General features: G+C 69.8%; 47 protein-coding genes, 1 tRNA gene and 1 pseudogene (1 of these 49 cut by a window edge). 19 read left to right on the top strand and 30 right to left on the bottom strand.

Annotated features, from left to right (window positions below; all coding sequences use genetic code 11):
• Window positions 1-489 carry the beginning of a hypothetical protein gene (locus ABZ194_RS24135; protein ID WP_355599275.1) on the bottom strand. 1,365 nt of this gene lie to the left of the window's left edge, so 489 of the gene's 1,854 nt are visible here — the first part of the coding sequence; it begins with the start codon at window positions 487-489; the stop codon falls past the left edge of the window.
• 661 nt (window positions 490-1,150) lie between these two features.
• Between ABZ194_RS24135 and ABZ194_RS24130 the strand changes: the two genes are divergently transcribed.
• Window positions 1,151-1,867: a DUF998 domain-containing protein gene (locus ABZ194_RS24130; RefSeq protein WP_355599274.1), complete on the top strand. Its 717-nt coding sequence runs from the start codon at window positions 1,151-1,153 to the stop codon at window positions 1,865-1,867.
• Between the two features lie 86 nt (window positions 1,868-1,953).
• A complete protein-coding gene (locus ABZ194_RS24125) occupies window positions 1,954-3,396 on the top strand; it encodes a WGR domain-containing protein (protein ID WP_355599273.1) in 1,443 nt (480 codons plus the stop codon).
• A 192-nt stretch (window positions 3,397-3,588) separates the two neighbouring features.
• On the opposite strand, the gene ABZ194_RS24120 is transcribed toward ABZ194_RS24125, so the two are convergent.
• The 3 genes from ABZ194_RS24120 to ABZ194_RS24110 form a co-directional block, all read right to left on the bottom strand.
• Window positions 3,589-5,994 carry a Tex family protein gene (locus tag ABZ194_RS24120; protein ID WP_355599272.1) on the bottom strand — a complete coding sequence of 802 codons (2,406 nt, stop codon included), beginning with the start codon at window positions 5,992-5,994 and terminating at the stop codon, window positions 3,589-3,591.
• A 33-nt stretch (window positions 5,995-6,027) separates the two neighbouring features.
• Window positions 6,028-6,558 carry a GNAT family N-acetyltransferase gene (locus tag ABZ194_RS24115; protein ID WP_355599271.1) on the bottom strand — a complete coding sequence of 177 codons (531 nt, stop codon included), beginning with the start codon at window positions 6,556-6,558 and terminating at the stop codon, window positions 6,028-6,030.
• A gap of 65 nt (window positions 6,559-6,623) precedes the next feature.
• Window positions 6,624-9,770 carry a SpoIIE family protein phosphatase gene (locus ABZ194_RS24110; protein ID WP_355599270.1) on the bottom strand — a complete coding sequence of 1,049 codons (3,147 nt, stop codon included), beginning with the start codon at window positions 9,768-9,770 and terminating at the stop codon, window positions 6,624-6,626.
• An 83-nt stretch (window positions 9,771-9,853) separates the two neighbouring features.
• On the opposite strand from ABZ194_RS24110, the gene ABZ194_RS24105 reads away from it, so the two are divergent.
• Window positions 9,854-10,180, top strand: coding sequence for an STAS domain-containing protein (locus tag ABZ194_RS24105; protein ID WP_355599269.1), 327 nt, complete (start codon window positions 9,854-9,856; stop codon window positions 10,178-10,180).
• Window positions 10,173-10,577: an ATP-binding protein gene (locus tag ABZ194_RS24100; RefSeq protein WP_355599268.1), complete on the top strand. Its 405-nt coding sequence runs from the start codon at window positions 10,173-10,175 to the stop codon at window positions 10,575-10,577. Before ABZ194_RS24105 ends, ABZ194_RS24100 begins: the two co-directional genes overlap by 8 nt.
• A gap of 7 nt (window positions 10,578-10,584) precedes the next feature.
• Here ABZ194_RS24100 and ABZ194_RS24095 read toward each other — a convergent pair whose 3' ends face one another.
• The 5 genes from ABZ194_RS24095 to ABZ194_RS24075 all read right to left on the bottom strand — a co-directional run bounded on the left by ABZ194_RS24095 (window position 10,585) and on the right by ABZ194_RS24075 (window position 13,137).
• Window positions 10,585-10,857 carry a hypothetical protein gene (locus ABZ194_RS24095; protein WP_355599267.1) on the bottom strand — a complete coding sequence of 91 codons (273 nt, stop codon included), beginning with the start codon at window positions 10,855-10,857 and terminating at the stop codon, window positions 10,585-10,587.
• Between the two features lie 146 nt (window positions 10,858-11,003).
• Entirely contained in the window at window positions 11,004-11,372 is a 369-nt protein-coding gene (locus tag ABZ194_RS24090; protein WP_355599266.1) for an STAS domain-containing protein, read from the bottom strand.
• Window positions 11,373-11,724: 352 nt separating this feature from the next.
• A complete protein-coding gene (locus ABZ194_RS24085; RefSeq protein ID WP_355599265.1) occupies window positions 11,725-12,054 on the bottom strand; it encodes an isoamylase early set domain-containing protein in 330 nt (109 codons plus the stop codon).
• Window positions 12,055-12,504: 450 nt separating this feature from the next.
• On the bottom strand, window positions 12,505-12,777 hold the full coding sequence (locus tag ABZ194_RS24080) for a hypothetical protein (RefSeq protein ID WP_355599264.1): 273 nt from the start codon (window positions 12,775-12,777) through the stop codon (window positions 12,505-12,507).
• A gap of 123 nt (window positions 12,778-12,900) precedes the next feature.
• Entirely contained in the window at window positions 12,901-13,137 is a 237-nt protein-coding gene (locus tag ABZ194_RS24075) for a hypothetical protein (RefSeq protein ID WP_355599263.1), read from the bottom strand.
• Window positions 13,138-13,442: 305 nt separating this feature from the next.
• Here ABZ194_RS24075 and ABZ194_RS24070 point away from each other — a divergent pair, with 305 nt between their 5' ends.
• Complete coding sequence (locus ABZ194_RS24070) at window positions 13,443-14,357, top strand: helix-turn-helix transcriptional regulator (RefSeq protein WP_355599262.1); 915 nt, start codon at window positions 13,443-13,445, stop codon at window positions 14,355-14,357.
• A 403-nt stretch (window positions 14,358-14,760) separates the two neighbouring features.
• A complete protein-coding gene (locus ABZ194_RS24065) occupies window positions 14,761-15,552 on the top strand; it encodes a response regulator (RefSeq protein WP_355599261.1) in 792 nt (263 codons plus the stop codon).
• 257 nt (window positions 15,553-15,809) lie between these two features.
• Here the strand turns inward: ABZ194_RS24065 and ABZ194_RS24060 are convergent, their stop codons facing one another.
• The 3 genes from ABZ194_RS24060 to ABZ194_RS24050 form a co-directional block, all read right to left on the bottom strand.
• Complete coding sequence (locus ABZ194_RS24060; RefSeq protein WP_355599260.1) at window positions 15,810-17,117, bottom strand: S1 family peptidase; 1,308 nt, start codon at window positions 17,115-17,117, stop codon at window positions 15,810-15,812.
• A 397-nt stretch (window positions 17,118-17,514) separates the two neighbouring features.
• Window positions 17,515-18,180 carry a GntR family transcriptional regulator gene (locus ABZ194_RS24055; protein WP_355599259.1) on the bottom strand — a complete coding sequence of 222 codons (666 nt, stop codon included), beginning with the start codon at window positions 18,178-18,180 and terminating at the stop codon, window positions 17,515-17,517.
• A 119-nt stretch (window positions 18,181-18,299) separates the two neighbouring features.
• On the bottom strand, window positions 18,300-19,229 hold the full coding sequence (locus tag ABZ194_RS24050) for a LysR family transcriptional regulator (RefSeq protein ID WP_355599258.1): 930 nt from the start codon (window positions 19,227-19,229) through the stop codon (window positions 18,300-18,302).
• A gap of 284 nt (window positions 19,230-19,513) precedes the next feature.
• Here ABZ194_RS24050 and ABZ194_RS24045 point away from each other — a divergent pair, with 284 nt between their 5' ends.
• Window positions 19,514-20,347 (top strand): ATP-binding protein, encoded by an 834-nt coding sequence (locus ABZ194_RS24045; RefSeq protein WP_355599257.1) that lies wholly within the window; start codon window positions 19,514-19,516, stop codon window positions 20,345-20,347.
• 457 nt (window positions 20,348-20,804) lie between these two features.
• The gene (locus ABZ194_RS24040) at window positions 20,805-23,231 is read left to right on the top strand and encodes a collagenase (protein WP_355599256.1); all 2,427 of its coding nucleotides are present in this window, start codon (window positions 20,805-20,807) and stop codon (window positions 23,229-23,231) included.
• Window positions 23,232-23,351: 120 nt separating this feature from the next.
• Here ABZ194_RS24040 and ABZ194_RS24035 read toward each other — a convergent pair whose 3' ends face one another.
• The 11 genes and pseudogenes from ABZ194_RS24035 to ABZ194_RS23985 all read right to left on the bottom strand — a co-directional run bounded on the left by ABZ194_RS24035 (window position 23,352) and on the right by ABZ194_RS23985 (window position 35,461).
• Window positions 23,352-23,492, bottom strand: a complete 141-nt coding sequence (locus tag ABZ194_RS24035; RefSeq protein WP_355599255.1) for a hypothetical protein — start codon at window positions 23,490-23,492, stop codon at window positions 23,352-23,354.
• Window positions 23,493-23,761: 269 nt separating this feature from the next.
• Complete coding sequence (locus ABZ194_RS24030) at window positions 23,762-24,601, bottom strand: hypothetical protein (protein ID WP_355599277.1); 840 nt, start codon at window positions 24,599-24,601, stop codon at window positions 23,762-23,764.
• Between the two features lie 94 nt (window positions 24,602-24,695).
• Window positions 24,696-24,992, bottom strand: a pseudogene (locus ABZ194_RS24025) (hypothetical protein); the annotation flags it as partial.
• Between the two features lie 265 nt (window positions 24,993-25,257).
• A complete protein-coding gene (locus ABZ194_RS24020) occupies window positions 25,258-27,009 on the bottom strand; it encodes an exo-alpha-sialidase (RefSeq protein WP_355599254.1) in 1,752 nt (583 codons plus the stop codon).
• A gap of 228 nt (window positions 27,010-27,237) precedes the next feature.
• Window positions 27,238-27,975 carry an N-acetylmannosamine-6-phosphate 2-epimerase gene (locus ABZ194_RS24015; protein WP_355599253.1) on the bottom strand — a complete coding sequence of 246 codons (738 nt, stop codon included), beginning with the start codon at window positions 27,973-27,975 and terminating at the stop codon, window positions 27,238-27,240.
• 73 nt (window positions 27,976-28,048) lie between these two features.
• A complete protein-coding gene (locus tag ABZ194_RS24010; protein WP_355599252.1) occupies window positions 28,049-28,954 on the bottom strand; it encodes an ROK family protein in 906 nt (301 codons plus the stop codon).
• On the bottom strand, window positions 28,951-29,880 hold the full coding sequence (locus ABZ194_RS24005) for a dihydrodipicolinate synthase family protein (protein WP_355599251.1): 930 nt from the start codon (window positions 29,878-29,880) through the stop codon (window positions 28,951-28,953). Before ABZ194_RS24005 ends, ABZ194_RS24010 begins: the two co-directional genes overlap by 4 nt.
• On the bottom strand, window positions 29,877-30,866 hold the full coding sequence (locus ABZ194_RS24000) for an ABC transporter ATP-binding protein (RefSeq protein WP_355599250.1): 990 nt from the start codon (window positions 30,864-30,866) through the stop codon (window positions 29,877-29,879). Before ABZ194_RS24000 ends, ABZ194_RS24005 begins: the two co-directional genes overlap by 4 nt.
• Window positions 30,867-30,871: 5 nt before the next feature.
• Window positions 30,872-32,872, bottom strand: a complete 2,001-nt coding sequence (locus tag ABZ194_RS23995; RefSeq protein ID WP_355599249.1) for a dipeptide/oligopeptide/nickel ABC transporter permease/ATP-binding protein — start codon at window positions 32,870-32,872, stop codon at window positions 30,872-30,874.
• 2 nt (window positions 32,873-32,874) lie between these two features.
• The gene (locus ABZ194_RS23990; RefSeq protein WP_355599248.1) at window positions 32,875-33,825 is read right to left on the bottom strand and encodes an ABC transporter permease; all 951 of its coding nucleotides are present in this window, start codon (window positions 33,823-33,825) and stop codon (window positions 32,875-32,877) included.
• Between the two features lie 43 nt (window positions 33,826-33,868).
• Window positions 33,869-35,461, bottom strand: a complete 1,593-nt coding sequence (locus ABZ194_RS23985) for an ABC transporter substrate-binding protein (protein ID WP_355599247.1) — start codon at window positions 35,459-35,461, stop codon at window positions 33,869-33,871.
• Between the two features lie 182 nt (window positions 35,462-35,643).
• Between ABZ194_RS23985 and ABZ194_RS23980 the strand changes: the two genes are divergently transcribed.
• The 3 genes from ABZ194_RS23980 (at window position 35,644) to ABZ194_RS23970 (ending at window position 41,652) form a co-directional block, all read left to right on the top strand.
• A complete protein-coding gene (locus ABZ194_RS23980; RefSeq protein WP_355599246.1) occupies window positions 35,644-36,330 on the top strand; it encodes a GntR family transcriptional regulator in 687 nt (228 codons plus the stop codon).
• 1,227 nt (window positions 36,331-37,557) lie between these two features.
• Window positions 37,558-38,715, top strand: coding sequence for an esterase-like activity of phytase family protein (locus ABZ194_RS23975; protein WP_355599245.1), 1,158 nt, complete (start codon window positions 37,558-37,560; stop codon window positions 38,713-38,715).
• Window positions 38,716-39,045: 330 nt separating this feature from the next.
• Window positions 39,046-41,652: a hypothetical protein gene (locus ABZ194_RS23970; protein WP_355599244.1), complete on the top strand. Its 2,607-nt coding sequence runs from the start codon at window positions 39,046-39,048 to the stop codon at window positions 41,650-41,652.
• Window positions 41,653-42,035: 383 nt separating this feature from the next.
• Here ABZ194_RS23970 and ABZ194_RS23965 read toward each other — a convergent pair.
• A tRNA-Arg gene (locus tag ABZ194_RS23965) sits at window positions 42,036-42,109 on the bottom strand.
• A gap of 96 nt (window positions 42,110-42,205) precedes the next feature.
• Here ABZ194_RS23965 and ABZ194_RS23960 point away from each other — a divergent pair.
• Entirely contained in the window at window positions 42,206-43,207 is a 1,002-nt protein-coding gene (locus ABZ194_RS23960) for a tyrosine-type recombinase/integrase (RefSeq protein WP_355599243.1), read from the top strand.
• Window positions 43,208-43,525: 318 nt separating this feature from the next.
• On the opposite strand, the gene ABZ194_RS23955 is transcribed toward ABZ194_RS23960, so the two are convergent.
• Window positions 43,526-44,581, bottom strand: coding sequence for a DUF6461 domain-containing protein (locus tag ABZ194_RS23955; protein ID WP_355599242.1), 1,056 nt, complete (start codon window positions 44,579-44,581; stop codon window positions 43,526-43,528).
• A 192-nt stretch (window positions 44,582-44,773) separates the two neighbouring features.
• Window positions 44,774-45,412 (bottom strand): hypothetical protein, encoded by a 639-nt coding sequence (locus tag ABZ194_RS23950; RefSeq protein WP_355599241.1) that lies wholly within the window; start codon window positions 45,410-45,412, stop codon window positions 44,774-44,776.
• A gap of 234 nt (window positions 45,413-45,646) precedes the next feature.
• Between ABZ194_RS23950 and ABZ194_RS23945 the strand changes: the two genes are divergently transcribed.
• A complete protein-coding gene (locus ABZ194_RS23945; RefSeq protein ID WP_355599240.1) occupies window positions 45,647-46,534 on the top strand; it encodes a transcriptional regulator in 888 nt (295 codons plus the stop codon).
• On the opposite strand, the gene ABZ194_RS23940 is transcribed toward ABZ194_RS23945, so the two are convergent.
• Entirely contained in the window at window positions 46,466-47,125 is a 660-nt protein-coding gene (locus ABZ194_RS23940; protein WP_355599239.1) for an HAD family hydrolase, read from the bottom strand. The genes ABZ194_RS23945 and ABZ194_RS23940 overlap by 69 nt on opposite strands.
• Before the next feature lie 446 nt (window positions 47,126-47,571).
• On the opposite strand from ABZ194_RS23940, the gene ABZ194_RS23935 reads away from it, so the two are divergent.
• From ABZ194_RS23935 to ABZ194_RS23925, 3 genes are all read left to right on the top strand, one after another.
• Window positions 47,572-48,375, top strand: a complete 804-nt coding sequence (locus ABZ194_RS23935) for an aminoglycoside phosphotransferase family protein (RefSeq protein ID WP_355599238.1) — start codon at window positions 47,572-47,574, stop codon at window positions 48,373-48,375.
• Entirely contained in the window at window positions 48,359-49,381 is a 1,023-nt protein-coding gene (locus ABZ194_RS23930; protein WP_355599237.1) for a cobalamin biosynthesis protein, read from the top strand. Before ABZ194_RS23935 ends, ABZ194_RS23930 begins: the two co-directional genes overlap by 17 nt.
• Window positions 49,382-49,523: 142 nt before the next feature.
• Window positions 49,524-51,041, top strand: a complete 1,518-nt coding sequence (locus ABZ194_RS23925) for a cobyric acid synthase (RefSeq protein WP_355599276.1) — start codon at window positions 49,524-49,526, stop codon at window positions 51,039-51,041.
• 116 nt (window positions 51,042-51,157) lie between these two features.
• On the opposite strand, the gene ABZ194_RS23920 is transcribed toward ABZ194_RS23925, so the two are convergent.
• Complete coding sequence (locus tag ABZ194_RS23920; protein WP_355599236.1) at window positions 51,158-52,117, bottom strand: quinone oxidoreductase; 960 nt, start codon at window positions 52,115-52,117, stop codon at window positions 51,158-51,160.
• A 210-nt stretch (window positions 52,118-52,327) separates the two neighbouring features.
• On the opposite strand from ABZ194_RS23920, the gene ABZ194_RS23915 reads away from it, so the two are divergent.
• A complete protein-coding gene (locus tag ABZ194_RS23915; RefSeq protein WP_355599235.1) occupies window positions 52,328-52,594 on the top strand; it encodes a DUF6504 family protein in 267 nt (88 codons plus the stop codon).
• Between the two features lie 14 nt (window positions 52,595-52,608).
• Here the strand turns inward: ABZ194_RS23915 and ABZ194_RS23910 are convergent, their stop codons facing one another.
• Window positions 52,609-53,328 carry a DUF4328 domain-containing protein gene (locus tag ABZ194_RS23910; protein WP_355599234.1) on the bottom strand — a complete coding sequence of 240 codons (720 nt, stop codon included), beginning with the start codon at window positions 53,326-53,328 and terminating at the stop codon, window positions 52,609-52,611.
• Between the two features lie 239 nt (window positions 53,329-53,567).
• On the bottom strand, window positions 53,568-54,218 hold the full coding sequence (locus tag ABZ194_RS23905) for a response regulator transcription factor (RefSeq protein ID WP_355599233.1): 651 nt from the start codon (window positions 54,216-54,218) through the stop codon (window positions 53,568-53,570).
• 138 nt (window positions 54,219-54,356) lie between these two features.
• Here ABZ194_RS23905 and ABZ194_RS23900 point away from each other — a divergent pair, with 138 nt between their 5' ends.
• Window positions 54,357-55,133, top strand: coding sequence for an ABC transporter ATP-binding protein (locus ABZ194_RS23900; RefSeq protein WP_355599232.1), 777 nt, complete (start codon window positions 54,357-54,359; stop codon window positions 55,131-55,133).
• On the top strand, window positions 55,130-57,121 hold the full coding sequence (locus tag ABZ194_RS23895) for an ABC transporter permease (RefSeq protein WP_355599231.1): 1,992 nt from the start codon (window positions 55,130-55,132) through the stop codon (window positions 57,119-57,121). Before ABZ194_RS23900 ends, ABZ194_RS23895 begins: the two co-directional genes overlap by 4 nt.
• Window positions 57,122-57,445 lie beyond the last annotated feature (324 nt).

Genomic DNA, 57,445 nt, shown 5'->3' with positions numbered 1-57,445 from the left:
TCTCCGCTCCCAGGAGGCGTCCAGCAGGGCATCCGACAGGGAAAGCTCCACTCTGACGTCCTGAACGATTACGCGACCTTCGAGGGAGACGGTCTCCACCGTGCGCATCCGCGACTTCTCCGGCTGGAGAACCAGCGAGACGAACATCGGCAGGGAGATCATCTTGTCCGACAGCGCCGCCTCGGCGCGGAGGTCGAAGACCCGCTGCAGGTCCGGGATGCTCATGTCCAGCGCGGACATGCCACTGCCGTCGGCCGTGGAGGGCGCCAGGGGGGTCGCGCGTCTTCTGTACCGATAGTTGATCACTAAGACGATCGACGCTGTGAACGCCACCCAGGCGAGAGCCATCAGGGGGCGCGGATGAAAGATCGGCTGTGGCCCGCCCGCCGCGAGAAAGGGCGACTGCCAGGGCAGCCGAAAGAAGGCCAGCCAGCCCAGTATCGCGGACACGAACCCTGCCGAGAGCGAGAAGATCCTGTGCCAGCTCATTGGATGATTGCGCAACCTCTCCGGTCTCATGCGAGCGGTTTCGTCTCGCTTACCATGGAGAAATCGCTTCAATGGCACTCCCGGTTTACCGGCTGGGGCGCCGGAGTGTCTTCTTAATGAAATTGAGACCGGAAGGCAAGGTAAATCTCCAACCTTCTATGGAAGATGCGAATTTAACCGGTAAACGCCCGCAGACTCCTCAAATGTCGCTAAAGCCTACAGTTTTCCCAAACTGGACATGATCTGTGCCGGCTCGACAGATGTCGTCGGCTCCGAAGTGGCCTGACGGAGCGGAGGCCTTTCCGCCGGGGAAAGACCGGGAGAGATCGAGGAGGGCTGGGAGGACCGGGAGGGCCGGTAGGGAGCGAGGAGGGCCGGGACCGGGGCGGGAGGACTGGGAAGGGCAGCCCGGGGGCCGGAGCCGGGACCGGGACCGGGGCGGGCCCGGTGGGGCGACCCTGAGGGGGGCCGCACCACCTTCGACGGTCTTCGCGCAGCTCAGGGTCGTGGTGGCGGCGGAATCCCCCTGGTGCTGGCACTACTCCTCCCCGGATCCCCTCGGGGATCGGTCAGGGGCGACTGGGGATCATTTCGGGTGTTCCATGGCGGGCGCCGTCGCCATGGTTGAGTCATGGGGAGTCAAGCTTTTTCCGGATCCGGGATGATCCTCGCCGGCTACACGGCGATCGGCGCCGGGAGCGTGGCGATGCTGGGCCTGCACGTGATCACCGGTCTCGACCCGGTGCACACCGTGATCAGTGAGTACGCGTTCGAGCCGGACGGCTGGCTGCTGCCCGTCTCCCTGACGTTCCTCGCCGTCGGCGCGGCGGCTTTCGGGGGAGCGCTGGCCCGGCGCGGCCACGACCGCGGGGCCGCGGCGCTGGTCTGCGCCTGGGGACTGTGCATGGTGCTGATCGGGGCCTTCCCCACCGACGAGCCCGGGGTGCCGCTGTCCATGTCGGGGGGCATCCACCGGTACGCGGCCTTCGCGGCCTTCCTGATGATGCCGGTGGCGGGCCTGATCCTGGCGGGGCGCTACGCCACCGGCCGCCACGCCCGGTTGATGCGCCTGCTGAGCCTGGCCTCGCTGGGCGTGCTGCTCCTGGTGGTGATCCCCTACGTCGTGCGGATGTTCGGGATCGAGCTGACCAACGACGACATCCCCGCCGGAGTGGCCCAGCGGCTGGTGGTGGGCTTCGAGGTGGCGCTGCTGACACTGCTCGGCCTGGCGCCGGCGGCCAGGCGTGGCGGCGACCACGCCGCCCGCCCGCGCCCCTCCACCGCCGGCGCGTGCCGGCCGCACGGGACCATCCCGCACGGGAGAGCCACCCGGACGGGAGACCTCACCTCGGTGGGACGGCTCTCACCAAGACCATAGCCGCGTGGCCCATTCTGCGGAGAAGACCGGATTTGTCGTTCGGCTGCCGTACGCTCCCCGAAAATCGATCAACGGAGAGGTGTGGCATGGCGGCGCGGAGCACGTACCTGGAGCTGTCCGAGGATGGCGGCGGCTCCCACAAGTTCTACGAGGTCGTGCACGACGGGCTGCGGGTGACGATTACCTATGGCCGGATCGGTGAGCAGGGCCAGTCCAAGATCTCGGCCTTCGCCAGCGAGGAGAAGGCCGCGGCCGTGGCGGCGAAGAAGATCGGGGAGAAGGTCCGCAAGGGATACGCCCCGGCGGTCCGCGGAATGCGCCAGCGCCGCGCGGTCACCCGGCGCAGCGTGGAGAGTGTCCGCTCCACCGCCACCCAGGCGCCGGTGCTCTGGCGCTTCGCCAGCGGCGCGGCGGCGTTCGGCGTCTTCGTCGACTCCGAGCGCTGCTGGGTCGGCAACCAGAACGGCGACGTCTACACCGTCACCCACGGGGGCACCGTCACCGGCCGGTTCCGGCTGCCCGACGGTGTGAAGTGCATCGTCGCCGACGACTTCTGGATCTACGCGGGGGCCGACGACGGCAAGGTCTACGACCTCAGCGGGAAGGTGCCCCGGCTCGCCTACGAGATCGCCGAGGACGTCGACATCTACTGGCTGGACATCCACGACGGAGTGCTGGGCGTCTCCGACCGGGCCGGACGGATCACCACCATCGACCACGAGGACGAGTTCCAGTGGGCACGCAAGGGCCGGGGCGACTCGGCCTGGATGGTCCGCTGCGACGACGAGGCCGTCTACCACGGCCACTCCACCGGCGTGGCCCGGTACGACGCCGCCGACGGCGCTCCGGTCTGGGAGACCGGCCTGGCCGGTGCGGTGCTCTTCGGCTGGCAGGAGGCCGGGTCGGTCTACGCCGGCACCTCACGCGGTGCCGTGCACCGGCTCCGCAAGTCCGACGGCGCGACCGAGGCCGTCTACCGCTGCGACGCCACCGTCTTCTCCTGCGCCACCGCCCCCGGCGGCCGCTACGTCTTCGCCGGGGACAACCACTCCTCGATCTACTGCTTCGACCGGAGCGGCGAGCGCCTGTGGAAACTGGCCACCGGCTGCGGCTCGGCCTTCTCCATGCAGCATCTCGACGACCGCCTCTACATCGTCACCACCGACGGCACCCTGGCCTGCATCGACGCCACGGAGGAGGCGATCAGGGCGGCCCAGGCGGGTACGGTTCCCGAGCCGGTGGACGTCAAGGCGGCGGCCGGCCTGGCCGCGGTGGAACCCGTCGCGGCGCTGGAGACCGTGGTGCTGGACGCCGTCTCCACCGTCGGCGGCGGCGTGGTCGTGGAGTGCTTCCGGGAGGGGGACCGGCTCCGGGTGCGAGTGGTCAGCGAGGGCTACGACCCGCGCTGGAACGTGCAGTTCCCCAAGGGGGTGCGCGAGGCGGGGGTCCGGTATCTCGTGGAGGGCGTCCGCAGCTCCGGGCGAGGCGGCTTCTACCGCGCCTACGGCGACATCAGGCGCCTGCTCTGAAGAGAGCCGTACGGCCCCGCCACCCGGTGCGCGGGCGGCGGGGCCGTACGGTGTCAGGGATCCGTCAGGGATCCGTCAGGGATCCGTCAGGGATCCGGCGGGGGAACCCGGCCCGGCGGCGGACGTCCACCGGGTGATGACCGGTCAACGCCCGCCGCCTTACCAACCGGCGCCTTACCGATGGGTGCCGTGCTAACGGGTGCCGCCGGAGCCGTCGAGTCCGGCGCGGCGCAGCGCGTCGGCCATCGCGCCGCTCGGCGCGCCGCCCTGCCGCCCGCCACGGCCGCCCTGCTGCTGCCGCTCGGCGCGCCCCCGCTGTTGCCGGCTTTCGCCTCCCCGCCGGTCTTCGCCTCCTTGCCGGCCCTCACCGCCCTGCTGACCTTCCCGCCTCTGCCGGCCGTCACGCCGTTCGCCGCCGGTCTGGTCGCGGCGGCCGGAGCCCTTCGCGGGCTCGTCCTCCAGCCGGAGGGTGAGCGAGATGCGCTTGCGGGGGATGTCGATGTCGAGCACCTTCACCCGGACGATGTCACCGGGCTTGACCACCTCGCGCGGATCCCTGACGAAGGTGTGCGACAGCGCCGAGACGTGCACCAGGCCGTCCTGATGCACGCCGACGTCGACGAACGCCCCGAAGGCCGCGACGTTGGTGACCACACCCTCAAGCAGCATGCCGGGCTTGAGGTCGGAGATCTTCTCCACGCCCTCCTTGAAGGTCGCGGTCTTGAAGGCCGGACGCGGGTCGCGGCCGGGTTTCTCCAGCTCGGACAGGATGTCGGTGACGGTCGGCAGGCCGAAGGTGTCGTCGGTGAAGTCCTGGGGGCGCAGGGACCGCAGCACCGAGCCGTTGCCGATCAGGTTCGTGAGATCGGCGCCGGTGGTCCGCAGGATCCGGCGCACCACGGGGTAGGACTCGGGGTGCACGCTGGAGGCGTCGAGCGGATCGTCCCCGCCGGGGATGCGCAGGAAGCCCGCGCACTGCTCGAAGGCCTTGGGGCCGAGCCTGGCGACGTCCTTGAGCGCTCTGCGGGAGCGGAACGGGCCGTTGGCGTCGCGGTGGTGGACGATGTTCTCCGCGAGGCCGGCGCCGATGCCGGAGACCCGGGTCAGCAGCGGCGCCGAGGCGGTGTTGACGTCCACGCCGACCGCGTTCACGCAGTCCTCGACCACCGCGTCGAGCGAGCGGGAGAGCCTGCTCTCGGCGAGGTCGTGCTGGTACTGGCCGACGCCGATCGACTTTGGGTCGATCTTGACGAGCTCGGCCAGCGGGTCCTGGAGGCGGCGCGCGATGGAGACGGCCCCGCGCAGCGAAACGTCCAGGCCGGGGAGCTCCTGGGAGGCGAAGGCGGAGGCGGAGTAGACCGACGCCCCGGCCTCCGACACCACGATCTTGGTCAGTCCGGGGACCAGCTTCACCAGCTCGCCCGCGAGCCTGTCGGTCTCCCGCGAGGCGGTGCCGTTGCCGATCGAGACCAGCTCCACGTTGTGCGCCCTGGCGAGCGTGGCGAGCGTGGCCAGCGACTCGTCCCAGCGGCGGCGCGGCTCGTGGGGGTAGATCGTGTCGGTGGCCAGGACCTTGCCGGTGGCGTCCACCACGGCGACCTTCACGCCGGTGCGCAGGCCGGGGTCCAGCCCCATGGTGGCGCGGCTTCCCGCGGGGGCGGCGAGCAGCAGGTCGCGCAGGTTGGCGGCGAACACGCGCACCGCCTCGTCCTCGGCCGCCTGCCACATGCGCATCCGCAGGTCGATGCCGAGATGGACGAGGATGCGGGTGCGCCAGGCCCAGCGGACCGTGTCCGTCAGCCACCTGTCGGCGGGGCGCCCCCGGTCCGAGACGCCGAACCGGTGCGCGATGCTCCCCTCGTAACCGCCGGTGGGCTCGGCCTCCGGCTCCAGGGTCAGCGTGAGGATCTCCTCCTTCTCCCCCCGGAACATCGCCAGGATCCGGTGGGAGGGCAACTTGGTGAACGGCTCGGCGAAGTCGAAGTAGTCGGAGAACTTGGCCCCCTCCTCCTCCTTGCCCTCGCGGACGGCGGCGACCAGGCGGCCCTTCGTCCACATGCGCTCGCGCAGCTCCCCGACCAGGTCGGCGTCCTCGCCAAACCGCTCGACGAGGATCGCCCGAGCCCCGTCCAGCGCGGCGGCGGCGTCGGCCACCCCCTCGCCGACGAAGGCCGCCGCGGCGGTCTGCGGGTCGGTCCGCGGGTCGGCGAGCAGGCCGTCGGCGAGGGGTTCGAGCCCGGCCTCCCTGGCGATCTGCGCCTTGGTCCGCCGCTTGGGCTTGTAGGGCAGGTAGATGTCCTCCAGCCGCGCCTTGGAGTCGGCCGCCGCGATCCGCGCTTCGAGGACCTCGTCAAGCCTGCCCTGGCCGCGGATCGACTCCAGGATCGCGGCACGCCGCTCCTCCAGCTCACGCAGATAGCGCAACCGCTCCTCAAGCGTGCGCAGCTGCGCGTCGTCGAGCGTCTCGGTGGCCTCCTTGCGATAGCGGGCGATGAACGGCACCGTGGCCCCGCCGTCGAGCAGTTCCACCGCCGCCCGCACCTGCCGTTCGCGCACACCCAGCTCTTCGGCGATCCGCTGATGAATAGACGTCGTCACGATCTCTCTTCCCTTGTGATGGCAGCCACCAAGCTACCGCGTCGGCTCCGGGCGGGACCGGCCGGAGAGACCGGCCGGGGGAGAGTCCCGCGCCGAGAGTCTCTCCAGCGCCGGTCCGGTGAGGCGATAGGGGACCCACTCGTCCAGCGAGACCGCGCCGAGCGACCGGTAGAACTCGACGGCCGGTGTGTTCCAGTCGAGAACCGACCACTCGAACCTGCCGTAACCGCGCTCCACGCAGACCCGGGCGAGCGCGGCGAGCAGCCGCACGCCGTACCCCCGGCCCCGGTGGTCGGGGTGGACGAAGAGATCCTCCAGGTGGATTCCGTGCCGGCCGAGCCAGGTGGAGTAGGAGACGAACCAGAGGGCGAAGCCCGCGACCTCCTTTCCGTCCTCCCCGGCGGCGGCGATGTGGCAGAACACCGCGGGGCCGGTCCCGAAGAGCGCGTCGTGCAACCGCTCCGCGCTGGTCTCGACCTTCTCCAGCGCCCTCTCGTACTCCGCGAGGCCGCGGATCATGTCAATGATCGCCGGAACGTCCTCCGGCGTTGCGGGACGAATCATGGTGGAAGTTTAGGCTGGCCGGAAAGGCGAAGCCCGTCGCGCCCCGGGGACGGCCCCGCCGTGTCTCAGATACGGGCGAAGCCGAGTAGGGCCACGTCGTCGGGTTTGTCCTGACCGTCGACCAGGGTGAGTACCGCCTCCAGCTGGGCGTCGAGGTCGAGGCCGGTGACCCTCGTCATCTCGGCGCGCAGCCTGGTCATGCCGCTCAGCACGTCCATGGAGCGGTTCTCGATGATGCCGTCGGTGTAGAGGAGCAGCCGGTCGCCGCGGTCCAGACGGCTCTCCGCCGTGGGGAAGGCCATGGCGGGCAGGGCGCCGATCAGCGGGGCGAGCGCGCCGCCGAGATAGTCGGCCTCCCCGCTCGCCCTGCAGACCAGGACGGGCGGGTGACCCGCGCTGGCGTATCGCAGCCACCCCGTGGACAGTGAGAGCCGCACGCACAGGACGGTGGCGTGCATGCGGTCGTATCGGCCCGTGGTCATCCGGTTGAGGCGTCCGAGGATCCGGCCGGGATCGGGGTCCTCCAGGGCGTAGGCCCGGAGCGCGTTGCGCATCTGCCCCATGGCGGCGGCGGCCCTGACCCCCTTGCCGACGATGTCGCCGATCACCAGCACCACCTCGTCGTCGGAGACCCGGATCACGTCGTACCAGTCGCCGCCGACGCTCGCCTCGCTGTTGCCCGGCAGATATCGGCCGACGATCCTGGTGCCGTCGATCTCGGGGACCTCGGGGAGCAGGGCGAGCTGCAACGTGGTCGCGAGCCGGTGCTCCAGCTCCAGCTGCCGCAGGTTGTGCAGGCGCGCGGAGGTGAGCTGGGCCAGCTGCCGCGGCACCGTGTCGTCGGTGTCGTCGGCATCGCCGGGCGGGCCGATCCGAAGGCCTGGCGGCCCGTGGAGATCGGGCGGCCCGGCCTGGAGAGCGCCGCCGGGCGTGGACGGCACCGGGGTGTCCGGGGTGTCCGGGGCGTCCGACAGAAGCCGGCCGTACCGCTCCGCCAGCTCAAGCACCTCGGGCTCCGAGGTCGCCTCGTTGATCGCCAGCGCGGCCTCGGTCAGTCCCCGCAGCCGGCGGTTGTGCCGGGAGCGCAGGGCGGCCAGCCGCAGGACTCCACGTACCCGGGTGAGCAGCTCGCGTGCGGAGAACGGCTTCACCAGATACTCGTCGGCCCCCGCGACGAGCCCGGCCAGAGACTCCTCCTCGCCGGCCCTGGCCGACAGCAGCATGATCGGCACGCTCCGGGTGCCCGCGTTGGCGCGCAGCCTGCGGACCAGCTCCAGACCGTCCGTGCCGGGCATCATCACGTCGGCGACGATCAGGTCGGGGGCCTGCCTCATGGCGGACTCCAGAGCGGAGCCCCCGTCGGCCACCGCCGTCACCGTCCAGTGGGGACTGAGCAGACGGACGAGATAGTCGCGCAGGTCGGCGTTGTCGTCGGCGACGAGGATTCGCCCGGGGGCGGCGCCGCCGGGGGAGACCGCCGGCGAGCCCCCGTCCGCCGTGCCGCGCCCGGCCCCCTCCTCCAGACCGGGCAGCCAGGAAGCCATCTCGTCCGACCCCTGCTCGTACGGCGTGACGGCCTCACCCAGCTGATCCTGGGGAAGGTGCGCGGAGCCGTACGGCAGGGTGATCGTGAAGGTCGTCCCCCGGCCGAGGAGGCTGTCCACCTCGATCCGGCCGCCGTGCAGGGCGACCAGCTCGCGGACCAGCGCCAGGCCGATGCCCATGCCGTCGTGCCTGCGCGAGGGTGAGCCGGGGATCCGGTGGAAGCGTTCGAAGATGTTCGGGATCTCGTGCTCGGCGATCCCGATCCCGGTGTCGGAGAACGTGACCGTCGCGCAGCCGTCGCCGGGCCGGACACCGACCGTGACGCCGCCGGTGAAGGTGTGCTTCAGAGCGTTGGAGAGCAGGTTGAAGACGACCCTCTCCCACATGCGCCGGTCGATGTGGACCGGTTCGGGCAGCGGCTCCCCCTCCACCCGCAGGGTGAGCCCGGCGCTCTCCAGCGCCGAGCGGAACACACTGGCCAGCTCGCCGGTCTGCGCCGCGAGGTCCGTCCGCTGGTAGCGGGCGCGGGAGCGGCTGGAGTCGGCGCCGGTGAAGTTGAGCACGTCGTTGACCAGGGCGAGCAGCCGCAGCGCGTTGCGGCGGGCCGTCCGGAGCACGGCCTGGCGGCCGGGGCCGAGCGCGGGGTCGTCGAGCAGTTCCTCCAGCGGCCCGAGGATCAGGGTGAGCGGGGTGCGCAGCTCGTGGCTGACCGTGGCGAAGAAGGCGGTCTTGGCGCTGTCAAGCTCCGCGAGCGTCCGTGCCTCGCGCCGTTCCCGCTCGTGGGTCCGCGCGGCGGACAGCGCCCGTGACACCCCGGACGCGAGCACCTCGAAGAACTCCTGGTACGGCCCGCCCGGCTGCAGGCGGGGGTTCACCCCGCAGACCAGCAGCCCCTGGAGTTCGGTGCCCGAGGTGATGGGCACCGCTACCGCCGGTTCGGAGGCGCCGAAGCGCTCACCGGGGACCGTCGTGACGCCGCCGTCTCCGGCGACGGCCCGCAGGAGGTCGTCGCCGGCGGCGATCCGCTCGGGAGCCGCGTCGTGCGGCAGGGCGATCCGCAGATCCCCGTCGTCGTCGAGGAGGTAGATCAGGCTGAAGGGTACGTCGTCGCGTGCGCCGGCGAGGGCCGACACGGTGGCCCTCGCCACGTCCACCCGCGTGGTCATCCCGCTCGTCGCCACGCCGACCAGGCTCAGTGTGCGCATTCTGCGCTCTCCCAGCACCCGGCCGGTCGTCTCGCTGACCAGGCACAGCACCCCGCCGACCGTGCCGTCGGCCAGGTGTACGGGGCCGTAGGAGACGTCGAAGTAGGTCTGTTCCAGAAAGCCGTGCCGTCGCAGGAGGAAGGGGTGGTCCTGGGCCCAGAAGGGTTCTTCGGTGTCGCGCACCCGGTCCAGCAGCGGCTTCAGGACCTCCCAGGTCTCCGACCAGTTCTCCGCGGCGGGCCGGCCGAGCGCGGCCGGATGCTTGGCGCCGATGGTGGGGATGTAGGGGTCGTTGTAGATGGCGATGTACTCCGGGCCCCAGAACAGGACGATCTGGGCGCGAGCGGAGAGTGCGATGTCGACCGCGCTCCGCAGCGGGGCCGACCATCGGCCGATCGGGCCGAGCGGGGTGGCCTCCCAGTCGTGCCGACGGATGCGCTCGCCCATCTCCCCGCCGCTCACGGGGCCGCCCTTCTGCATCTCACTCCCGGCATATCAGGTAATGTGACGATACCTGGTCGACGAGCGGATCCCCCGGTGAGGACATGGCCATTCGCCTGGAGAGACGGACGGACCCCGACGGTTCGCGCGTGCTCCTCCTGGTCGGCGACCTCGACAGGGCCGCCACGCGTCCGCTGGCCGCCGCGGTGAAGGACGAACTCGACCATTCGCCCCGCCGGCTGGTGTTCCAGATGACGCGGGTGTCGTTCTGCGACTCGTCGGGCATCGTCATGCTGCTGGAGGCCCACTCCGAGGCGGCGCGCCTGGGCGCGGAGCTCGTCCTCGCCGGTCTCGGCCTCCATCTCCGGGAGCTCTTCCGGATCTCCGCCCTCGACCAGATCGTCCGCGTCGTGGAAGAGTCCCGTGACTGAGGGGGCCCGTGGCGACGGGCGGAGGATGTCGTCGTTCCCGATCGCCGGTGATCTCGCCGAGATGCGGCGGCGGACCCGCGAGTTCCTGGCTCCGGCTGCCCTGGACGAGTTCCGGGAGATGAACTTCGTCCTCGCCGTCAGCGAGGCGGCGAACAACGTGCTCGACCACGCCGGCACCGACGGTCTCGTCACCCTGCGGTACGACGACCACCGGGTCGTCGCGGAGGTCCGCGACGAGGCCGGGCTGCTCACCGACGCCGGGACGGGGCTGGTCGCGCCGCCTACCGGGGCCCGCCGGGGCTACGGGCTCTGGCTGATGCGCCAGGTGTGCGACGCGGTGGAGATCCTCCACGACCCCGCCGGATCCACGGTCCGGCTCACGATGCTGCGCCCCTGAGCGGCGCCTATGTCCGCGGCAGTGGGTCCCGGCGCTCGCCGATGCGGGTCGCGCACCCGCGGATCTGCGCCTCGTCGAATCGCTGTACCCCCGGTAGCTGGATCAGGGCCGCCCGCAGCGCCTCGTAGACCTCCTCGACCGGCCGGCCGCCGTGGGAGGCGGCGACGCGCCGCACCACCTGGGCGGCCCGGCCGTCGAACGCGGGTTCTCTCGTGGCGGCGGCACGCGTGGCCACATCGCGAAGGGCGGCGTTGTCCATCGTGATACGGATGCGAGACATCCTCGGTTCCCCCCGGAGTCGGCATGGCCTGTCCGCCCACCCTAGGAGCCGTGAAGTGGCCGGTCACGCACCTGCCGGGGTGTCGCGCGCCGGAGATCCGCGGGGAACGGCCGGTGCCACGGGCGGCCGGGGAAGACCGGGCGGGCTCAGCGGGGGGCCGGCAGGCTTCCCTGAAAGCCCTGCCGCAGGGATTCGTTCACATCCGGGTCGATCGGGAAGGCCGCGGCCAGCCGGGTCATCTCCAGCAGACGGCCGAGAAACCCGTGGACGCCCGCCAGCCGCAGCCAGCCGTTCTGCTCGTAGGTACGGCGCAGCGTCGTCAGCAGCGTCCAGACCCCGGTGGAGTCGCAGAAACCCAGCTCCGTCGCGTCGATGATGATGCGGACGCGCCGGCGGGCCAGTAGATCGGAGAGCACTTCCTCAAGCCGCGGGGCCGAGGTCCTGTCCAGGTCGCCGACGAGCGACACCACCGAGAACCGTGGATGGTCGCTCACCGTGACGGAAAGCCGAGTCATGATGCCCCGCTGTCTGCAGCTGTTGAGACAGCGCCCTTATGGGAGCCGTACAGAGACGGAAACCACTCCACCCACCGTACGCCCATGGCTCATGACAGTTCAACGGTGCGGCGGCCGGCCACATGCGGCAATGTCGCCGTCCGCGCGGGAGCCGGGCGGGACTTCCGCGGGCCCGGTGCGCCCGGGCCGCGGGGTCCGTCTCGGCCCGAGGCGTGTTCCGTGGATCTCCACCCCCGCCGGGATCACCCGGACGGCACCCCGCTGTCGCCCATAACCCGTTATGAGCTTCTTCTCCACCTTGGGGGCATCCGTCCGGCCGGTCTCCGCCACGGCGGAGACCCACGGAACACCCCTAGACGCCGGCCGCGGCGATGTGGTCGGCCGCCGGGTTCCGCCACTCCACCGGGTGGAGATGACAGCCGTGCTCGTCGCGGTGATCGGCGTCGGCGTCGTCGAACCACTGCCCGCCGTCCGCGAGGTAGCGGAAGCGGATCGGCTGCTGGGAGGGGACGGTGAGGGTCACCTGGTAGGTGCCGTTCTCCTTGCGCTCCATCGGGTGGGCGTAGGGGTCCCAGCCGTTGAAGTCGCCGACCAGTGAGACCCCGCCGACGGGCCGGTCGAACGGCACGGTGAAGGTGAGCTTGACCTTCCCGTTCTTGGTGGGCTTGCCGCGCTTGATCATCGAGATTCTCCTGACATCACTGTCTCCGTGGGCAGCCGGCCGTGATCTCGGTGACGGTGGGACGCGAAGGTCGCGTCGGCTCCGCGAACGCGTGCCTCGCGCAGCGGGCCGCGATCGGGATGCCGGCACCCGGTCACGGCTGGCGGTAACGATCCCCATGGATCGTTACCGCCAGTCATCACGCCACAACACGGGGTGTCGATTTTTGATCGGGGTCTCGTCCGATCTTGACTGAATCGTGATGCTTGACCGGTTCGCGTTGAACCTGGCAATGCAGAGGGATCGTGAGTGACGTCACAGAAGCCCTGAGTGCGGAAAGATCACTGAAGATGTCCTTGGACGTACCGCCTTCGCCCCATTGCTGCTGATAGGGGACTTCGTCGGCCCGATACGCGGCGAGGCCGCGCCCCTGCTGGGACGCGGCCCCCCGTCACTGTTGCCCGGGCTCGGTCAGACTCCGGCGCGCGACGGCATCCTGCCCTCGGTGTAGGTCGTGTCGGCCATCTCCTCCCGCCTTTCCCGCCTGCTTTCGAGGGTCTCCTCAATACGCAGGGCGACACCCATCGCGAAGAAGGTGGGTGCCCACTGGCCGATGAAGATCCCCCACCGGTCGGCCCGGTCCGTTCCGGCGTTCTCGACCGACCTCGATGTCAGCCAGGCGGCCAGGGACAGCCCGATGGACGCGACCCCGGCCATGTACATCGTGCCGGATTTTATGCCCATTTTATGAAGCGTATTGATCATTTCATCCCCCCGATGATGGTTCGTTGTTATCGGTACCCTTTCGGCTCATATGTAGTCATATGTAATTGAGCGGGGTAATCGCCGCCGAGGGCGGGGGTTCTGTCAGGCGTCCGGGGTGTCGACACGATCGGGATCGCCGATCCGTCTGAGCAGCTTCTCGCGGCGCCCCTCCAGCTCGTCGGCCAGGGCCTCCTGCTGATCGGCCATGGCGATCAGTGACGACCGCTCGGCGGCGTCCGTCGGGCCGAGGTCGCCGACCTGCACGCGCAGGTCGGCGGCCTCGGTGCGGAGCCTCATCAGATCCGCTTCCACCTGGCGGAGTTCTTCTTGAATGCTCATCCGCTGTCCATACCCGCATCCCACCCGCCGATTCCCGGCGCCGATCCCCGGCTCCCGGAATCCGTGGCCGGCGTCTCCGGTTCCCGATCCCCGATTTCCGATCTTCGCTCGGGAACCGCGGGACCGCGTGCCGATCTCCGACGTACGATGAGATTTCCACTTTGGTGCCCGCTGAAAAGGTCTCCGTTGGAGCAAGATCTAATGTCGGGAATGTCTTCTACGCGGGACCGAGGTCGCCAAAGTTGTACGATCCGCGTCTGAAATGTGAAACCGTTGCACCGTCTGAAGGGCGACAGGGAGCGATCATGGGCATACACCATGCCGAAGACGGTGCGACGCGGGACGACGTCCTCGCCCACTCGGGCGGTGGCCCCACCATTCTGCGGATCCTGCTGGGCACCCAGTTGCGGAGGTTGCGCACCGCCAACGGGATCTCCCGGGAGGACGCCGGATACGCCATCCGCGCGTCCCACGCCAAGATCAGCCGCCTGGAGCTGGGGAGGGTCGGGTTCAAGGAGCGCGACGTCGCGGACCTGCTCACCCTGTACGGCGTGACCGATCCCGACGACAGGGCGCCACTGCTCGCCCTGGCCCGGCAGGCCAACGCCCCCGGCTGGTGGCACAAGTACGGTGACCTGCTGCCGGGCTGGTTCGAGGTCTACGTGGGCCTGGAGCAGGCGGCCTCGATCGTCCGGACCTACGAGGTCCAGTTCGTCCCGGGTCTCATGCAGAGCCCGGAGTACGCCCGCGCGGTCATCATGCTCGTGCACGGCACCGCGTCCGCCGAGGAGATCGACCGCCGGGTCGCGCTCCGGATGGCCCGGCAGCAGCGCCTGACCAGGCCGGAGGCCCAGACCCTGTGGGCCGTGGTGGACGAGGCCGTGCTGCGGCGCTCCATCGGCGGGGAGAAGGTCCTGGCCGCGCAGATCGACCACCTGCTGAAGATCACCGAGCTGCCCAACATCAGGTTGCAGATCATGCCGTTCCACCGGGGTGGGCACGCGGCGGTGGGCGGTCCCTTCTCCATCCTGCGCTTCCCCGAGCGGGAGCTGCCCGACGTGGTCTACCTGGAGCAGCTCACCAGCGCGCTCTACGTGGACAAACGCGAGGAGACCGACCACTACATGCAGGTCATGAACTGCCTGTGCGTCCAGGCGTACTCGGTCTCCGAGAGCAAGGGCTTCCTGCGCGACCTGCGCAGGGGATTGCCGGATATGTGACCTTTGTGGGCTCGCGACCTCCGTAAGGGGAGTGAGCCCAGGTCGCGGGTGATCGGCGGTCTCCGTCCCGCTGGTTCGATTGGACCTGAATCGCGTGCTCTCAGCGGCAGGTCTGGGCGTCTTCTCAACGCCGTGAGTCGAACCACCTCAAAGGAGGCCGCGTGGGTGAAGGTTGGAGAATGCTCGATCCGCCGATCGGGCGCCGTATGGGAGAACGGCCGGGACGAGGACCGGGCGCCATGCCGCGGAGCGACCTGCCGGTGGGCCCGTACCGGAGACCCGAGGGCCGATGACCTCGTCGCTGAACTCCTCGAACTTTCAGAATTCCAGCAATTCCCCTGATTTACCGAATATCCCGGATCTCGGGAATCTCTCAGACGGCAGGCCCCTCCGGGTGGCCGTCGTGGACGACCATCGGCTGATCTGGTCCGCGCTGACGATGGTGCTGCAGCAGGCGGGTCAGCAGATCGTCGCGGTGGCCGCCTCGGTCGACGCGCTGGCGGGAACACCCGATCCCGACGTCGTCGTGTGCGAACTGCACCTGCCCAGGGGGCCGTCCGGCACCGAGGCCGTCAGGCGGCTCGTGGGCCGCGGGCGGCGGGTGCTCGTCATGTCCGGCACCACCGATCCCGAGATGGTCCTGGACGCCGTCGAGGCCGGCGCCGGGGGGTTCGTGGAGAAGTCGGAGGATCCCGACTGCTTCGTGACGGCGGTGGACGCGGTGGGGCGGGACGGATTTCACGTGTCGGCCCGCCTGGCCGGCTACCTGCTGGAGGATCTGCGCCGTCGCCCGCTGGCCGTGAACGACCTTGGAGTACGGCATCTGCGGGTGCTCAGGGCGCTCGCGCGCGGCGACACGGCCGAGGAGGTCTGCCGGGATCTGACGGTGAGCCGGGCCGACCTCGCCAAGCTCGTGACGGCGGCGCTCGAAGCCGGTCGCAGGCGGCGCAGGAGATACCGTCCCTCGCCCAGGGAGCGGGAGGTGATGATACTCCTGGCGTGTGAGGGCCTGTCCCGCAAGGAGATCGCCGACCGGCTGGGTATCGCCTCCTGGACGGTCACCAGCACCCTGGAGAACCTGCGGGGCAAGTACGTCAGGCTCCACCCCGAGGTGGCCCGGAGCATAAGACCGAGCGCCGCGGCCCTGCTCTGGGCGATGAAGCTGCGACTGTGCGAGCGGGCGTCGGCCGGGTGACCGTCTCCGGGGCCGCGTGGCGGGCGGTCCCGGTCAGGCCACCCGGCCCCCGGCCCCCCGCCACCCCGGTGAGATCGAGACCGGGGTGGCGGGGCCTGGCAGGCCGGGCCGTTCGCGCCCGCCGGCGCGGAGACGGGCCGTGCCCGCACGGTGTCGTGCTCCGGTGGGGAAGCGCGACACCGCGGTGCCAGGAGGAGGACGGTGCCGTATCCGTCCCATGCAAAACGGGTACGGCACCGCCGGGTATGGCGGCCTGGTCAGCCTCTGAGCAACGAGACGCCCCAGGCGGACAGGGCGCGGCGGATCGGCTCGTGGATCATGCCGCAGCCCACGTCCGTGCCACCGCTCAGGATTCCGTGGGCGTAGTTTCCGTAGAAGACACCGCTGCCGCTGTCACCGGGGCCGTCGCAGGCGTCGCTCCAGGTCATGCCGGCGAGTGTCCGGTTCGGGTAGGAGACTGTGGAGTTGACCTCGCTGACGATGCCGCAGGTGTAGCCGGTGGTGGAGCCCTGCTTGCAGACGTAGGAGCCGACGTAGTCGGCCTGGGTGCCGCGGACGGGGGTCTGGTAGAGCACCCAGCCGCGGGGCCGCCACCAGCTCGGGTCGTCGACGGAGACGATCGCGGAGTCGCCGTACCAGCCGAAGGTGTAGTCGGCGACGCTGCCGACGTTCTGGTAGCCGTAGCTGTAGGTCGAGACGTCCCACCAGGCGCCCAGTTCGGCGCAGTGGCCGGCGGTGAGCATGTAGTAGGAGCTTCCCGAGTAGGTCATGAAGGCGCTGGTGCACCGGGCGTTGCCGCCGAAGATCGCCAGGCCGGAGCGGAGCGGCGGGTCGCAGGCGTAGTCGTCGTAGCAGTAGAGCTTCACCGACCGGTGCGCGTAGGTGGAGACGGTCACGGCGCTGCCGAAGGTGGCTTTCGCCCAGCGGATGACCTCCTGTTGCGCGGGTGTCGGCTTCGCGCCCTCCAGACTGCTCAGCCTCACCACGTTGTCCGGTGTGACGATGCCGGTCTGCAGGCCGCTGTCGGCGCCCTTGTTGACCTCGGCCACCCGCTTCGCCAGCTCGGTCGTGACCCGCTGGAGGTGCTCGAAGCTGTGGCGGACCGGCACGCTGACGGTGTCGGACGCGCCGGCCGCCAGCGCGGCCGACCTCACCTTGTTCGCCGCGCCGGTCTCCGTGACGCCGACGGTGAGCTTGCCGCCGTTCCGCTGGTCGATCCAGGCGCCGCCGAACGTCGTGCCGAGGTTCTCGCCCATCGTCTCGGCCAGCTTCGTCAGCGCCGGCTGGCGGTCGGCGCGGCGCCGCGCCTCGGTGAGCGAGATGTTGAAGTCTTTCGCGATCTTTCCGGTGAGCGCCTGCTCCTGGGCCCGCTGGGCCTGGGCCTGCTTGGCCTGCTCCTGGGCCTGCTTGACCTCCGTGGTCGGGGCTGGTGAGGCCGGGGGGGAGGAGGGGGTGCCGGGGTCCTCCGAGCCGCCGGCCAGGGCGGGCGCCGGACTTGAGAACGCGATCAGCGTGGCGGCCATGGTCAGGGCCATGGCGATGGGTCTTGTCTTCGCCTTAAGCATCGAGTTGCCTCCTGTGTGGGGGGTGAGGAACTGCCGCGAGGCTGCCCACAGTTCCGTGTAATATAAAATTGCAATGTAAAGCGTAAAATACTATGAGTAAAGAGTCAGAGTCCGAAATGGGTGGAGTCAGAAGGCCGGAAGTCCGGATCCGGCCGTCCCCGGGCCTGATCGTGCCCGTGCCCGGCCGCCCCTGGACCTGGCCGTCTCCGGGCGCGCCGACCCGGGCTCGTCACCAGGCCGGCCGTCTCCGCTCGCGCTCAACGGCCCGCTCGCGCTCAACGGCCGCGTGTGCTCAACGGCCCGCCCGCGCTCGATGCCGCCCGCGCTCGATCGGGTGCTCCGGCGGGCATGATGATCGGCGGGCGGGGTCGACGCGCGTCCGCCGGGGGCGGGCCTCTCAGGTCCAGCTGCGGACGTGGCCGAGGTGACGCCGCATGCTCTCCTCGGCCTTTCCGGCGTCACCTCTGATCAGCGCGTCGAGGAGCCTGCCGTGCTCAAGGGCGCAGGCGACCAGTTCGGCCCGTTCCGGTGGCTTCGCCAGGCCGTACAGCCGTGAGCGGTTGCACAGGTCGTGGGCCATCTGGACCAGCATCCGGTTGCCGTTGAGCGTGAGCAACTGGGTGTGGAAGCGGCGGTCGGCGTCCAGATAGCGAGACACGTCGCCCTTCACGGCCTCGGTCATGACCTCGTCCGCCAGGGCCCGGAGTGTTCCGGTCGCCTCGTCGGTGATGGAGCCGGCCAGTCTGCCGACCGCCGGCACCTCGATGAGCTCACGCATCTCGATGAGCTCGTCGAGATCACGGGTGGACAGTGGCACCACCCGGAAACCTCGATAGCGGATGGCCTCGATCAGCCCGTCGTTCACTAAATCGATCATGGCCTCGCGGACCGGCGTCGCGGACACTCCGAACTGCTCGGCCAGCGCGGGGGCGGAATAGATCACGCCCGGCCGCATCTTCCCTGTGACCAGGGCAGCTCGAAGTGCATCGGCGACCTGCCTCCGAAGGCTGTGCCGCCCTCCGATATTCGGCAGGCCGACCAACTCGTCGGCGAGCGCGCTCATAGGACCCCTCCCAACACGCACTGCTAGCGTACCGTTCTCAGCCTGGTCGTTCACCGTCGGCTCGGTTGTTTCGAGCGCGACCCTGTGTGCCAGGTGACATCGTTTCCGTGATCGGACCGTCAATTGAGCGGATGCACCTCCGGATGTGTGTTCCACCACCGGCTGAAAACCGGGTTGTCGTCCACGTGGTCGGAGAAGGCCCCGGCCAGGCCGCGGTAGAGCGCCGTGGCCCCCTCGTTGCTCAGCCGGTCCCGGCGCCAGGCCATGACCAGCCGGGCGACCTGGGGTTCCCCGGCGAGGGGGCGGACCACAGTGCCGGGTGGCGGGGGCCAGGAGGGGTCCACCAGGCGCACTCCGTGCCCGTCGGCGACCAGCGGCCGGGCCGCGCCGCTGGGGGCCTCGTAGAGCACTCTGGGCTCGAAGCCCGCCGTACGGCAGGACGCCCGGAGCGCGGCCAGTGATCCGTCGTCCGCGCCCGGCGGGCTGATCCAGGCGTCGTCCTTCAGGTCGGCCAGACTGATCTCCTCGTGCTCCGCCAGCGGGTGGGCCGCCGACAGGGCGATGAATATCGGATATCGGGGGATCAGGGTCCGGCTGACGACCGGGGCCACCAGCGTGACGTCGAACCCCTCGATGATGCCCAGCAGTGCCGCGTCGAGGTGGCCGTGGGTGAGCGCCTCGGCCAGCAGCACCGTGGACGGTTCGATGCGGAGCGAGATCTCCCGGCCGGGCAGTGTCTCGCTGACCCGGCCGACGATGCTCCCCACGCAGGCCAGATGCACGCAGCCCAGGCGTAGGACCCCGGTGGGGCCCGAGGGCATGCGCATGTCGCCGAAGAGCGCGTCGACCTCCGACAGGACGATCCGGGCACGGGCGATGACCTGGCGTCCCAAGGGGGTCGGCTCCACTCCGGAGCGGCTGCGGACGAAGAGCGCTCCGCCGACGAGGCTCTCGACTCGATGGAGCTGGTTGGTTATGGCCGGCTGGGACAGGCCCATCCGGGCCGCGGCCCGTGTGACGCTGCCCGTCTCCGCGATTGCGCAGATCATGCGGAGGTGCCTGGTATCGAGGTCCATAACCAAGGATTATGCGACAAGTAATGACCAACAGCCGGGTCTTGAGAGCAAACTGCCAGTACCCCTCCCTCCCGGGAAGGCCTTCCCGGGGCCACCCGGCCGTGAATCACGGCCTGCTCGTTGACGAATCCGCGACACGCGCGCGCAGGAGTGCGACGTGACCTTGACTGCTGGGCCAGGCCGCTCGACCCCGTTTCCGGCTCGTTCCTCGGCATCACGCCATTGCTCTCCTCCGAGCCTGGTCGAAGGTGACAACCATGCCTCAAACAACTCAGATAGTCGATGGGTACCTGCCTCTCCTGGCCGGTGGCGGCTTCCCGGCCTGGCCGTTACCGCTGGACGGGAAGGGTGTAGAGGTCGCGAGGTCGGCCGTGCGAGCCGTGTGCGGCGAGTTCGGCATACCGTCCGACCTGACCTACGACGCGACGGTGATCACGTCTGAACTGGTCACGAACGCGCTCGTGCACGCGTACCGGACGGTACGGGTGCGACCGCTGGTCGGCGGCCCCGAGATCTGGGCCTACCTCAGCCGGCGGGCCCATCCGGAAATCGTGATCAAAGTCTTCGACTCCGCCCCCTGGCGGGGTCCGATTCACCACCCTGCGCTCCGTCCACCGTGGGACGCCCCGAACGGGCGCGGGCTGGAGGTCGTGAACGCGCTGACCGCCGAGTGCGGCGGACGGTGGGGTGTCCATCCGACCCGCGGCCGGATCGGCGCCTGGCCGACGTCCGGCAAGGCGGTGTTCTTCACCCTGCCGATCCCGGACGGCTCCGGCCGGGCACTTCCGGTGTCGTCCGAGCCGAGGTCCCCCCGGCAGTCGGCGGAGCGGATCCACGCGCTCCTGGGCGCCCGGGGGCTGCGGCCGCAGCTCTCGGCCGACCGGGGGATGGCCGTGATCTGCGCGCGTCCCGGGGTCCACGTATGGATCCGTGAGGACTCGCTCTCCTACCGTCTTCCGGGACGGGAGGTCGTCCGGCATCCGTGCTTCGACGAGATCGAGGTCGTCGAGCGGGTGGTCCGCCACTGCGAGGAGTTCGCCGAGGTGAACGGCGTCGTCGGCCCGCCACCGCCCTTGGACGTACTGCTCTGATATCGATTCTGAGGCGACCGCACCGCGGTCGCCTCTTTTTATTTGTGGACCGGTGTAAATTCTTTTTATTTGTGGACCGCTGCAAAAAAGAGATGCCCGATCCATAGCGAAGAATTATGTAGTAATTTATGAGCGTGGACCGAGTCTCGCCGTAAGAATTCGGGCAGAAGGGTCCCTTCTCGATCCTCCGGGTGTGAAGCCCCCGGAGGCAGCGCGACTCCCGCCGACTTACCGACGGAGCCGCCGGCCTTATCCAGATTGGTTTCGGTTACTCCAACCAACCTCATGTCCGTTCATGGATTCCCCCCGGAGGTTGCACGTGAAAATCGCACCGTCTCGCCGCGAGTTAGGAAGCCGCGCGTCGGCCCTGCTCGCACTCACCATGGGTCTGGGGCTTGTCTTCCAGACCCTGGTGGTTTCGCCGGCGAATGCAGTTCCGAAGCCTCCGCCCGTCAAGATGCGTTCCGTTGAGGACGGGTCGAAGCACGTTCAGAAGACCCCGCTCGCGACCAAGGAGCGGCCGCCGATGTCCGCGTCCAAGGACGCGCTGCGCCACGACTACGACGAGCCCCAGGCCGCGACGAAGCACCCCAAGCCGTCGATGATGAAAAAGGGCAAGGCCGCGGGCAAGACCACGGCCAAGGCCGCTGTGTGTAGTCCGAGCGACTTCACCAGCCGCTCCGGCAGCGCCCTGGTCCAGCAGATCAAGGCCTCGACGACCGACTGTGTCAACAGCCTGTTCAACGTGACCGGCACCGACGCCTCCGGCGCCTTCCGCGAGTCCCAGATGACCGCGGTCGCCTACGCGCTGCGCGACAACGGTGCGAGCTACACCGGAGACAACAGCGCGGGCACCGCTCAGCTGACGCTGTACCTGCGCGCGGGCTACTACGTGCACTGGTACGACACCAGTGTGGGCACCTACGGGCCCGCGCTGAAGACGGCGATTCAGTCCGGCCTCGACTCGTTCTTCGGAAACCCCAAGGCCTTCACGGTGAGTAACGCCAACGGTGAGGTTCTCGCCGAGGCGATCACCCTTATCGACAGCGCCGAGGAGAACGACCGATACCTCCACGTGATCAAGCGGATGCTCACCGACTACAACAGCTCGTATGACGCGTCATGGTGGATGCTGAATGCGGTCAACAACGTTTACACGGTGCTTTTCCGCGGTCACCAGGTTCCGGCGTTCGTCACCAAGGTGCAGAGCGACCCGAGCATTCTCACCACCCTCAACTCCTTCGCGGTCAATCACATCAGCCTGCTCAGCACCGACCGCAGCTACCTGGCCTCCAACGCGGGCCGTGAGCTCTCCCGCTTCCTTCAGCACTCCACGCTGCTGACCGAGGTCAGGCCGAAGGTCAAGGACCTGCTCACGCGGAGCAGCATCACCGGCCCCACCGCCTCGCTCTGGGTCGGCGTGGCCGAGATGACGGACTCCTTCGACAAGGCCAACTGCACCTATTACGACACCTGTAACCTGCAGGAGCGCCTCGCGGCCAGTGTCCTGACCGTCAACCACACCTGCAGCGCCAGCATCAAGATCCGCGCTCAGGACATGAACTCCACCGAGCTGGCCGACAGCTGCCGGAGCCTCACCAGCCAGGACGCCTACTTCCACAACAAGGTCAACGACGGAGGCCGTGCGGTCGCGAACGACAACAACACGACCATCGAGGTCTGCGTCTTCAACTCAAGCACCGACTACCAGACTTACGCCGGTGCGATGTTCGGCATCGACACCAACAACGGTGGCATGTACCTGGAGGGCGACCCGGCGGCGGCCGGCAACCAGCCGAGGTTCATCGCCTACGAGGCCGAATGGGTGCGGCCCACCTTTGAGATCTGGAACCTGAACCACGAGTACACGCACTACCTCGACGGCCGGTTCGACATGTACGGCGACTTCGGCGCGGGAATCACCACCCCCACCATCTGGTGGATCGAGGGCTTCGCCGAGTACATCTCCTACTCCTACCGCGGGGTCAACTACGACGCGGCCGTCACCGAGGCGGCCAAGCGGACCTACGCGCTCAGCACGCTGTGGGACACCACCTACTCCCACGACACCACCCGCATCTACCGCTGGGGCTACCTGGCGGTGCGGTACATGTTCGAGAAGCACCCCTCGGACGTCGCCACGGTCCTCGGCTACTACCGGAGCGGCAACTGGAACGCCGCCCGCTCCTTCCTGACCAGCACGGTCGGCAGCCGCTACGACAGCGACTGGTACACCTGGCTGGCGGCGTGCGCGGCGGGCTCCTGCACCGGCGGTGGCGGCGGTGGCGGCGGCAACCAGGCGCCGACCGCGGGCTTCACGTTCAGCTCCAACGGCCTCGCCGTGAACTTCACCGACGGTTCCAGCGACTCCGACGGGACGATCGCGTCCCGTCAGTGGAACTTCGGTGACGGCACGACCTCGACCTCGGCCAACCCCGCGCACACCTACAGCGCCGAGGGCACCTACTCGGTGAAGCTGACCGTCACCGACGACGGCGGCGCGACCGGCGTGACCACGCAGCAGGTCACGGTGTCGACCGGCGGCGGATCCACCACCCCCGAGTGCACCGGCGGCGACGCCCGTCAGCTCGGTCAGAACTGCCAGCGCAGCAACCTGTCGGCGACCGCCGGCAACTACTACTACCTCTACCTCGCCGTTCCGGCGGGCACCCAGAGGCTGACCGTCACCTCCTCGGGCGGCACCGGAAACGCCGACCTCTACTACAGCAACTCCACCTGGGCGACGACCTCGGCCTACACCCAGCGTTCCACGGGTGCCACGAACGCCGAGACCCTGACCATCAACAGCCCCGCCGCCGGGTACGCCTACATCACCCTGCACGCGAAGCAGGCCTTCAGCGGAGTCACGGTCAAGGTTCAGTAACCGACACACCGTAACCAGTCAGACAGAAGGCCGCCGGGGCCGGACCACATGGTCCGGCCCCGGTTCCGTCGTCGCCGCCGCCGGTCCGCGCGTCCGCGCGTCCGCGCGTCCGTGCGGAGATCAGAGTTCGGGCTCGCCGTCCTCGACACGGTAGGTCTTGGTCCACGTGGCACCACACTGGCAACGGGACAGCTCGGCCAGCTCGCCCATTTCGGTTACGGCCAGACCATGACTGAGACGGATGTGAACATGGTTGCTCATGGTGGATCGACTTCCATGTGATCGTTCGTCGCACCGGCTGGGCGGCGGATGCGGATTTCCCGGCGTCCGGCGGGGCGGCGATTACGCCACCGGCCCCGCCTCGATGAAAATTTTCCTCATCGTCATCCAAAATATGTGATGACAGAACAAACGTATACCAAACCCCCAAAGAAGACATAGAGCCGCACAAGAGGATGTAAGGGGTGTTGTCGGGGTCGCGTCGGACCCCGCGCCGTACGGCCCGCCGGCCGGTGGGCACATCCGCTGGATCAGAGATCACACGTCGACCGGTACGGCAGGGACGGCAGGTAGGCCGCCCACTCCTGCCGGGTGAGGTCGCGGCCGACGGTCCGGCAGGTGTGCGCCGTCGCGGCGCGCGGGTCGAGGGGCCAGTGGATGATCCGGCTGTCCGCGCCGCCGGAGACGAGCGTGCCGTCGGCGGCGAAGGCGAGCCCCCGGACGCGGGAGGTGTGCCCGGTGAGGGTCGCGACGCGGCGCCGGGCACCGACGTCCCAGAGCTTGATCGTACGGCTGTCGCCCGCGGTGGCGATCAGCCTCCCATCGGGGCTGAGAGCGATGTCCTGGACCCCGCCCTGGCCGGTGGCCATCCCGTCCAGCCGCCTGCCGGTGGAGACCTCCGTCGTGATGAGGAAGCCGGCCGGGCTGATCGACAGGATGCGGCGGCCGTCCCCGCTGAAGACCTGCGCGGTGGCGATGAGGCCCGGTTGCTCCACCTTGAGCGCGACGGGCGCCGCGAGGTCGTCGAGGTCCCAGAGGAAGGTGCCCAGCCCCGCGGCCGTGAGGAAACGCCCGCCCGGGTCGAAGGTCACATCGGTGGAGGCGCCCTGCCCCCGGTAGGTGAGAGGCGCCGTCGCGTGCCTCCGGCTCCGGACGTCCCAGACGGTGACGGTGTGGTTGCGGGTCACCGCCGCCAGCAGGAGCCCGTCCGGGCTGAAGGCGACGGCCTGGACCACGTCCGGATGCCCGGCGAGCAGGGCGACCGGCCTGCCCTGGGCGTCCCAGAGCCGCACGGTTCCGTCGGCTCCCGCCGAGGCGACGGTCCGCCCGTCCGGGCTGACCTTGATGTCGTTGACCGGCGCGCCCCCGATCCTGGTAGACCTGGACGAGCTCGTCGCGGTCGAGATCCCAGACGGTGACCTCCCCGTTCTCGTCGGCCACCGCCACCTGGCCGGACAACGTCTCCAGGGGGTGCGCGGACGGTGTCATCAGCACGCTCCACCGGCGGCTCCCCTCCGGCAGGCCGCCGAGCAGGCCCGCGCGCAGCAGCGACGACTTCCCGCTTCCCGACGCGCCGAAGACGCCCACCACGGGCAGCCTCGCGACCTTGTCCGTCAGCCGGTCGATCAGGTGCGAGCGGCCGAAGAACCACTTCGCCTGTTCGGGCTGGAAAGCGGTCAGTCCCTGGTAAGGGCAGGGCTCGCCGGTCCGCTCCGCCGGTTCGACGCCGGCCAGGGCCGCCGAGGCGTCGAGCCAGCGCACCCGCCACTCCCCGGGGTCGCCGCCGCACGCCTCGGCGTAGGCCAGCGCCACCTCCAGCGAGGGGAGCCACTCACCCGCCGCCTGCCCGCCGTCCACCTGCGCCGCGCGTCTTTACGGCGTCTCCACGGCGCCTTCCCGGTGTCTTCCCGGCGTCTCCACGGCGCCTTCCCGGTGTCTTCCCGGCGTCTCCAGGGGGTCTCCAGGGGGTCTCCACGGTGCGGGCTCCTCGCGGTGGGCACCGTGAGGGGCCCGCACCATCACGGGGTCAGGCCGCCTTCATCCAGGGGAGGGTGAACCGGGCGAAGACGATGCCCCCGGTGTCACCGACCTCGTAAAGGGTGGCGACCTGCCCGTCGTCGAGGACGGCCATCGTCGAGTAGCCCGCGCTCCCCGGCTTTACCAGGGCCCGGGTCGGCCAGCTCGCCCCGTCGTCGCCTGACAGCCGGACGGTCAGGTCGCTGCGGGCGGTCGGGTGGGCGTTGTTGCCGAACAGGACGGTCCCGGTCCGGGGCGGCGCGCCGTTGGCGCCCTGCCGGCCGGGGAGCAGGTAGGACGACTCGTCCGCGTTGCAGAGCGGATCGGTGAGCACCGGGCTCGCGGCGGAGGCGCCGAACGTCCGGCCGCCGTCGGCGGAGGTGGCCAGGAAACGCGAGCGGCTGCTGTTGTGCCGCATGTTCTGCGCGATGTCGCCGTTGCCCCGCTCGACGGCCTTGCTCTCGTTGACGTCCCCGGCCGCCGGGGATCCACGCCGCCAGGTGGCGCCGTGGTCGTCGCTGTAGATGTTCGCCGCACGGGAGGTTCCCGCGGCGTCGCGGTACACGATCGGCTGGATGAGCCGGCCGCTGCTGGCCTGGATCCCGTGTCCGGAGGAGGCGAAGAGCTGCCGCCAGCCCGGGTCCTTGACCGAGGGGTTGAGCTCGACCGGCGCGCTCCAGCCGACGCCGTCGTCGGTGCTCTTGATGTACTGAACGTGCAGGCTGTTCGGGTCGTCCTTGGCGTTGGAGCCCGACGCCGCCGCCCAGAAGCCGATGCCGGGGCGCGGTGAGTAGGTGTAGAAGACGTAGACCGCCCCGGTCGAGCGGTCGATCAGCACGCTCGGATCGCCGGCCCCCTCCGAGGTCGTGGCCGCGTGCCGGATGACGCGCGGCGGCTCCCAGGTGAGGCCGTCGTCGGTGCTCCGCATCAGAACGACCTGGATGTTGTTGGTACCGCCCCCCAGGTCGTAGGAGCCGTCGACCCGCGCGTCGGCGACGGCGATGACCGTGCCGTCGTTGGTGACCGCCATGCCGGGAATCCGCACGGAGGCGGCGGTACCGGTGTAGTGGCCGTTCGGCCCGTTGAGCCCGGTGATGGCCGTACCGGTGTTCAGCAGGGTGGTCGTGTTCATCTGGGGGGTGCCGGCCTCCAGCCCGCAGCGCGCGACGCCCGTCTGGGTGTGGTCGAAGCCGTTCGCGGTGGTGCGCAGGCTGTACGGCGTGCCGGCCGGGACGGTCCAGTAGCGCAGCGCGTTGCCGCCCGCGGCGACGGTCTGCGTCCAGGGCGAGCCGGACCTGCCGGGCCAGGTGACGGTGAACGTCTTGGCGGCGGTGGTGCGGTTCTCCAGGACCAGTTGCAGCCGGCCGCCGGTGCAGTCGAGACTCGTGAGGGCCGACATGCCGCCGCCGCAGTGGAACAGGCCGCTCTGGGTGCCGTCATAGCCGGTGGGGGTCGTGGTCCGCAGCGTGTACGGCGTGCCGGGCGGGACGGTCCACTGCAGCAGGGCGCTGTCTCCCGGGGCGACGGCACGTGTCCACGGCGAGCCCGAGCGGCCCGGCCAGGTCACCGTGAAGGTCTGGGGGGCGGTGGACTCGTTGTCGAGCACGAGGTGCAACCGGCCGAGCGAGCAGTCCGCTCCGACGGTCGCGGACACATCGGGGACGGCCGCCGACGCCGGGGGAGCGGACAGGCCGAGGACGGTGGTGAGGGCCAGGGCGAGAGCCACGGTTCCGCGCAGGAGTCTTTCCGATAAAGGTGTCATGGTCGATCACTCCTTCGGCCGAGGGGGGTGAGCGGCCCGGGGGCCGCTCAGGGCGGATAACCGGAGGTACGACATCAGACGTCGTATGTCTGCCATGACAATAAACTTTCACATTTCCCCCAGTCAAGAGATCCGTCACGCCATCAAACTCGGATATATCGGGATATAGGACACGGAAACTGGTCATAGGCCGGGCTGGACCCGGGGGAACCTGACCTGCTCGGGGCGCTACCCCAGGTCCGGGCCGGCGGCGCCCGGACATGACACGCCGTCCCCTTCTCCTCGGTGGTCCGCCCGCTGAACGGCCGACGCGAACCGGCGGGCGATGCTCGCCGGGTGGGTGATGGCGGTGCCGACCACGACCGCGTGCGCCCCCCGCCGGATGGCCTCGGCGGCCTGCTCCCCGGTCTGGATCCGGCCCTCCGCGACCACCGGGACCGGCAGGTCACGGGCGAGCCGGGCGACCAGATCAAGGTCCGGGCCCGGCCCCTGACGCGAGTACGGCGTGTACCCGGCAAGGGTCGTTCCCACGACGTCGGCCCCCGCCTCGGCCGCGGCGAGTCCCTCCTCGTAGGTGGACACGTCGGCCATGATCAGCCGCCCGGTGCGCTCGTGCACCGCGCGGACGGTCTCGGCGAGCGTACGGCCGTCGGGGCGGGGACGGCCGGTGGCGTCGACGGCCACGATGTCGGCGCCGGTCTCGGCCACGGCGAGCGCGTGCCTGAGCGTCGGGGTGATGAGGACCTCACCGTCGCCGTCCTTCCACAGGCCGATGAGCGGCAGGTCAAGCGCGGCCCGGATCCGGCGCAGGTCCGCGAGCCCCTGGGCGCGGATGCCCGCGGCCCCACCGGCCGCGACCGCCCGCGCCACCCGGCACATCGTGTCGGCGTCACGCATCGGCTCGCCAGGGTAGGCCTGGCAGGACACCACGAGACGGCCGCGGAGCGCGGCGAGGATCGGATTCACCGAGCGCCTCGACCGTCGTCGGGAGAACCGGTGACCGGCCGGTTGTCATCGGCGAGTCCGGAGGCCGATCGGTTCACCACGTGGCCTCCAGGGCCAGCCGGGCGGCGCCGAGCAGCGCGGCGTCGCCGCCGAGCGCTGACGGGACGACGGGAAGGCCGCGCAGCGTGGGCAGGACTTCGGCGCGGACCGCGTCGCGCAGGGCCCGCCACCACGCCTCCCCGCACCCGGTGACGCCGCCGCCGACCACGACGATCTCCGGATCGACGACGTTCAGCAGACCTCCGATCGCCGATCCGAGCACCGTCGCCCCCTCGACGAGGACCGATAGGGCGAGGAGGTCGCCGTCCGCGGCGAGACGGGCGACCTCGGCCAGGTGGGTGACCTCGGCGCCGGTGCGGCGGCGGTACTCCGCGAGCAGGGCCGGGCCGGACGCGACGGCCTCGACGTGGCCACGCGCGCCGCACGGGCAGAGGCGGCCGTCCCCGCCGGGGACGTGGCCGACATGCCCGGCTGTGGAGTGCGCGCCGTGCCGGAGGCGGCCGTCGAGGACGAGGGAGGCGCCGATCCCGGTGCCGACCACCACCAGCAGCACGTCGGCGTGGCCGGCGGCGGCGCCGCGCCACCGCTCGCCCCGCGCGTGCGCGTGCACGTCGTTGTCCACGGCGACCGGCAGGCCGACCCTGCGGCACAGCTCCCCGCGCAGGTCGGTCCCCGCCCATCCGGCGAGGGCGCCGGTAGCCGATACGATCACGCCGCTCCGCGGGTCCACCACCCCGGCGCTGCCGACACCCACCGCCGTGACCTTCCCGGAGTCACCGGCGAGCTCGCGGACCAGCCCGGCGGCGGTGCCGAGCACCGCGTCCCGGCCCCGGGTCGCGGGGGTCGGCAGAGTCCGTACGGCCAGCAGGGCGCCCGAGGAGTCGACCAGCCCGGCGGAGGTCTTGGTGCCGCCGATGTCCACGCCGACGACGAGGGTCATCGTAGCCCGGCCTCCTCCAGACGGGCGGCCACCTCACCGGTCTCGGCGGCGGTCAGCTCACGCATGGGCGGGGAGACGGTCGCGCCGGCGATGACGCCGCGCAGGGCGAGCGCCGTCTTGAACGCGCCGACGCCTCTCGTGCTGCCGCCCGCGGTGGCCGGGGAGGCCGCCTCCACGATGCGAAACAGCCGGGTCAGGCGGTCCTGCTCGGCTCTGGCGTCGGTCCAGCGCCCCTCGGCGCAGGCCCGGAGCAGGCGCACGTAGCCGTGCGGGTCGACGTTGCCGAGTCCGGGCACCGCGCCGTCGGCGCCGGCGAGCATCATCGCGTCGACCACGACCTCGTGCCCGGTCAGCGCGGAGAATCCCGGCAGTCCCGCCGCGCCGAGCACCACCTGGCGGAAGCCGGCGTCGTCGCCGCTGGAGTCCTTGAGCCCGTCGACGACGCCGTCGGCGGCCAGCGACAGTATCCGGTCGGCGGCGAGCTTGGTGTGCACCGACACCGGCACGTCGTAGGCGAGCATCGGCAGGCCGACCGCGGCCTTGACGGCCCGGAAGTGACGGTCGACCTCCACGGGGTGGACGCGGGCGTAGAACGGCGCGGTCACCACGGTCGCGTCCGCGCCGAGCTTGGCGGCGATCTCGGCGCGCTCGATCACCCGGGCGGTCGTCGTCTCGATGCATCCGGCCAGTACGGGGACCCGGCCCGCGGCGGCCCGCACCACGGTCTCCAGCGACTTGTCGCGGCGGGTGTCGGTGAGGAAGGCGGCCTCCCCGGAGCTGCCGAGCGCGAACAGGCCGCTGACACCCGCCTCGATCAGGAACTCCACCAGCCGTTCCAGCGACGGCACGTCGACCTCTCCATCCGGTGTCAGGGGGGTGACGAGCGGAGGGACGACGCCGCTGAAGCGGGGCTCACGGGAACTCACGGAATGCTCCTTACCGGGGATTCGGGATGAACACAGTGCCAGGAGTGCCGGCTGTCCCGGCCTGCCGACGTGCTCGCCGGGAACCGTCCCGCGCACTCGTCGGTGGCCTTCCAGCAGCGGGTGCGGAACGGGCAGCCCGACGGCGGACGCGTCGCCGACGGGACCGGGCCGGTCAGCACGATCCGCCCGGCGTCGTCGAGCAGGCTCGGGGTGGCCGAGAAGAGCGCGTGCGTGTAGGGGTGGCGGGCCCGCGACGTCACGTCGGCGGCCGAGCCCTCCTCGATCACGCGGCCGAGGTACATGACCGCGATCCGGTCGGCCAGGTAGCGGACGGTCTGGATGTCGTGGGAGATGAAGACGAGGCCCAGGCCCAGGTTCGCGCGCAGGTCGACCAGCAGGTTGAGCACCTGCGCGCGGACCGAGACGTCCAGGGCGCTGGTGGGCTCGTCGGCGACGACGACGTCGGGTTCGAGCGCCAGGGCCCTGGCCACGGCGACCCGCTGGCGCTGGCCGCCGGAGAGCCGGCCGGGCAGCGAGTCGGCGATGTGGCCCGGTAGCCCGACCAGGTCCAGCAGGTCGCGTACCCGGGCCTCGCGCTGCCGTACGGTCCCGCGCAGGTGGACGTCGAGTGGGTCACGCAGGATCCGCCGGACCGGAAGGCGCGGGTTGAGCGCGGTGGAGGCGTCCTGGAACACCACGCCGACGGAGGTGCCGAAGCTCTCCCGCCGTGTCCTCGGCCTCATGGACCACAGGTCGTCGCCGTAGAAGCGCGCCGTTCCCGAGGTGGGTGGCTGGAGGCCGACCATCACCTTGGCCAGCGTGGACTTGCCGCAGCCCGACTCGCCGACGACGCCGAGGATCTCACCCCGGCCGACGGACGCCGTGACGTCGGTGAGGGCGTAGACCCTGTCCCGGCGCATCACTCCGGCGCCGCGTACGGTGTGTACAACGTGAACTTTTTCGAGGCTTATAACCGGTTCGTTCATATATGTCACCCTTCGTGAATGACACCTGGGTGAAAACAGGCATGGGCGTGCCGGTGCGCGTCGCCGGAGAGCTCAGGCCGTGACGTACGGCACACCTCGGTGGCGGCCGCGCACCGATCGGCGAAACGGCAGCCTGGCCCGAAGTCCCGTGGGGCGGGTACCACGCCGGGTATCTGGTGCAGCCGTTCCGAGCCGGCCTCCAGGGAGAGCACCGAGCCCAGCAGGCCGCGCGCGTAGTGGTGACGCGCGCCGGACAGCAGCCGGGGGGTCGTGCCGACCTCCACGAGCCGGCCCGCGTACATCACCGCGACGCGGTGAACGAGCTCGCCGACCAGGCCGAGGTCGTGCGAGACGAGAATCATGGCGAAGCCGAGCTCGTCGCGGAGCCGGCCGAGCACCTCGACCACCTGGGCCTGCACGGTCACGTCGAGCGCCGTCGTGGGTTCGTCGGCGACCAGCAGCCGCGGGTCGCGTGAGAGCGCCATCGCGATCAGCACCCGCTGGCGCTGGCCGCCGGACAGCTCGTGCGGGTAGCTGCGCGAGGTCCGCCGGGGATCCAGGCCCACCAGCTCCAGCAGCTCCCGCGGGGTACGGGTGCCACCCCGCCTGGTCAGCTGCCGCAGCTGGCCGCCGACGAGGACCGAGGGGTTCAGCGACGACATGGCGTCCTGGTAGACCATGGCGATCTCCGGGCCGGAGATCGCCCGCCGCCGCCGGGGCGACAGGGGAAGAATGTCCCGCCCGTCGTAGACGATCCGGCCGCCGACCCGCGCGCCACGGGGCAGCAGCCCCATGACGGCCAGGCTGGTCAGGCTCTTGCCGCACCCCGACTCCCCGACCAGGCCCAGGGTCTCGCCCGCCCGTACGTCGAAGGAGAGCGACTGCACGACGGGGACGTCGCCGTAGCGCTGGGGGAAGCCGATCGTGAGGTCCTCCACCACCAGCAGCGGGCGTGCCGAGGGCGACAGCGGTGCGACCCTGGGCGGGCGTTCGGCCGCGACGACGGCGAGCCTGGCGAGCGCGGCGTCGACCCCGTCATCCGTGTCGCGCGCCGGGCCGTTCGCCGCGCCGTCCTTCACCGCGCCGCCGTTCACCGCTTCGGCCGAGGCCGGTAGGGCCCCTGTGGCCTCCGGAGTCCGGAGGCCGGCCGTGCGCGGGGCGGACCAGGCGTCCGTCAGCCCCTCGGCCAGCAGATTGAGCGCCAGCACCGTGACCAGGATCGCCAGGCCGGGGAAGAACGTGGCCCACCAGCCGCCGGCCAGGACGATCTGCCGGCCGTACGCCAGGACGTTGCCCCAGCTGGGCGCCGGGTCCTGGATGCCCGCGCCGATGAACGACAGGCTGGCCTCGAAGACGACGGCGTCGGCCACCAGCACGGTGGCGAAGACCAGGATCGGCGCGGCGCAGTTGATCGCGACGTGCCTGACCAGGATGTGGCGGCGGGACGCGCCGATCACTTTCTCGGCGGCGACGTAGTCCTCGCCGTACTGCGCCAGCACGTTGGCCCGCACGACGCGGGTGAGCTGCGGCAGATACAGGAAGGCGATGGTGCCGACCAGCATCGGCAGGTTGCGGCCGAAGACGGCCACCAGCACGGCGGCGAGCGCGATGCCGGGGAAGGACATGACCACGTCGAGGACGCGCATGACGGCCTCGCCGACGGCCCTGCGCGAGGTGGCCGCGAGGCCGCCGAGCACCGCTCCGGCCAGCACCGCGACGCCGGTGGCCCCGAGACCGATGAGCAGTGAGGACCGCGCGCCGTACACCACTCTGGCGAACACGTCGCGGCCGGCGCGGTCGGTGCCGAACCAGTGCGCGGCGTCCGGAGGGGTGGCGGGGACGCCGGTCGCCAGCGGGTCGCCTCCGACCAGCGGAGCCAGTACGGCGAGCAGCCCGATCGCGGTGAGGACGGCGAGGGAGACGCGCGCGACCGGGGACAGCCCGGACAGCCCGGACAGCCGGAGGCCCGGGTGCGACAGGCGGGAGACGAGCCGTGGCCGCAACATGGTCACATCACCCGGATCCGCGGGTTGACGACGAGATAGAGCAGGTCGACGACGAGGTTCACCACGAGGAACGACAGCGCGATCGTCAATACCGACCCCTGGACCAGGGCGACGTCGCCGTTGGTGACGCCGTCGAGGATGAGTTTGCCCATGCCGGGCAGATCGAAGATCGTCTCGATGACCACGGCGCCGCTCAGCAGATACCCCACCCGCAGGCCGAGCACGGTCAGCGGGGTGATGAGCGCGTTGCGCAGCGCGCCGCGGATCACGATCCACCGGGGCAGGCCGTTGCCCGTGGCGGTGCGGACGTAGTCGCGGTCCAGCTCCTCCACCATCGAGGTCCGCACCAGCCGTGTCAGGGAGGCCGCCACCGGCACGGCGACCGCGATCGCCGGGAGCGTGAGCGACCGGAGCCACCCGGTGGGGGAGTCGGCGGGGTTGACGTAGCCGCCGGTCGGAAAGAGCTCCACGCCGAGCGCGAACTGCTGGATGAGCAGGATGCCCAGCCAGAACGAAGGGATCGCCACCCCCGCGACGGACACCACGCGGGTGAGCTGGTCCGGCCAGCGATCGCGGTACAGGGCCCCCACGACGCCGAGGATCAGGGCCAGGGTCACGGCGAGGACGAGACTCAGCAGGGTGAGCTGCATGGTCAGCGGGAAGGCGGTGGTGATGCGGTCGACCACCGGCGCGGCGGGCGGGGCCGTGTAGCCCAGGTCGCCCTGGACCAGCTGCCCGAGGAAACGCGCGTAGCGCAGCGGCAGCGGGTCGTCCAGCCCGTGGGCCGCCGCGTAGGCCGCCCTCGCCTCCGGGCTCGCGCTGTCCCCGAGGGCGTTGTACGCCGGGTCGTTGGGCGAGAACCGCAGGACGACGAAGACCAGCATGGTGACCCCGACCAGCATGAGCGGCAGGGTCACCAGCCGCCTGGCGGCCAGTCGCAGAAACGCGGACATGGTCTCCTTCTCGTCGCCGGTGGGCCGGGCCGCCGTCCGCGGGTCAGGCGAGATCGACGTCGAGGAACGACAGGCCCGTGGTGGGGATGGGCCGGAAGCCGGTGATCTTCTTCTCGTTCCAGGCCGTGGGCAGCTTGCGGTGCAGGATCGGATAGAGCGGCGCCTCCTCGGCGATGATGTCGACCGCCTCGGCCCACAACCTCCGCTGTTCGGCCGCGTCGTCACTTCTGGCCGCCTTGTCGAGCAGCTCAAGCACCTTCCCGGCCTCCTTGGTGCCGTCCCAGCGGAACCGCTTCTGCGGCCACAGGCCGTCGTAGAACCAGCGCAGCAGCAGGTCCATGTCGTTGCCGAAGACCGAGGGGTCGCCGGGCGCGACCAGGACCTGAAACTCGCCGGGGTCGACCTTGTTGGTGTACTGCCCGCCGGACTGGCCGATGTCGAGGGTGGTGGTCACACCGACGGCGTCCCAGCCCTCCTTGATGACCGGGACGGCGTCCTTCACCCAGCCGGTGTCCGTGGTCACCATGGTGACGTTCAGACCGGAGACCCCCGCAGCCTCCAGCAGCGCCTTCGCCTTGCCGGGGTCGTATCCGTAGACGGTCGACGCCTTGACGTAGGCCGGGTGGGTCTGCTGCACATAGCCGGTGGCCGCGACGGCGTTACCGAGCATCGCCGTCTTGATCACCTTGTCGGTGTCGATGGCGAGGTGCAGCGCCTGGCGCACCCGCCTGTCGCCGAAGGGCCGCTTGGCGCAGTTGAACATCAGGAAGAGCAGGCCGAAGGACTGCACGGCCTCCAGCCTGTTCCGCTGGGCCACCCGGGCGGCGTCGATGTAGGGAACGTCCTCGATGGCCGCGACCCGGCCGGACTCCAGCGCGGTGACGCGGGCGGAGGGGTCGGACAGCAGCCGCCAGACCATGCTCTTGACCTTGGCGGGACGAGGGCCGTTGTAGGTGTCCCACCTGGCAAAGACGATCTTGTCTTCCTTGGTCGCCTCGACCAGCCGGTACGGACCCGATCCGACCGGGTGAGCGTCGAAGCCGGTCTTGTCCTTCCCGACGACCGCCTTGGGCACGATCTTGACGACCGCGAGCCGCTCCTTGAGGAGGGGGAAGGCGTACTTGAGCTTGATCTCCACCGTGCCGTCGGCGGCCGCGGTGACGCTCTCGATGAACGGGATGAACTGCACCATGAGCGAGGCGTTCGCCGGGTCCATCACGCGCTGGAAACTGAAGGCCACGTCGGCGGCCGTCACCGGAGAGCCGTCGTGGAAGGTCGCCCCCTGACGCAGTGCGATCTTGTAGGTGGTGTCGCCGGCCTTCTCCGGCTCGCCCGCCGCCAGCGCGGCGTACGGCTTTCTGGTGGCCGGGTCGAGGTCGAACAGCGCCTCGAAGACGTGCAGGTTGGCGGCGACCGGGGTCGCGCCGGAGGACGTCATGGGGTCGAAGCCGGTCGACAGGGCGTAGGATATGCCCGCCTCGATCGTGTCCGCGGCGGCCGTCTGTGTCTCGTTGCCGGTCGATGCCGGCCCCGAGCAGGCGGCCAGTGAGCCCGTGAAAGCGGCGGCGACACCGAAGGTCCCCACGACCTGTAGGAATCCGCGGCGGTCCAGGGACGTGCCGGTGGGTTGGTTCACGTCGTCCACTCCTCACTGATCGTGGGTCTGGAGCCTGTTAAGAGGTTCGGGCTTCACACGGTTCGAGCCTTGTATGACGTCTGATGTCCGATGCCGGTAAGGTTGGAATGTAGACGGACATAGGACGAGAGGGCAAGATGTTGGTCGAGATCGATTCCATCTCGCGAGGGTCACGAGGTGCGATGCCGCGCCAGCACGAGGTCGCCGAGCGCATCAAGCAGTACATTCTGCAGAATCGTCTGGGGCCGGGTGACGCCCTGCCGACAGAGGCGGAGCTGTGCGCCGCCATCGGTGCCAGCCGTTCCAGCGTCCGCGAGGCGATCAAGACTCTCACGGCGCTCGACATCGTCGAGGTGCGTCACGGTCACGGCACGTATGTCGGGCGGCTCTCTCTCGCCGCGCTCGTCGAAAGCCTCGCCTTCCGGGGCCTGCTCAGCCGCGCCGACGACTTCAGGGTCCTCTCCGAGCTGGTCGAGGTCCGCCAGACCATAGAGCAGGGGCTCGCGGTCTCCATAGTCGCCGCGTTCGACGACACCCTCCGCTCCGACCTGGCCGAGCTCGCCAATCAGATGGGCGAGCGCGCGGCCAGGGGTGAGGCGTTCATCCAGCAGGACCGCGAGTTCCACCTGCTGCTCATGGAGCCGCTCGGCAACGAGCTGATCACTCAGCTCACCGCCGCGTTCTGGGACGTCCACGCCATCGTGGCGCCCACGATGCACGCCACCCCCGAGTCGGTGCGGGAGACCGTCGAGGCGCATCACGCCATCGTCGACGCCGCGGCCTCGCGTGACATCACCCGATTCTCGGAGGCCGTCGCGGCCCACTACGCCCCGATCCGGAGGCATCTCCAGGCGGGTCGACAGCTCTGACACCCGGGCGGTCGTGGCGGCGATGCGGGCCAGGACACCGGCGGGGCAACCGGCGGCCGGACCGACCGCCGAGAGGGCGAGCGGGTCCGGACGCGAGTGCCGCGGCAGGACCATCCCCGCCCGGCGGTGCGTCACCGCCCCGGAACCTCCCCGTGGACAGGGGCCGGTACCGGTGACGCCTCCGCTCGCCGTGTTCGCCGTTCGTCGCGGAACATCCCCGCGGAGGCGGGGCCGACCTCAGGCGGTGGCCGAGGCGACAGTGGCGATCAGGTTCATCCCCGCGGAGGCGGGGCCGGCGAGCCGATGGCCCGCTACAGATCATCCCCGCGGGCACGGGACCGGCTACGGATACCGCACCAGCCATGCCGGCGCGGTCGGATCACCCCCGCAGGCGCGGGGCCGACCTTGTTCACCTGCGGCTTCAACGGTGCGAGGGCAGGGCGTTCGCCGGAAGCCTAGCCGGTGGATGCCTCATCGTGAACTCCGTGTTGACCTTGTGGGGGCGGGGCCGACACTCCGGATGGTGGTCATCCCCGCGGGTGTGGGGATTGTAGCCGGGGTGGTGGCAGGGGCGTAGGACTATTCCGGAGAGTGTGGGGCCACGTCGGCCGGCGAGGGTGGTTCGCCGCAGGTACGTAGCGGGCGCCGACGGTGCGGTCCGGGACATTCGGGAACGCGGCGAGCCATATATGCCGAGTATGCCGGTTGCTGCTTTCACGTCCCGATTCGTGGCTACCTTTGGAGCGGCTAATGGTGTCGTTTTCGGCGCTCGTGAGATTTTTCATGAAACGTGCGCCAGGGTCATTTTAGGCGCCGTCGACGGCTTTCCTCATAATGGGATGTCCGCTGCCGTCTAATTTGTTCTCGTTCGTGCGCTTCGGGGCTCGGTTACGTGGTTGATGTAAGGGTCATGTCATTCGGTGGGGCCCATGTGGGGGCGATGTCACAGCAGGTTTCCCTGAATGCTGCCGGACACTCTCTGTGCGTGCGTTGAGCGTACGGTTTTCGGTGTGATGATGCGATATTAAATGTCTTCTTTAACCCCTTTGGTGTGCGCTATTAACTTCATCTGTTTTGAGGTTGAAGGCGTGTGGTGGCCGATTAGTGTCACCTTGTTGTGAATGGACAACGGCACCTTGGGGCCGATCTCCGTAGACATTTTCCTCGATCTGCGATCTCATATCTCCGCCAGTCCTTTGTGGATTCTTCCGAGATATGGAGAGACGTATGACCACTTCGCGAAGAATGATGAGGGTCGCCGTCGCGTTCGCGGCGGTAATCGGTTTCGGGGCCGTCGACGCGTGGCCTTCCACGGCGGCAGCGCCGCCGCCGCAGGATCTTCGGATCACCCGCTTCCTCGGTGAGCAGCGGCTACCCCACAAGATGGAGTTCGGCGGAACCACCGTCGGCGGCCTGTCCGGTCTCGACCGTGACCCGCTCACCGGCACCTGGTACTTCATCTCCGACGACCGATGGCGCTACAACCCGGCCCGCTTCTACACCGGCCGGTTGAACATCAACCCGGTGACCGGAAAGTTCACCGGGGTCAACCTCACCGGGGTCACCACCCTCCTGCGCCCCGACGGAAGCCCCTACCCCGCCTACGGCCGGCCTGATTCCGCCGACCCCGAGACGATCCGCTTCGACCGGTGGAGCCGTCGGCTTCTGTGGGGGCACGAGGGCGACCGGCCGGACGAGACGCACCCCACCATTCCGGTGTCCGACCTGTTCGTCCGCTGGGCCGACACCGAAGGGCGGCACCTCGGCGAGCTGCCGCTTCCCGGCAACCTGAAGCTGACCGACACCACCAGCGGCCCGCGGCGTAACTTCGGGTTCGAAGGGCTGACCTTCACGCCGCACACGATCGCGGCCATCGTGGAAGGCCCACGATATGAGGACGGGGAGCTCCCGACCGTCGAGCACGGCGCACCGGCCCGCATCACCGTGTGGGGTCGCGACGGACGGCTGCGCGGGCAGTACGCCTATCCGATCGATCCGCTGCCGGCGGCACCGATCCCGCCGACCGGCCACTCCGACAGCGGCGTCTCGGAGATCCTGGCGATCGACGACCACCGATACCTCGCACTTGAGCGCTCCTGGATCGAGGGCGTCGACTACCGGGTCAAGCTGTACGAGATCGATCTGCGCGGCGCCACGAATGTGCTGACCAGGGACAGCCTGACGACCGGCGGATCATACCGTCCGATCTCCAAGCGTCTCGTCTCCGACCTCAGCTCGATCCGGCCACCGGTGCAGAACCTTGAGAGCCTCGCGTGGGGGCCGCGCCTCGCCACAGGCGAGTGCACGCTGGTGATCGGCTCCGATGACAACTTCGGCTCCGAAGAGGTCACCCAGTTCCTGGCCTTCGCCGCCCGGGGCTGCTGACCACGGTCCACCCCTGTCCGGCGGCATCCGAGACGGCCCACCTCGGTCTCCCGCCCAGCCGCCGGACCGATCGGACGCTGAAACGCCTTGCGCGCCGTGGTGCTGGAAGGGGTTGAGATGACCGTCCGACCTCCGGCGGATCCGCCGGCGACGGTCCGAATGCGAATGGCCGCGATGGCGCGGTGTGAGCCTGCCTGAATCACGCCGGGTTTATTGAAGGCCGTAATGGTATGGGCGGCCACCCCGTATTATCAGCCCCCTAGACCCGGGTTCGACCTTTGAGACATGATGCTGCCTCGTTCGAGTCATGGTTTGAAGGGGACAATTCGCGTGGCCGACCTTCGAGGTGACATGGCGGCGTTCATCCGCCGATCGTGGTTTTGGTGCCGGGATAAGCAACTCCCACGCATTCTTGTCACCGGTCGCGACGCGATCGAAGGCGTCGAGGAACTGGCCGCCCCGTTCACGGACTACCTGCCCACCGCGTTGGTGCGCGAGTCCGAACACGGCTCGGTTCCCGCGCTGGTGGCCGCACTGGCCGGACCGCAGGGGCAACTGGGCAAGCCGGTGGGCGGATCGTTTCTCCCGGCGCCGCGTTTCCCCCTCGCGCAGTTCGTGCTCTGGGCCCGAGTGCAGAAGGCCACGCCGGCTCCGGACGTCAAGAACTGGCCGCCGGACCCGCAGTCACATGAGGGCTTTCAGACGTTCAAGGAACGACTGAACGACTGGAGGCGAAAGACCTCGGGCGAAGGCGGAAGATGGAGGCTGGCCGCCGACTTCTTCATCGGACGTGCCGCACTCACCTGGGTGCCGTTGGGGACCCTCGTGTCATGGCTGGCCGCGGGGCCGTCCGACCTCGTCGGTGTGCTTCCGTGGCTACTCGGCCTTCTCGTGGCGCTGGCCGGTATCATCGCCCAAGGTCTCGGGTCCATTCGTGGTTCGTTTTTCTACGGCTGGTTCAGGCGGCAGCCGTTCGTGAGGCGGAAGCGGTGGGAACGACTCGCCTGGTACGCCCTGCGCCTGGCCAACGCGACCGACGACGACATCGAGAAGCTGCTGGTGCACGCCTTGTGCGAGGACCTCCGGCAGGCGTATCAGAAATGGCCCATCCCATGGCCGAGCTGGGGACGCGGGCTTTACTGTCTCCTGCGTATCGAGGTCAACGACGTCACGGGGGTCAACGCGCGGTTTCTGCGGCTGCTGGAGGACACGTGCGAGGAGACCGGGCTGCCGGTTCCCATGGTGGTGCTCGCCGCGGTGCCCGATGAGCTGGCGGGGCCCTGGACGTCCGCCGGCCCGGCAGAGCTGGGCGGGCTCATGGGGAACGTCAGGAAATGGCGTCGCGAGCAGCTTCGGCGCCGAGCGCCCCTCCGGCTCGTGGCCCGCGCCGGCGGGCACGGCACGCTGCCCGATCCGCCATACAGGCTGAAGCCCTGGCGGCATCAGGCTCGTGCGTTCGGCTACTGGGGCGTCGTACTCCTGGGGGTGCCGGGTCTGGTCGTCGGGTTCGCGGTGAACAACCTCAGCGACAGGGCGGCGCACTGCGGCGGGCTCGCGTATGTCGAGCGAATCGGAGACGAGTGCGTCGGCGTCGTCAACGCCTCGGAGGCCGCACCCGACGGCCTGTTCGCCCGCCAGATCGACGCCCTCGTGAAGAAGGTCGACAAGAACAACGCCTACGCCGTCAAAACTGGGCGGTACGTGAGCCTAGTCCTGTTCGGCGAGTACTCGATCAAGAAGCTCTCAGACGATGACAGCAGGTTCGCCAGCGCGGTTTCCGAGCTGATAGCCGCGGGGGAATACCAGCGGGACATCTCAAGCACTCCCCGCCTCCGGATCCTGATCGCCAACGCGGGAGACAACTACCGGCAGGGGAGGCGGGCCGCCGAACTGGTCTCTGAGCTGGCCGAGAGGGACCCGCACGTGGTAGGTGTCGTGGGATTGGCGCGCAGCGTCGAAGGTGTGGAGCAGGCTGTCCGTCAGTTCGACACCGCGAAGATCCCCGCCCTGGCGACTACGGCCACCGCCGACCGCCTCGGGATAATCGGCCGCAACCCCTCCCCCTACTACTTCCATATCAGCCCGACGAACTTTCGCGAAGCGACGCTCGCCGCGCGCTTCGCGCACAGGACCCTGCTTGCCCAGGAGAAAACCGCGTCAGCGGTGATCGTGCAGGACGGCACACGCGAGGACATCTACACCAGTAACCTCGCGGAGGATTTCGCCACGGCACTCCGGACGGAACACATCACAGTCGGCTCTCCGGTGCCGTACGGCGCCTCCCGGGACGGCATGTCCACCGCCGTCGCCAAGGCGTGCGAGCGGGACGCCCACATCTTCATGTACGCGGGGCGGGCACCCGAGTTCATCGATTTCCTCAGGGCACTCGAAGGGAGCAGCGAGTGTGGCGCGGGTGTGCTCAAGGTCCTCGCGGGCGACGATGTCATCAAGGTCGTCGCCGACCACAGCGTTGAGATCGCGGCCATGAAGCAGGTAGAGGTCCACTATGTGGCACTGGCCAGTCGTGAGATGTGGCGAGGGATCGCGCACCCGACCGGGTTCATCAGTGGCCTGCTGGCAGGGAGGCATGCGAACGTCGTAGACGACAGCCTCATCCTCACCTATGACGCGCTCGACGTGATCTACCGGGCCGCCGACAAGGCGTATCGACCGGGAGACCAGTTGCCGAGCCGAGGTGACGTCCTGTACCGGCTCTCCAAAACCTCGGGCGAGTCGGCCTGGGGCGGGTCGGGCGGTGTGATCGACTTTGGCGGGAGGGAGCGACACGACCCGATGAACAAGGCGCTCTCCATCATGAAGGTCGAGGGCGGGTCGTCGGTATCAATGATCCGCTGCGGCGCGATGGACGCCGACGAGCCCCCGTCCACCGATCCGCGCTGCATCGGTCTGCCCGACGCGCCGGAGAACACACCATAGAAAGCGCTACAACAGCGGCGGAGCCGTACGGCGCGTCATGGCACCGGCTCCGGACGCTCAATACGCACGGATTTCCGGTCCTTGCCCCGTGTGGCACCCCACCGGACCACGCCCCGGCGTTCCCGGACCACCCGGCGACATCAGGACACGCCCGCCGCATGACACCCCCATCACACACCCGAAGGACCTTCGGGACTCCCCTGGGTCCTTCGTCGTCTCAGCCCCGCAATCGTCCCGCCTGTCTCTGGAAAGCCGCTTCCACCTGGGAAAACAGGGCCAAGGGTATTTCGTGTACGGTCCACGACCACTGCGGCTGCATGAGCCGTGCGGGCCGTACACGTGGCAAAGGCCAGGTCGGAGTAGAGATGACCTGGTCCTGGTTGCGCGCCCTGCAGGATTCGAACCTGCGACCGTCGGATTAGAAGTCCGATGCTCTATCCAGCTGAGCTAAGGGCGCTGGTTTTAAGGGGGTGACCAGCAGGATCATGGATCCTGGCTTAAGGTAGCATAGCCGCACACCGATGAAACAGCATCGGATTTGGAGCATGACCCCATGGGCAGATCCCCGCGCCTTCGTGACCTGATCCCCTCCTGGAGACTGGCGCTCGACAGCGAGAAGAAGTCTCCCGGGACGATCACCAGCTACCTCCATTCCGCGCGCCTGTTGATCAATTATCTCGCGGCCCACGACATGCCGGAACGACTCGACAAGATCAAGCCGAAGCAGCTCCGCGCCTTCTTCTCCGCCCGCCTGAACGGCTGCTGGTTGGACGACAAGCGCATCCGGCCCTGCCCCTGTGGCGACACCAGGGCGCGCAGCGCCGGAGACACGCACAAGCACTTCCGCAACCTCCGGGTCCTGTTCAACTGGCTGGTCACCGAGGAGGAGCTGAACGGTCCGTCACCTATGGCCCACATCGCGCCCCCCAAGGTCGTCACCCGTCCGGTCGAGCCCCTCACCGGGGACGAGATGAAGCTCATGCTCAAGACATGCGCGGGAACCTCCTTCGCCGACCGCCGCGACACCGCGGTCATGCGGGTCCTGCTCGACAACGGCATGCGCGGCTCCGGCCTGGCCGGGCTGCGCTACCACCCCGAGGACGACGAGCTCACCGACGTCTTTCTGTTCCAGCACGTCCTGCGGATCCGGCTCAAGGGCGGCCGGACGCACATGGCGCCGATCGGGCGCAAGACCGCGATGGCCATTGACCGATATATCCGCGCCCGTGCCCGGCACAAGCACGCGGCCAGTCCATGGCTATGGCTGCCCGAGCGCGGGATCACGGCAGCTGGAGGGGACCGCCGCCTGACCACGACGGGCGTTCTCCAGATGCTCAAACGCCGGGCGAAGGCGGCCGATATTCCGGGGGTCTGCACCCACCGCTTCCGCACGACCATGGCCGCGTCCTTCCTGGATGCCGGAGGGGACCCCATCGACCTCATGCGCGTGGGCGGCTGGACGTCCCTGGCGATGGTCCAGCGTTACACCGCGGCGACCGCCGAGCGCCGGGCGCGCGACGCGCAGGCCCGGCTCGCTCCCCGCGACCGGATCTAACCCGACGAGGCTCTGTCCGATCGAGGACGCGGTGTCTTCGCGTCGAACGGGCAGTGGCGGAGTAGCGGCCGAGGAAGTGCAACTGTATCGTCCAGGCGGCCACCCTTGAGACGGCGTGGAACAAGTGAGAGAACGCCGCCCACATTGTTCACCACGGCCCTGCCCGGAGATCGAGGCTCACTGACGGCTCGTGGGCAGATGGGAGGCTACTGTCCGCCGCGGGAAAGCGCCGGCAGGCCCGCCGTTCGTCGCCCGGCCTGCCACCGCGATCCATGCGACCTCGTCAAGCTTGGTCGAGGACCATGGCCAAGATTTATTTCAGGATGTTGACATGGCATCACTTACGCGGCTCAGCACGATCAAACGCATGAAGTCCTCCCTGGTCGGCACGCTGAGCTGGAGGGCGGCTCGGGATGCGGCGTTTGCCGCCTCAACAGGCGAGGGGTCTAGAGCTCTCAGGAGAACGACCAGCGCCTGGCTTGTCAGATCCAGCCGGTTTCTCTCATTTACATCGGATGTGCCTTTGAGTAGCTTCTTCCGAATAGCGTTGGTCTCTCGACTCAGTTCCTCACCTAAGCGGTGCCGTTCTCCCTTGAACTGCTCGCCGTGATCGATAAATTGCAGCACCTTGCTGGGAGTTGGGCCTTCGAGTTCGGCTATTGCGAGGACGGTGGAGATGACCTGTTTGAGGACGGTGGAGGCCATCGCTGGAGACGGGTCGGCGAGAATTTGTGCGAACTGCGGCTCATCCAAGAAGGGCGCTCGGGGATGCAGGTAAGCGGATGGAATGAGAGGTTCCGGGAGAGGGGTAGTGATCTTGAAAACGTATCGGGGAGATCTCAGCCACTCGGGGGTGAGAGGTTGGCCGCTGATTCTTTTGGCCAACTCCAGGGTGCGCGCCTTAAGCTCCTGAACGGTTAACCCTTGGCGTAGATCCACTTCGACCAGAACATCGTCCAGCGCGTCTGGACGAGTACCCGACCGACGATTAAGCTCGTTGAGTTCGAAGCTGGTCTCGATCACGTCATCTGTCGCGTAGCTGACGGAGCTGTCCAGTTCAACGTTCCAATAAATGTTCAGGGCTTGCCCTCCTGGGGAGAGCGATTCCAAGACGACGCTTCTCGAACCCTGATATCCGCCGGGTTCGTACGCGACCGTCCAGTCGCCGATCTTGGCTAACTGGACCAGTTCGACGGTTTCGTCTTCTTCGAGTTCTTCAATCTCGTCTTCTGTGGCCCACAGTCCCGTTTCCGGGTTTGCGCCGAACCTGCGCGCCACCTCGTCCAAGTCGCGCTCTTGGCACCAGGTCAGGCAGAGGTTCCTCGATAGCCCGGCGCGTAGAAGCTCTATGTACTTTTCCTGAGCGAAGTTCATGTCTCCCCTAACGAAAAGGACGCGGCCCGCCTGAAGGCAGGCGGGCCGCGTTTATTCTAACCGATCATGGCCAGCGGGATTGTCTTGCGGGCCGGCCTTGACCTGGCAATCGCCGCTCACGGTGAGGCCGGCTCTGAGTGTCATGGGATTGAAATAAGTCAGATCGCCTCGATCCCGAATATCGGTAATGCGTCAGGCGAAGGTGATGTCGCGACTGTTCTTTCCCGACGGCTTGTCGGTTTCAGCGTTGCTCGACCCCTTCTTTTCTTCGGCGTAGGTATAGGCGTGAGGGGCAAGGTTGAAGTTGATCTGCCTCCGCCACTGCTGACTGATCTCCCTTCCTGTCCTTGCCTCGATAACTTTCTTATATACAGGGAAGCCGTATCCTTGTGTGGCACACCAGTTGTAAGGCTTAGTCGTATGTCCAACCCTCATTGTCCCGCCTGGTCTCGCTCGCTTGACCTGAGCGAGCAAATCCTGGTTGCACGTTCCCCAGTCGACCTGAGAGCAGGGAAAGGTATTAGGTGCCGCTGCTATATTTGCAGTCGAAAGCTCTTGTGGTGGCGTCTTATCTGCGCTCGCATTGGCGGCTTTCGCCTGGATGGTTATGCTCCGCCAGCCCGACCAGGCTCCTGACGTGTCGGCGGTCATTGCGCGAGCGCGCCGGCGTACCTTCCAACTATTCTTCAGCTTCCCGGCAGGTACTTGGAGGATTCCAGTGGATCCTGAGGAGACCTCAGTGACGGCCCCCGACCAGATCAGGTCCTGTGACGCTGGGAATCGGCTGAGCCGCCTTGGCCACACGCTGATCACCAGCGCCTGCTTGAACATGCGCTCGGCATGTCGATTGACCAGCTTGGGTTCACGCCACCCTGGAGTACGGCCGGGCATCAAGGCACACCGTCTCGCCGCCGGGCCACACCCCATGGTGTCGGACTGTCGTTGCCCCTGCCCTCCCCCGTCTCTGCCACACAGCCCGCCTCGATTGGGGCGGACTACGCGACGATCACGAGGGCGTACAGACGTCTGTACTGGTCTGTTCAGCCTGCCCTGATCCGCTCTGCCGTGGCGGAGCACACCTGTTTCGGCACTCGACTTCTCGGTGAGATGGGCGGTGCGCCCAGACGGACCGTTGCGGCGGCTCTCGCTGAGTCGCTCCTGCTGGCAGGCCGCATCGAGTTCTTCGATCTGCGCCAGCCGTTGGAAGCCGATGCCAAGTTCGTCGAGGCGCTTCAGGCGGCAGGGGCGGCCGATGATCCACTGCTCGGCGCGGCGATCCTGGGGCACGCGGCGTTCGTGCCCGGGCGGGGAGGAGACAGAGCGGGTGCCGCCGAGCGGCTCCGTGCCGCTCGCGCCTACACTCGCCGCGCGCAGGCCGTTCCCGCCTCGTTCACAGCATGGATGTACGCGGTCGAGGCCGAATGTGAGACACGTTGCGGCAAGCCCCGTGAGGCGCTTCGCCTGATCGGGCAGGCAGAGGACGCTCTGTCCGGTGGTGGGGATGACGACGGCAACGCTTCCCGGCCGGAGTGGTTCGACTGGTTCTCACCAGCCAGGCTGGCCTCTTTCAAGGGCAACACTCAGCTCAAGGCGGGCCACCTTCCCCAGGCTCGGCAGACGCTCCTCCAGGTCCTGGAGGGCCTGCCCGACGAGGCCAGAAAGCAGCGCACCGTCGTGCTCGGCGACCTGGCGGCGGTCGAGGCCGCCGACGGTAACCCGGAAGCCGCGTGTGCCCGCGCCGATGAGGCTCTCGACCAACTCTCCGTCACCTGGTACGCGACGGGGATGGAGCGTATCCGTGATGTGCGGGGTCGCTTGAAAAGTGGGCCGATCATGAATGTGTCCGGCAGCTGGACGATCGTCTCTACGGATGGCGTACGACCCTCATCGCACTTCAGCGTTGAGTGCCCTCACCCTGTCCGGCAGCTCGGTCAGCGAGTCGACGCGCAGTGAGGGGATGCGGGTGGCGTCTGGGTCGGCCTGCTGGATCACTCCCCACGGGCCTCGCCGGATGAGCGCGGTGCGCATCCCCGCCGCCGATGCCGGGCGGATGTCGTTGTCCAGCCGATCCCCCACGTAGAGGATCTCGCCGGTCTGGCAGGGGGCGGAGTCGGCGACGCGGGCGAAGAAGGCGGGATCGGGCTTGGCGACTCCGTAGTCGTCGGAGGTGGCGATCATGTCCGCGGGCAGAGCCAGGCCGCGGAGGATGTCTCCCGCCCGGGTGGTCTGGTTACCGGCGACGCCGACCCACAGCCCATCGTCGCGCAGCCGGGCCAGGGCGGGGCGGACGTCGGGATACAGGTCGTCCTCGCCGAACCATTCCGCCTGGCCCGCCTCGGCCCGGCGCTCGCGTTCCCTGTCCAGGTCGAAGCCGGGCTCGAACACCCGGAAGGTGTCACGGTAGTCGAGTCCACGGGCGATCACCGCGCCGAAGACGGCGCTGAAGGTGTGCCGGGGGACGCCGAGCCAGTCCGCCCAGGTGCCGTACTCGCGGGTCTCGTTCACGAGGCACTCGCCGACATCGAGGACAACGGCTCGAATCATGCCCGTAGCCTATTCCGGCCCCATCCGGCCCGGCGCCGGCCTTCTCTCCGGCGATCTGGGAGGACTTCTCGGGGGAGCGGGAGACGGCTCGGAAGGGGGCGGGGACCGGCCGCAGACAGGGCGAATGCCCATGAGTCTCCGTCCTCAGCGTCCCTGAGCTGCGAGGATTAAAGAGCATCGGATTGGGTGAACACCGACAGGCGGGCTAGTCGATCTACCTGCGACGATGGTTTGCCACACACCGATACAGGCTCAGGTGAATGAGAAATCCGATGCGCTATCCAGCTGGGGTAAGGGCGCTCCCGCCTAATCGTGCATGATCCGTGGAGTGTCCACGGGTCGGTTTTCCGTGGGACGGCCGGTCCTGTGGAGAGGGGCGGGGGCTTCTGGGGGTGTCAACCTGAACCGTTCTTTTCGGCGCGCGGATCGGTTTAGGCTCGTATGCCATGTTCGTCGCCACCGTCCAGCACGAGGAGATCCCGTTGGCGGGCGGTGACGTGACCGGCGGGGTGGTGCGGGTCGGGGACACCGTCCGCAGGCCCTGCCGGTCCTCCACGCGCTCGGTGCACGCGTTGTTGCGGCATCTTGAGGCGGCCGGGTTCGACGGCGCGCCCCGGGTGGTGGGGGTGGACGGGCGGGGACGGGAGATTCTGAGTTACGTCGACGGTGTCTCCGCGCCCAGGCCGCTGCCCGCCTACGCGGTCACCGACGGGTCGCTGGCCGCCCTGGCGGTGCTCGTACGGCGGTTTCACGATGCCGCGATGGGGTTCGTCCCGCCGCCGCGCGCCATATGGGAGGCCGGGTCCAACGACGACGCGGGTCCGGAGCTGATCGGTCACTGTGACATCAACCTCGACAATGTGATCTTCCGTGACGGGCTCCCCGCCGCGCTGATCGACTTTGACATGGCCCGGCCGACGACCCGGCTGTTCGACGTGGTGACCGCACTGCGACACTGGGCTCCGATCGCCGATCCGGTCGATCTGGAGCCGCTCCAGAGCTCTCTGGAGGTCGGTCCCCGGCTGCGGGTGTTCTGTGACGCCTACGGCCTGGCGGCACGCGACCGCCGCGGTCTCCTGGACCTCGCCCGGCTCCGCTTCGACCGTTCGTACCACGCCATGCGGACCAGGGCCGTGACCATCGGCGGAGGCTGGGCCCGTATGTGGGAGAACGGCGCTGGAGCGCGCATCCGCCGGGCCTGTGCCTGGCTCGAAACCAACCAGGACGAACTGCATGCCCATCTCATCTAAGCGGACCGACCGGCTCTCATCTAAGCGGGCCGACCGGCGAACCGGGTTCGGGCGGGTGTGGGGCCGCTGCGCGCCGGGGCGGGCCGAGGCGGTGGGGATGCTCGCCGGGATCGTGGTCGACGCCCTGCTCGCCGACCCTCGGCGCGGGCATCCGGTGGCACTGTTCGGCCGGGCCGCAGCCGCGCTGGAGAGACGCCTGTACGGCGACGCCCGGCCGGCCGGGGTCCTCCACGTCGGGCTCTGCGTCGGCCCGGTGGCGCTGCTCGGGCTGGCCGTGACCCGGGTGAAGAGCCCCGTGCTGCGGGGGGCGCTGAGCGCCGTGGCGACCTGGTCGGTGCTGGGCGGTACGACGCTCGGGCGCGAGGGCGTGGCCATGGCGGAGCTCCTGGAGGCCGACGACCTCGCCGGGGCCCGGGGCAGGCTCTCCCACCTGTGCGGACGCGACCCCTCCCTGCTGGAGCCGGCCGAGCTGGCCAGGGCCACCGTCGAGTCGATCGCGGAGAACACCTCCGACGCCGTGGTGGCCCCGCTGTTCTGGGGGGCGGTGGCCGGGGTCCCCGGGCTGCTGGCCTATCGGGCGATCAACACGCTGGACGCGATGGTCGGTCACCACAGCCCCCGCTACGAACGTTTCGGCTGGGCCGCGGCCCGGCTCGACGACGTGGTCAACGTCGTCCCGGCCCGGATCACCGGCCTGCTCGCGGTTCTCGGCGCCCCTGTGGTGGAGGGTTCGGCGCGGCGCGCGGCGGCCGTGCTGCGCGGGGACGGCCACCGTCACCCGAGCCCCAACGCGGGCCGCTGCGAGGCGGCCTTCGCCGGGGCGCTGGACGTCACGCTGGGCGGGGTCAACGTCTACGGCGACCGGGTGGAGCACCGGCCCGAGATGGGGGACGGGCGCAAGCCGGAGACCGCGGACATCCGCCGCTCCGTACGGCTGGCGCGGGCCGTCGGCGTCGCCGCGGCGGGCCTGGCCGTACTGGCCGCGCTCCGGGGATCGCGCCGGTAGGCGATCCGGTCGTGCGGCGGCCGATGTGACGGCCGGTGCGCCCCGGACGCGCGGTACGGCGTGCCGCGCGTCATGCTGTCATCATGATTGCCGATTCGCCGAGTGTGCCGTCGCCGTCGCAGGGAAGCCCGGTGGTGTGCGGGTGAAGGGGGCGCTGCTGGTCGCCGGGACCACCTCCGACGCGGGCAAGAGCGTTGTCACGGCGGGGATCTGCCGCTGGCTCGCCCGGCGGGGCGTGAAGGTCGCGCCGTACAAGGCGCAGAACATGTCACTGAACTCCTTCGTCACCGCCGACGGCGCCGAGATCGGCCGGGCCCAGGCGGTGCAGGCCGCGGCCTGCGGCCTGGAGCCCACCGCGGACATGAACCCGATCCTGCTCAAGCCGGGCAGTGACCGGCGCAGCCAGGTCGTGGTCATGGGCAGGCCGCTGGCCGAGGTCGACGCGATGGAGTACTGGGACGTCAAGGACCGGCTCCGGCAGGTCGCCGTGGACGCGCTGGAGCGGCTGCGCGCCTCCTACGACGTGGTGGTCTGCGAGGGGGCGGGCAGCCCGGCGGAGATCAACCTGCGCAGGGGCGACATCGCGAACATGGGGCTGGCCCGTGCCGCGGAGCTGCCGGTCATCGTGGTCGGAGACATCGACAGGGGCGGGGTCTTCGCCTCGCTGTACGGGACCGTGGCCCTGCTGGAACCCGCCGACCAGGCGCTGATCGCGGGCTTCGTGATCAACAAGTTCCGGGGGGCGCCGGAGCTCCTCGAACCCGGTCTCGACATGATCGAAGATCTGACCGGCCGCCGGGTCTACGGCGTGCTGCCCTGGCTGAACGGCCTCTGGCTGGATGTGGAGGACTCCCTCGCCCTGGACAACCGTCCCGCCGCCGGGACGCGCACGCCGTACGGCGGGCAGAGCCTGCGGGTCGCGGTGGTCAGGCTGCCGCGTATCTCCAACTTCACCGACGTGGACGCCCTGGTCTCCGAGCCCGGGGTGGTGGTCCGCTTCGTGACCTCTCCGGCGGAGCTGGACGACGCCGACCTGGTGGTGCTGCCGGGCTCCCGCGCCACCGTCTCCGACCTGGCCTGGCTGCGTGCCTCCGGGCTGGCCGGCGCCCTGGGCGGCCGGGCGGTGCTGGGCATCTGCGGCGGCTACCAGATGCTCGCCCGGACCATCCACGACGACGTCGAGTCCGGGGCCGGGAGGGTCGAGGGGCTGGGACTGCTGCCCGCGACCGTGGAGTTCGGGATCGACAAGACGCTGGGCCGCCCGGTCGGCAGCGCGTACGGCTGCCGCGTCGCGGCCTATGAGATCCACCACGGCGTCGTGACGGCCGAGGGCGGCGATCCCTTCCTGGACGGTTGCCGGTCCGGGTCCGTCTGGGGCACCACCTGGCACGGGGCGTTGGAGAACGACGACTTCCGCCGGGCGTTCCTGGCCGATGTGGCGGCCGTCTCCGGCCGTGACTTCACCCCCGCCCCGGACGTCTCCTTCGCCGCGCTGCGCGAGGAGCGGCTGGACGCCCTGGGTGACCTGATCGAGCGGCATGTGGACACCGACGCCCTGCTCAGGCTTCTGAGGGACGGGGCTCCCCGGGATCTGCCGATCCTGCCTCCCGGCGGCATCTCGCGCGAGGCGCCGGACTTCTCCCGTGGCTTCCCACGGTAGAAACACGGTTCCCTACGGTGACGTGGATTTCCCGCGGTGACCCGGTGACCCGGTGAGCGATGATCCGGCTGGTGTCCCCTTCTCGTCCTGGCCGTGCTCGGGGAGCCCCGGAGGGGTCAGGTCAGGAGGAGGAGCTTGCCGGTGGTACGGCGGGCCTCCAGATCCCGGTGGGCCTGGGCCGCCTCGGTCAGGGGGTAGCGGCGGGAGATGTGGACCCTGAGCTCTCCCGAGGCCACCCAGCCGAAGATGTCGGAGGCCCGCCAGGCCAGCTCGTCGCGGGTGGCGAGGTAGGGGGCGAGGGCGGGGCGGGTCAGGAAGAGAGAGCCGCCCTTGGCGAGGGTCTGCGGGTCGACGGGGGGCACCGGTCCTCCGGCCTGGCCGTACAGGACCATCATGCCGCGCGGGCGCAGCGAGGCGAGGCTCCTGTCGAAGGTGGGGGCGCCCACGCCGTCGTAGACGACGTGCGCGCCGGAGCCGGTCAGGTCGCGGACCGCGTCGGCGAAGCCGTCGTAGCGGAGAACGTCGTCGGCACCCGCCGCGAGGGCCAGCTCCTCCTTCTCCTCGGTGGAGACCGTGCCGATCACCCGGGCGCCGCGCAGTTTGGCGATCTGGACGAGCAGCAGGCCCACGCCTCCGGCGGCGGCGTGCACCAGCACGTTGTCGCCTGGTTTCACCCGGTAGGTGGAGTGAGTCAGGTAGTGGGCGGTCAGTCCCTGGAGGGTGACGGCCGCCGCGACTTCCGCCGTCATCCCCTCGGGTACGGAGAGCACGTGGGTGGCCGGCACCACGGCCTTGGCGGCGTAGCTGCCCATGACGTTGGCCCAGGCCACGGTGTCGCCCACCGAGACGCCCCGGACGTCCTCGCCGACCGCGGCGACGGTGCCCGCGCCCTCGTTTCCGGGGACGAAGGGCAGGGAGAGCGGGTAGCGGCCCATCCGGTGATAGACGTCGATGAAGTTCACGCCGGCGGCGACGACGTCGATCAGCACCTCCCCGGGGTTCGGCTCCGGCTCGGGATGGCCGGTGCAGGTCAGGACCTCGGGGCCGCCGGTGGCGGAGACGACTATGGCGCGCATCGTGCTGAACTCCTTGGCTCGATTGGTGCTTCGATTGTCCCGGCCGCGTACCGATCAGCCGAATGCCCCGGCAGCCGTGGCCGCGCGGACGCCGGGCCACCGGTGTGACGGGTGGGGGCTTGCGCCCGGCGTCGTGGGAACGTATGTTCGACGGACTGTGCCCGTCTTCCCCCGGGTTCCCATCTCGACACCGTGGGGAGAAGAGGCGTCTTGAGCAGACTTCACGGAGACCCGATCGAGGTCTGGACGCGTGGCGGCAGGCCGGTCCAGTTCGTCTGGCGTGACCGGCTCCACGCCGTGCGCCGGGTGCTCGACGAGTGGGTCGTCTCGCGAGAGTGGTGGAAGATCTCCGAGGGTGACCCCGGCGAACGCCGGTTCTGGAAGGTCGAGGCCGACCCCGGCGACCGGCTGGGCACCTATGAGCTCCGTTTCGACACCGCGGGCGAGGGCTGGCTGCTGATGAGGTCGTGGGACTGACGGTCCGGGGGGTGTCACCGCCCGGCCGGATGGACCTGCCGCGCCGCCGCCCGCCTCGTGAAGATCTTCGAGATGGCTCGCGGTGTGATGCTGTCCGTCCCGGTCCCGCGCCGGTGGGCGCCGGCGGCCTGGATCCTGGTGATCTGCCGGACGGTCGCCGCGCACAGCAGGGCGGAGACCGTGACGGCGGTCAGCTCGACCGGGCCGAGGCCGGTGAGGCTCGCGTCCCCGGGGGTGGCGTGGAGCGGCAGCCGTACCAGGATCAGGGCGAGCGTGGTCAGCCAGCTCAGCCACCAGGCGGCGAGCAGCGCGACCCAGCGGCCGTGACGGTCGGCCGGCGGGTGTGAGGCCCACCAGAGGCGATACAGCAGCACCGGCGGGACGACCAGGTTGACCCCGGGCACGAGCCAGGCCGCCAGCGTCGGCAGCGCCGAGGCCCCGGGACGGGTCGTGTTCTGCCGGGCCTGGATCAGCCAGGTCAGATAGGCCGCCGCGGTCGCGATCAGCGTCACGGTGATGACCATCATGAGGACGGCGAAGACGGTCACCGCGCCGACGACGGCCTGCGCGCCGGGGGCGTGGGGGTCACCGCCGAGTGCCGAGATCTCCCGGGCCAGCCGCCGGCCCCGGGCCTGTTCGAACATCGCCAGGGCGGCTGTCGCGAGCACCTGGACGCCCAGCGCCACGTGGACGGCCGTGGCTGATCTTCTCGGTAGAGACGAGACGAAGCGCATGTGAATCTCCCCCCGGCATGCGCTGGAGAACCTGCCCTTCTTCTATCCCGTTGACCCCTTTGCTAATCAGTTTCATCGAACGGCTGACCAGGTCGTTCAGGTGACCGGCCGACCGCGTCGACCCGCTGATCACACCGGCCCCCGTGGTCCCCGTGATCCCTGTGGTCTCCCCGCCGCCCCCGGCTCACCCGCCTCCGGGCGGGGCGTCCGCGCCGGACGGATCGCACCGGCCGGGCCGGTCAGCCGACCACACCCGACTCCCAGGCCCAGGCCGCGATCTCCACCCGGTTCCTCGCGCCGAGTTTCACCTGGATGCTCCCCAGATGGGTCTTGACCGTGGAGAGCGAGACGAACAGTTCGGCGGCGACCTCCTGGTTGGTCCGCCCCCTGGCCACCAGGCGGACGACGTCCAGCTCGCGCTCGGTGAGCGGTTCGCTGGGAGGCCGGGCGGTACCGATCCTGGGGTGGGCCAAGTGTTCGAGCAGCCGTACCGTCACCGACGGCGACACCAGCGCGTCACCGGCCGCCGCCGCCCGGATCGCCTCGATCAGCAGCGTCGGCCCGCTGTCCTTGAGCAGGAATCCGGTCGCTCCCGCGCGCAGCGCGCCGTACACGTATTCGTCCAGGTCGAAGGTGGTGACGATGACCACCCGCATCGGATTGGGCACCCCGGGCCCGGAGAGGAGCCGGGTGGCCTCCAGCCCGTCCAGCCTGGGCATCCGGATGTCGAGCAGGCACACGTCCGGACGGAGCCTGCGCGCGTGCTCGACCGCCTCGGCGCCGTTCGCGGCGGTCGCCACGACCTCCATGTCCGCCTGGGCGTCCAGAATCATCTGGAAACCGGTCCGTACCAGCTCCTGGTCATCAGCGATGAGCACCCGAATCGTCACGCGGTCGATTCTGCCAGCCCGGTCCGGGATGTCGGGCTTTTGACCTTTCCGCCTTTCCGTCTTTTGGCCGATGCCGCCGCCTCCGGATCGGACGGTCGGCCGATCCGCCGTGACATCCCCGCACGAGAGGGTCTCGCCATGGATGTCGTTCTCGAAGGAATCAGCCTGGTCAAGCGGTTCGGCCCGACCGTGGCTCTGGGCGGGGTCGGGCTGGCCCTCCGGCCCGGTGAGGCTTTGGCGATCATGGGGCCTTCCGGCTCCGGCAAATCGACGTTGCTGCACTGTCTCGCCGGGATCATGAAACCGGACGCGGGTGAGGTTCACCTGCTCGGCCGGCGCATCGACGCCATGCGGGAGGGCGAGCGCAGCGCTCTGCGCCGTACCCGGTTCGGGTTCGTGTTCCAGTTCGGCCAGCTCCTGCCCGAGCTTCCGGCGGAGGAGAACGTCGCGCTGCCGCTCATGCTCGGGAAGGTCTCCCGGGCCGACGCCGTACGGCAGGCCCGCGAGTGGTTCGGCCCGCTCGGACTCGGCGGAATGGAGAACCGCCGTCCCGGTGAGCTCTCCGGCGGTCAGGCGCAGCGGGTGGCGATCGCCCGCGCCCTGGTCACCCGGCCCGCTGTGATCTTCGCTGACGAGCCGACCGGCGCCCTCGACCAGACCACCGGCCACGACACCATGCGCCTGCTGGTGGACGCCACCAAGCGCAACGGGGCCTCCCTGGTGGTCGTCACCCACGATCCCCAGGTGGCTCGCTGGTGCGACCGCGTGGTCGAGGTCCGCGACGGCCGGATCGTCCCCGGCCCCTCCGGCCCCTCCGGCCCTCGGCCGTCCGCGGGCCTGGGAGCGTGGGATCCGGAGCCCACCCCGGGCGCACGGGGTACGGAGACCCAGGCCCTTCCCGGAGCGGTGGAATGAGCGGGCTGACGGGCCTGGCCTGGCGGCTGCTGCGCGGCGGTGGCCGCCGCGGTCTCCTCGGCGCCGGGCTGACCGTGGCGGCCGTGGCGGTGTCCACCGGTCTGCTGCTGTTCGCCGTGACGGCCAACCTCGCCTTCCAGGGCCGGGCCGACCGGGGGGCGTGGCGCAACCCGGTCGCGGCCAAGGCCGGCGCGGTGGCGATCGAGGCCGTACACAGGGACTATGTGGACGACCGGCCGATCACCGTCGTGGACGTGGCGGCGCTGCGGCCGGGAACATCCCCGCCGCCCGGTCTGGATCGTTTTCCCGCGCCGGGCGAGGTCTGGTTCTCCCCGGAGCTGGCGCGGCTGGTGAAGGAGCTGCCGCCCGACCGGCTGGCCGCCCGGTTCTCCGGTAAGGCGGCGGGGACGATCGACGAGGCGTCCCTGGTCCATCCAGGCGAGCTGGTCGTGGTCCGCGGGCAGCGGCCGGACTCCCTGGTGCCGGACTCCCCGGTGCCGGCCGCCGCGGAGGCGAGCTACGAGGGGGCCGATGTCGCACCCACCGGGATCTCCGATTTCACCGGGCGGCCGACGGCCGACGCCGAGGCTTACAAGGTGCTCGCCCTGATCGGGAGCATGCTCATGATCGTGCCCCTGCTGGTGTTCGGCGGCGCCGCGGCCAGGTTGACCGTGGCCCGCAGGGACCAGCGCCTGGCGGCGCTCCGCCTGGTGGGCGCGACCCCCGGCCAGGTGGTGGGGATGACCGCCGTGGAGGCGGTGATCACCTCGTTCGGCGGGGCCGTGATCGGGGCGATGCTGTACACCCTGGCCATTCCGCCGCTCACCCGAATCGAGATCGCCGGGAGCGCCTGGTTCCTCTCCGATCTGTGGCCCGGAGCGCTCACCGTGATCGCCGTGCTGGTGGGGGTGCCGCTGCTTGTCGGCCTGTCGGCGATCGTGGGCCTGCGCAGGGTCGTGGTCAGCCCGCTGGGTGTCGCCCGGCGGGAGACGCCTCCGGCGATGCGCTTCATCCGGGTCGTCGCGCTGCTGGCGATCCTCGCGGTGGTTCCCACGCTCGGGGTGGGGAGCGCGGCCGGGGTGATCGCGGTCGTCCTGGGCCTCGCCTTCCTCGCCATCAACCTGGTGGGCCCGTGGGTGGCCGGCATGCTCGGCCGGATCGTCGCGAGGACGGCCCGGAGGCCGGCCGGGCTGCTGGCCGGACGCCGCCTGGTGGACGATCCCAAGGCCGCCTGGCGTACCGTGAGCGGCGTCGCCATGACCGGGTTCGTGGCCGGGTTCATCGGCCTGCTCAGCCCGGCCGCAGAGCTGTCCGTCCCGGCGGACGCGGGGGCTCTGCGCCTGTCCGTCCCCTCGTCCAGGGTGACCGAGGTCGCAGCCGAGGCGCGTGAGCGCCTGTCCGCCGCGGGCGTGCCGGCCACGGTCGAGATCCGGGACGGGGGCCGGAGCAGAGTGGACGAGGGCCGGAGCAGGGTGCTCGTCACCTCCCTCCGCGGGCGGGACGCCGGGGCGACGGATCGGGCGCGCACCGCGCTCGACGGCCTGGTGCCGGGGCGCAGCGCCACCACGGCCGCCGACGACGACCGTGCCGATCTCCAGGCGATGGAGGACGTCGGCACGGGTACGGTCATCGTGCTCGCCGTCTCGTTCCTGGTGGCGATCATCGGCGCCGGGATCACCGCGGCCTCCTCGATCCTGGATCGCAGGCAGACCTACGCCCTGCTCAGGCTGGCGGGCACCCCGCTGGAGGTGCTGGATGGGGCCCGCCGCGCCGAGACCCTCATTCCGCTGACGGTCATGGGCGGCGGCGCCATCGCCATCGGCGTGTTCTGCGCCGTCCCGTTCGCCTTCTCGGCGATGAACGTCTCCGGGGCGATCACCCTGCTCGTCTGCGTCGCACTCGGCTTCGCCGGGGTGCTCGGGGCGGGGGCGACGAGCAGGCCGCTGCTCCGCTCGGTCACGGCCAGCCCGGTACCCCGCCCGGACTGAGGGCTCCCGCGCGATCCGCCCCCGGCCGCCCGGCGGCGTCCCCGGCACCTAGACGAGCGGGCCGGGTGCGGACGGGGGCGCCGGGTGCGGACGGGGGCACGCCGGGGCGTCGTCCCGGCCTCCCGGAAGGCGTCACGCCGGCGTCTGCGGCGGGCGCTCCGACCGGGGTCCGAAGCCTGGGATACGGTTGGAACGCGTTCCATCAGGGCCTGCCGAGGGGACCGTCGCTTTTAGGCGTCGGGGGAATCGGGAGCGGGAGGGCCGCCGAGGCCCGAGCGTGTAGTGGCCCGTCAGATTCGGGCATCGGAGGTCTCCGTTCCTCGC

It is taken from the genome of Streptosporangium sp. NPDC006007, assembly GCF_040614315.1.
Classification (GTDB): Bacteria; Actinomycetota; Actinomycetes; order Streptosporangiales; family Streptosporangiaceae; genus Streptosporangium.
Note: the sequence above shows the minus strand (reverse complement) of the source record. Positions and strands in the feature narration are given on the sequence as shown.

Bases quoted from the DNA above. Each gene is read 5' to 3' on its own strand.
- ABZ194_RS24130 (WP_355599274.1), top strand. From the start codon at position 1,151: ATGATCCTCGCCGGCTACACGGCGATCGGCGCCGGGAGCGTGGCGATG.
- ABZ194_RS24125 (WP_355599273.1), top strand. From the start codon at position 1,954: ATGGCGGCGCGGAGCACGTACCTGGAGCTGTCCGAGGATGGCGGCGGC.
- ABZ194_RS24115 (WP_355599271.1), bottom strand. From the start codon at position 6,558: ATGATTCGTCCCGCAACGCCGGAGGACGTTCCGGCGATCATTGACATG.
- ABZ194_RS24105 (WP_355599269.1), top strand. From the start codon at position 9,854: ATGGCCATTCGCCTGGAGAGACGGACGGACCCCGACGGTTCGCGCGTG.
- ABZ194_RS24095 (WP_355599267.1), bottom strand. From the start codon at position 10,857: ATGTCTCGCATCCGTATCACGATGGACAACGCCGCCCTTCGCGATGTG.
- ABZ194_RS24090 (WP_355599266.1), bottom strand. From the start codon at position 11,372: ATGACTCGGCTTTCCGTCACGGTGAGCGACCATCCACGGTTCTCGGTG.
- ABZ194_RS24085 (WP_355599265.1), bottom strand. From the start codon at position 12,054: ATGATCAAGCGCGGCAAGCCCACCAAGAACGGGAAGGTCAAGCTCACC.
- ABZ194_RS24080 (WP_355599264.1), bottom strand. From the start codon at position 12,777: ATGGGCATAAAATCCGGCACGATGTACATGGCCGGGGTCGCGTCCATC.
- ABZ194_RS24075 (WP_355599263.1), bottom strand. From the start codon at position 13,137: ATGAGCATTCAAGAAGAACTCCGCCAGGTGGAAGCGGATCTGATGAGG.
- ABZ194_RS24070 (WP_355599262.1), top strand. From the start codon at position 13,443: ATGGGCATACACCATGCCGAAGACGGTGCGACGCGGGACGACGTCCTC.
- ABZ194_RS24060 (WP_355599260.1), bottom strand. From the start codon at position 17,117: ATGCTTAAGGCGAAGACAAGACCCATCGCCATGGCCCTGACCATGGCC.
- ABZ194_RS24055 (WP_355599259.1), bottom strand. From the start codon at position 18,180: ATGAGCGCGCTCGCCGACGAGTTGGTCGGCCTGCCGAATATCGGAGGG.
- ABZ194_RS24050 (WP_355599258.1), bottom strand. From the start codon at position 19,229: ATGATCTGCGCAATCGCGGAGACGGGCAGCGTCACACGGGCCGCGGCC.
- ABZ194_RS24045 (WP_355599257.1), top strand. From the start codon at position 19,514: ATGCCTCAAACAACTCAGATAGTCGATGGGTACCTGCCTCTCCTGGCC.
- ABZ194_RS24040 (WP_355599256.1), top strand. From the start codon at position 20,805: ATGCGTTCCGTTGAGGACGGGTCGAAGCACGTTCAGAAGACCCCGCTC.
- ABZ194_RS24035 (WP_355599255.1), bottom strand. From the start codon at position 23,492: ATGAGCAACCATGTTCACATCCGTCTCAGTCATGGTCTGGCCGTAACC.
- ABZ194_RS24020 (WP_355599254.1), bottom strand. From the start codon at position 27,009: ATGACACCTTTATCGGAAAGACTCCTGCGCGGAACCGTGGCTCTCGCC.
- ABZ194_RS24010 (WP_355599252.1), bottom strand. From the start codon at position 28,954: ATGACCCTCGTCGTCGGCGTGGACATCGGCGGCACCAAGACCTCCGCC.
- ABZ194_RS24000 (WP_355599250.1), bottom strand. From the start codon at position 30,866: ATGAACGAACCGGTTATAAGCCTCGAAAAAGTTCACGTTGTACACACC.
- ABZ194_RS23995 (WP_355599249.1), bottom strand. From the start codon at position 32,872: ATGTTGCGGCCACGGCTCGTCTCCCGCCTGTCGCACCCGGGCCTCCGG.
- ABZ194_RS23990 (WP_355599248.1), bottom strand. From the start codon at position 33,825: ATGTCCGCGTTTCTGCGACTGGCCGCCAGGCGGCTGGTGACCCTGCCG.
- ABZ194_RS23980 (WP_355599246.1), top strand. From the start codon at position 35,644: ATGCCGCGCCAGCACGAGGTCGCCGAGCGCATCAAGCAGTACATTCTG.
- ABZ194_RS23975 (WP_355599245.1), top strand. From the start codon at position 37,558: ATGACCACTTCGCGAAGAATGATGAGGGTCGCCGTCGCGTTCGCGGCG.
- ABZ194_RS23960 (WP_355599243.1), top strand. From the start codon at position 42,206: ATGGGCAGATCCCCGCGCCTTCGTGACCTGATCCCCTCCTGGAGACTG.
- ABZ194_RS23955 (WP_355599242.1), bottom strand. From the start codon at position 44,581: ATGAACTTCGCTCAGGAAAAGTACATAGAGCTTCTACGCGCCGGGCTA.
- ABZ194_RS23950 (WP_355599241.1), bottom strand. From the start codon at position 45,412: ATGTTCAAGCAGGCGCTGGTGATCAGCGTGTGGCCAAGGCGGCTCAGC.
- ABZ194_RS23940 (WP_355599239.1), bottom strand. From the start codon at position 47,125: ATGATTCGAGCCGTTGTCCTCGATGTCGGCGAGTGCCTCGTGAACGAG.
- ABZ194_RS23935 (WP_355599238.1), top strand. From the start codon at position 47,572: ATGTTCGTCGCCACCGTCCAGCACGAGGAGATCCCGTTGGCGGGCGGT.
- ABZ194_RS23930 (WP_355599237.1), top strand. From the start codon at position 48,359: ATGCCCATCTCATCTAAGCGGACCGACCGGCTCTCATCTAAGCGGGCC.
- ABZ194_RS23920 (WP_355599236.1), bottom strand. From the start codon at position 52,117: ATGCGCGCCATAGTCGTCTCCGCCACCGGCGGCCCCGAGGTCCTGACC.
- ABZ194_RS23910 (WP_355599234.1), bottom strand. From the start codon at position 53,328: ATGCGCTTCGTCTCGTCTCTACCGAGAAGATCAGCCACGGCCGTCCAC.
- ABZ194_RS23900 (WP_355599232.1), top strand. From the start codon at position 54,357: ATGGATGTCGTTCTCGAAGGAATCAGCCTGGTCAAGCGGTTCGGCCCG.
- ABZ194_RS23895 (WP_355599231.1), top strand. From the start codon at position 55,130: ATGAGCGGGCTGACGGGCCTGGCCTGGCGGCTGCTGCGCGGCGGTGGC.